The organism is Sphingomonas sp. NIC1, from assembly GCF_001638925.1.
GTDB lineage: Bacteria > Pseudomonadota > Alphaproteobacteria > Sphingomonadales > Sphingomonadaceae > Sphingomonas > Sphingomonas aquatilis.
In genome coordinates this window covers 451,342-509,012 of record NZ_CP015521.1, presented here as the reverse complement: position 1 = coordinate 509,012, position 57,671 = coordinate 451,342, and the positions used below count along the sequence as shown (strand labels likewise).

45 protein-coding genes, 2 tRNA genes and 2 rRNA genes (1 of these 49 running past the window's edge) are annotated in these 57,671 nt (G+C 67.1%); 25 read left to right on the top strand and 24 right to left on the bottom strand.

Features of this window, described 5'->3' with window-relative positions; genetic code table 11:
* From A7E77_RS02550 to A7E77_RS02540, 3 genes are all read left to right on the top strand, one after another.
* A 23S ribosomal RNA gene (locus tag A7E77_RS02550) occupies positions 1-94 on the top strand (it extends 2,703 nt beyond the left edge of the window).
* Between the two features lie 185 nt (positions 95-279).
* Positions 280-394: ribosomal RNA gene (gene rrf, locus A7E77_RS02545) — 5S ribosomal RNA — on the top strand.
* 131 nt (positions 395-525) lie between these two features.
* Positions 526-602, top strand: a tRNA-Met gene (locus A7E77_RS02540).
* A 209-nt stretch (positions 603-811) separates the two neighbouring features.
* On the opposite strand, the gene A7E77_RS02535 is transcribed toward A7E77_RS02540, so the two are convergent.
* The 5 genes from A7E77_RS02535 to A7E77_RS02515 form a co-directional block, all read right to left on the bottom strand.
* A complete protein-coding gene (locus A7E77_RS02535) occupies positions 812-1,141 on the bottom strand; it encodes a MipA/OmpV family protein (RefSeq protein ID WP_063685680.1) in 330 nt (109 codons plus the stop codon).
* Between the two features lie 566 nt (positions 1,142-1,707).
* Positions 1,708-3,135: an efflux transporter outer membrane subunit gene (locus tag A7E77_RS02530; protein WP_063685677.1), complete on the bottom strand. Its 1,428-nt coding sequence runs from the start codon at positions 3,133-3,135 to the stop codon at positions 1,708-1,710.
* Positions 3,128-6,121 (bottom strand): efflux RND transporter permease subunit, encoded by a 2,994-nt coding sequence (locus A7E77_RS02525; protein WP_264177013.1) that lies wholly within the window; start codon positions 6,119-6,121, stop codon positions 3,128-3,130. The genes A7E77_RS02530 and A7E77_RS02525 overlap by 8 nt, the downstream gene beginning before the upstream one ends.
* A gap of 51 nt (positions 6,122-6,172) precedes the next feature.
* Positions 6,173-7,243: an efflux RND transporter periplasmic adaptor subunit gene (locus A7E77_RS02520; RefSeq protein WP_226341822.1), complete on the bottom strand. Its 1,071-nt coding sequence runs from the start codon at positions 7,241-7,243 to the stop codon at positions 6,173-6,175.
* Positions 7,244-7,338: 95 nt separating this feature from the next.
* On the bottom strand, positions 7,339-8,409 hold the full coding sequence (locus A7E77_RS02515) for an AraC family transcriptional regulator (protein ID WP_063685671.1): 1,071 nt from the start codon (positions 8,407-8,409) through the stop codon (positions 7,339-7,341).
* A gap of 235 nt (positions 8,410-8,644) precedes the next feature.
* Here A7E77_RS02515 and A7E77_RS02510 point away from each other — a divergent pair, with 235 nt between their 5' ends.
* Positions 8,645-10,390 (top strand): DUF6055 domain-containing protein, encoded by a 1,746-nt coding sequence (locus tag A7E77_RS02510; protein WP_226341821.1) that lies wholly within the window; start codon positions 8,645-8,647, stop codon positions 10,388-10,390.
* Between the two features lie 18 nt (positions 10,391-10,408).
* Here A7E77_RS02510 and A7E77_RS02505 read toward each other — a convergent pair whose 3' ends face one another.
* From A7E77_RS02505 to A7E77_RS02495, 3 genes are all read right to left on the bottom strand, one after another.
* Positions 10,409-12,067 (bottom strand): peptide-N4-asparagine amidase, encoded by a 1,659-nt coding sequence (locus tag A7E77_RS02505; protein ID WP_063685669.1) that lies wholly within the window; start codon positions 12,065-12,067, stop codon positions 10,409-10,411.
* Positions 12,068-12,150: 83 nt separating this feature from the next.
* Positions 12,151-15,012, bottom strand: a complete 2,862-nt coding sequence (locus A7E77_RS02500) for a M16 family metallopeptidase (protein ID WP_063685667.1) — start codon at positions 15,010-15,012, stop codon at positions 12,151-12,153.
* Between the two features lie 204 nt (positions 15,013-15,216).
* Positions 15,217-18,390, bottom strand: coding sequence for a TonB-dependent receptor (locus A7E77_RS02495; protein ID WP_226341820.1), 3,174 nt, complete (start codon positions 18,388-18,390; stop codon positions 15,217-15,219).
* 265 nt (positions 18,391-18,655) lie between these two features.
* Here A7E77_RS02495 and A7E77_RS02490 point away from each other — a divergent pair, with 265 nt between their 5' ends.
* Together A7E77_RS02490 and A7E77_RS02485 are read left to right on the top strand one after the other, a co-directional pair.
* Positions 18,656-19,183, top strand: coding sequence for an RNA polymerase sigma factor (locus tag A7E77_RS02490; protein ID WP_226341819.1), 528 nt, complete (start codon positions 18,656-18,658; stop codon positions 19,181-19,183).
* Complete coding sequence (locus A7E77_RS02485) at positions 19,180-20,202, top strand: FecR family protein (protein WP_063685664.1); 1,023 nt, start codon at positions 19,180-19,182, stop codon at positions 20,200-20,202. The genes A7E77_RS02490 and A7E77_RS02485 overlap by 4 nt, the downstream gene beginning before the upstream one ends.
* A gap of 65 nt (positions 20,203-20,267) precedes the next feature.
* Here A7E77_RS02485 and A7E77_RS02480 read toward each other — a convergent pair whose 3' ends face one another.
* The 3 genes from A7E77_RS02480 to A7E77_RS02470 form a co-directional block, all read right to left on the bottom strand.
* Complete coding sequence (locus A7E77_RS02480) at positions 20,268-20,918, bottom strand: TetR/AcrR family transcriptional regulator (protein WP_017979435.1); 651 nt, start codon at positions 20,916-20,918, stop codon at positions 20,268-20,270.
* A gap of 111 nt (positions 20,919-21,029) precedes the next feature.
* Complete coding sequence (locus tag A7E77_RS02475; RefSeq protein WP_226341818.1) at positions 21,030-22,436, bottom strand: putative bifunctional diguanylate cyclase/phosphodiesterase; 1,407 nt, start codon at positions 22,434-22,436, stop codon at positions 21,030-21,032.
* Positions 22,437-23,198: 762 nt separating this feature from the next.
* Positions 23,199-23,939, bottom strand: a complete 741-nt coding sequence (locus A7E77_RS02470; RefSeq protein ID WP_063685662.1) for a queuosine precursor transporter — start codon at positions 23,937-23,939, stop codon at positions 23,199-23,201.
* 58 nt (positions 23,940-23,997) lie between these two features.
* Between A7E77_RS02470 and A7E77_RS02465 the strand changes: the two genes are divergently transcribed.
* From A7E77_RS02465 to A7E77_RS18180, 8 genes are all read left to right on the top strand, one after another.
* Positions 23,998-24,074 (top strand) — tRNA-Arg (locus A7E77_RS02465).
* A 149-nt stretch (positions 24,075-24,223) separates the two neighbouring features.
* Positions 24,224-26,413: a TonB-dependent receptor gene (locus A7E77_RS02460; protein WP_226341817.1), complete on the top strand. Its 2,190-nt coding sequence runs from the start codon at positions 24,224-24,226 to the stop codon at positions 26,411-26,413.
* Complete coding sequence (locus A7E77_RS02455; RefSeq protein ID WP_063685657.1) at positions 26,413-27,603, top strand: ABC transporter substrate-binding protein; 1,191 nt, start codon at positions 26,413-26,415, stop codon at positions 27,601-27,603. Before A7E77_RS02460 ends, A7E77_RS02455 begins: the two co-directional genes overlap by 1 nt.
* On the top strand, positions 27,593-28,618 hold the full coding sequence (locus A7E77_RS02450) for a FecCD family ABC transporter permease (protein WP_063685656.1): 1,026 nt from the start codon (positions 27,593-27,595) through the stop codon (positions 28,616-28,618). The genes A7E77_RS02455 and A7E77_RS02450 overlap by 11 nt, the downstream gene beginning before the upstream one ends.
* Entirely contained in the window at positions 28,618-29,385 is a 768-nt protein-coding gene (locus A7E77_RS02445) for an ABC transporter ATP-binding protein (protein ID WP_063685654.1), read from the top strand. Before A7E77_RS02450 ends, A7E77_RS02445 begins: the two co-directional genes overlap by 1 nt.
* Positions 29,382-31,364 (top strand): TonB-dependent receptor, encoded by a 1,983-nt coding sequence (locus A7E77_RS02440; RefSeq protein WP_226341816.1) that lies wholly within the window; start codon positions 29,382-29,384, stop codon positions 31,362-31,364. The genes A7E77_RS02445 and A7E77_RS02440 overlap by 4 nt, the downstream gene beginning before the upstream one ends.
* A gap of 43 nt (positions 31,365-31,407) precedes the next feature.
* Positions 31,408-31,842: a DUF6176 family protein gene (locus A7E77_RS02435; RefSeq protein ID WP_226341815.1), complete on the top strand. Its 435-nt coding sequence runs from the start codon at positions 31,408-31,410 to the stop codon at positions 31,840-31,842.
* 290 nt (positions 31,843-32,132) lie between these two features.
* Entirely contained in the window at positions 32,133-32,492 is a 360-nt protein-coding gene (locus A7E77_RS18180) for a metalloregulator ArsR/SmtB family transcription factor (RefSeq protein ID WP_318842602.1), read from the top strand.
* A 52-nt stretch (positions 32,493-32,544) separates the two neighbouring features.
* Here A7E77_RS18180 and istB read toward each other — a convergent pair whose 3' ends face one another.
* Positions 32,545-33,273, bottom strand: a complete 729-nt coding sequence (gene istB, locus A7E77_RS02430; RefSeq protein WP_062127353.1) for an IS21-like element helper ATPase IstB — start codon at positions 33,271-33,273, stop codon at positions 32,545-32,547.
* On the bottom strand, positions 33,260-34,771 hold the full coding sequence (gene istA / locus A7E77_RS02425; protein ID WP_078462179.1) for an IS21 family transposase: 1,512 nt from the start codon (positions 34,769-34,771) through the stop codon (positions 33,260-33,262). Before istA ends, istB begins: the two co-directional genes overlap by 14 nt.
* Before the next feature lie 216 nt (positions 34,772-34,987).
* On the opposite strand from istA, the gene A7E77_RS17215 reads away from it, so the two are divergent.
* Positions 34,988-35,158 carry a metallothionein gene (locus A7E77_RS17215; RefSeq protein WP_017979425.1) on the top strand — a complete coding sequence of 57 codons (171 nt, stop codon included), beginning with the start codon at positions 34,988-34,990 and terminating at the stop codon, positions 35,156-35,158.
* Positions 35,159-35,352: 194 nt separating this feature from the next.
* On the opposite strand, the gene purQ is transcribed toward A7E77_RS17215, so the two are convergent.
* The 4 genes from purQ to A7E77_RS02400 all read right to left on the bottom strand — a co-directional run bounded on the left by purQ (position 35,353) and on the right by A7E77_RS02400 (position 37,993).
* Entirely contained in the window at positions 35,353-36,021 is a 669-nt protein-coding gene (gene purQ / locus A7E77_RS02415) for a phosphoribosylformylglycinamidine synthase subunit PurQ (RefSeq protein ID WP_063685648.1), read from the bottom strand.
* 1 nt (position 36,022) lies between these two features.
* Positions 36,023-36,253 carry a phosphoribosylformylglycinamidine synthase subunit PurS gene (gene purS / locus A7E77_RS02410; protein ID WP_063685646.1) on the bottom strand — a complete coding sequence of 77 codons (231 nt, stop codon included), beginning with the start codon at positions 36,251-36,253 and terminating at the stop codon, positions 36,023-36,025.
* Positions 36,254-36,256: 3 nt separating this feature from the next.
* A complete protein-coding gene (purC, locus tag A7E77_RS02405; RefSeq protein WP_043060658.1) occupies positions 36,257-37,036 on the bottom strand; it encodes a phosphoribosylaminoimidazolesuccinocarboxamide synthase in 780 nt (259 codons plus the stop codon).
* A gap of 117 nt (positions 37,037-37,153) precedes the next feature.
* Positions 37,154-37,993, bottom strand: a complete 840-nt coding sequence (locus A7E77_RS02400; protein ID WP_151895443.1) for a hypothetical protein — start codon at positions 37,991-37,993, stop codon at positions 37,154-37,156.
* Between the two features lie 101 nt (positions 37,994-38,094).
* Between A7E77_RS02400 and A7E77_RS02395 the strand changes: the two genes are divergently transcribed.
* Both A7E77_RS02395 and A7E77_RS02390 read left to right on the top strand, forming a co-directional pair.
* Positions 38,095-38,805: a DUF2490 domain-containing protein gene (locus tag A7E77_RS02395; RefSeq protein ID WP_063685642.1), complete on the top strand. Its 711-nt coding sequence runs from the start codon at positions 38,095-38,097 to the stop codon at positions 38,803-38,805.
* Positions 38,805-40,544, top strand: a complete 1,740-nt coding sequence (locus A7E77_RS02390; protein ID WP_063685640.1) for a chloride channel protein — start codon at positions 38,805-38,807, stop codon at positions 40,542-40,544. Before A7E77_RS02395 ends, A7E77_RS02390 begins: the two co-directional genes overlap by 1 nt.
* 29 nt (positions 40,545-40,573) lie before the next feature.
* On the opposite strand, the gene kynU is transcribed toward A7E77_RS02390, so the two are convergent.
* A complete protein-coding gene (kynU, locus tag A7E77_RS02385) occupies positions 40,574-41,788 on the bottom strand; it encodes a kynureninase (protein ID WP_063685638.1) in 1,215 nt (404 codons plus the stop codon).
* On the bottom strand, positions 41,785-42,630 hold the full coding sequence (locus tag A7E77_RS02380) for an alpha/beta hydrolase (RefSeq protein WP_063685636.1): 846 nt from the start codon (positions 42,628-42,630) through the stop codon (positions 41,785-41,787). The genes kynU and A7E77_RS02380 overlap by 4 nt, the downstream gene beginning before the upstream one ends.
* A gap of 90 nt (positions 42,631-42,720) precedes the next feature.
* On the opposite strand from A7E77_RS02380, the gene parC reads away from it, so the two are divergent.
* The 3 genes from parC to A7E77_RS02365 all read left to right on the top strand — a co-directional run bounded on the left by parC (position 42,721) and on the right by A7E77_RS02365 (position 50,247).
* The gene (gene parC, locus A7E77_RS02375; protein ID WP_063685634.1) at positions 42,721-44,973 is read left to right on the top strand and encodes a DNA topoisomerase IV subunit A; all 2,253 of its coding nucleotides are present in this window, start codon (positions 42,721-42,723) and stop codon (positions 44,971-44,973) included.
* 363 nt (positions 44,974-45,336) lie between these two features.
* Positions 45,337-48,456 (top strand): TonB-dependent receptor domain-containing protein, encoded by a 3,120-nt coding sequence (locus A7E77_RS02370; RefSeq protein WP_063685632.1) that lies wholly within the window; start codon positions 45,337-45,339, stop codon positions 48,454-48,456.
* 96 nt (positions 48,457-48,552) lie between these two features.
* The gene (locus A7E77_RS02365) at positions 48,553-50,247 is read left to right on the top strand and encodes a putative bifunctional diguanylate cyclase/phosphodiesterase (RefSeq protein ID WP_017979415.1); all 1,695 of its coding nucleotides are present in this window, start codon (positions 48,553-48,555) and stop codon (positions 50,245-50,247) included.
* Here the strand turns inward: A7E77_RS02365 and A7E77_RS02360 are convergent.
* From A7E77_RS02360 to A7E77_RS02345, 4 genes are read right to left on the bottom strand one after another with little or no spacing between them, the layout of a single operon-like run.
* Complete coding sequence (locus A7E77_RS02360) at positions 50,163-51,377, bottom strand: CCA tRNA nucleotidyltransferase (RefSeq protein ID WP_063685630.1); 1,215 nt, start codon at positions 51,375-51,377, stop codon at positions 50,163-50,165. The two genes, A7E77_RS02365 and A7E77_RS02360, sit on opposite strands and share 85 nt — an antisense overlap.
* The gene (locus tag A7E77_RS02355; RefSeq protein WP_063685628.1) at positions 51,368-51,964 is read right to left on the bottom strand and encodes a CoA pyrophosphatase; all 597 of its coding nucleotides are present in this window, start codon (positions 51,962-51,964) and stop codon (positions 51,368-51,370) included. Before A7E77_RS02355 ends, A7E77_RS02360 begins: the two co-directional genes overlap by 10 nt.
* A complete protein-coding gene (locus tag A7E77_RS02350) occupies positions 51,961-52,524 on the bottom strand; it encodes a DUF1285 domain-containing protein (RefSeq protein ID WP_192930006.1) in 564 nt (187 codons plus the stop codon). The genes A7E77_RS02355 and A7E77_RS02350 overlap by 4 nt, the downstream gene beginning before the upstream one ends.
* A 40-nt stretch (positions 52,525-52,564) precedes the next feature.
* Entirely contained in the window at positions 52,565-53,089 is a 525-nt protein-coding gene (locus A7E77_RS02345) for a GNAT family N-acetyltransferase (RefSeq protein WP_063685626.1), read from the bottom strand.
* Positions 53,090-53,220: 131 nt separating this feature from the next.
* Between A7E77_RS02345 and A7E77_RS02340 the strand changes: the two genes are divergently transcribed.
* Positions 53,221-53,592, top strand: a complete 372-nt coding sequence (locus tag A7E77_RS02340) for a dihydroneopterin aldolase (RefSeq protein WP_017979410.1) — start codon at positions 53,221-53,223, stop codon at positions 53,590-53,592.
* 18 nt (positions 53,593-53,610) lie between these two features.
* Here the strand turns inward: A7E77_RS02340 and A7E77_RS02335 are convergent, their stop codons facing one another.
* Positions 53,611-54,420 carry a hypothetical protein gene (locus A7E77_RS02335; RefSeq protein WP_063685624.1) on the bottom strand — a complete coding sequence of 270 codons (810 nt, stop codon included), beginning with the start codon at positions 54,418-54,420 and terminating at the stop codon, positions 53,611-53,613.
* Between the two features lie 301 nt (positions 54,421-54,721).
* On the opposite strand from A7E77_RS02335, the gene A7E77_RS02330 reads away from it, so the two are divergent.
* The 4 genes from A7E77_RS02330 to A7E77_RS02315 all read left to right on the top strand — a co-directional run bounded on the left by A7E77_RS02330 (position 54,722) and on the right by A7E77_RS02315 (position 57,334).
* Positions 54,722-55,396 (top strand): energy transducer TonB, encoded by a 675-nt coding sequence (locus tag A7E77_RS02330; protein ID WP_017979408.1) that lies wholly within the window; start codon positions 54,722-54,724, stop codon positions 55,394-55,396.
* Between the two features lie 86 nt (positions 55,397-55,482).
* Positions 55,483-56,274 carry a MotA/TolQ/ExbB proton channel family protein gene (locus A7E77_RS02325; protein ID WP_017979407.1) on the top strand — a complete coding sequence of 264 codons (792 nt, stop codon included), beginning with the start codon at positions 55,483-55,485 and terminating at the stop codon, positions 56,272-56,274.
* A gap of 124 nt (positions 56,275-56,398) precedes the next feature.
* Positions 56,399-56,875 (top strand): ExbD/TolR family protein, encoded by a 477-nt coding sequence (locus A7E77_RS02320; protein ID WP_024310304.1) that lies wholly within the window; start codon positions 56,399-56,401, stop codon positions 56,873-56,875.
* 30 nt (positions 56,876-56,905) lie between these two features.
* Complete coding sequence (locus A7E77_RS02315; protein ID WP_024310303.1) at positions 56,906-57,334, top strand: ExbD/TolR family protein; 429 nt, start codon at positions 56,906-56,908, stop codon at positions 57,332-57,334.
* Positions 57,335-57,671: the final 337 nt, after the last annotated feature.

Genomic DNA, 57,671 nt, shown 5'->3' with positions numbered 1-57,671 from the left:
AGGACGGTCGGAGACCACGACCTTGATAGATCGGATGTGGAAGTGCGGTAACGCATGGAGCTAACCGATACTAATTGTCCTATTCGCGCTTGAGAGGACACACCATCAATGACAACCCTGGGTTGTCGACGATAGGCGTGGATGTCAGCGTCGAACGCCAGATAACGAATACGCATACAGTAACAGTGCACGCATCGATTTGAACCACAGCTCAGCCGCACGGCCAGCACGCATGAAGCGTGCCGACCGAGCGGCTCAGCTCCCGCACACGCTTCATTGCCTGGTGGCTATAGCGTCGGTGTCCCACCCGATCCCATCCCGAACTCGGCCGTGAAACCCGACTGCGCCAATGGTACTACTGCCTAAGCAGTGGAAGAGTAGGTCGTCGCCAGGCATTGAAGCCTGTGCGGGAAACAAGAACCCATTCATGATTTCGTCCCAACGGGACACGCAACCCTCGCCACAAGCGAGGGTTCTCGCGTCTCCAACGGACACTCCATCAAAGCCCACTTTGATGGTCCTTGGCGCGGGGTGGAGCAGCCCGGTAGCTCGTCAGGCTCATAACCTGAAGGTCACAGGTTCAAATCCTGTCCCCGCAACCAACCCTCACAAAAGCCCCAGACCACCCAGTCCGGGGCTTTCGTGCGTTTGGGCCCACATCCAATCCACAGCGCAACCTCACAACAGAACCGCTCCGATATGCGCCGCCCAATCCGCGGGGCGCGCCTGACTTGACAGAGGAACTGGTCACCCACTCGAGGCGCCCAAGAGCGCCACGCCGCCAAACGACGGCCACCAGCATCGCCGAACGTTACGGCCGACACCCCATCACTGGTTTAAAGCTATAGGCGAGCCCCAGCGCCCCCAGCCACTGGCCGCGAGACCCGGCCTGCGCGACGATCGGACTATCGCCGATGCTGCCGGTCATCGTCCCATACGTGCCAAGCGCGACGAGTTGGACGCCGTGCAGGAGATTGCCGCGCAGCGTCCGAACGCCGATCAGGCCTATGGTCCAGCTTTTCATCCCTCCCTTCGCATCATAGACGGGCAGTCCGCTCCGGATGCTGTCGGCGGAGGAGATGCTGTAATAGGTTCGGGCATAGCGATCTTCGGCGATGTCGGCCGATGCCGTAAAGGCCACTGCCGCATGGAGAGAGAGAGCGGCGTGAAATAGGCCACGCTGGGCTGCCAGACCCCCGCTTCATGCACGCCGGAGACGTCATGCCGATAAGACAGCGCCATGGTGAGCTTGTCATAGGAGCTAGTCGCCACTCCCGTCTTCTGAACCCCGACATAGCCGCCCATTTCAACGGCAGTCCAAGTGCTCCGAGCGCCCGTACACGAGGATCGTGAATAGCGCCCATGGCGCTGCGATTGAAATTGATCTGCGCGAATGGCCCCACCTGTACCTGCCAGACCGGCCCGGGTCGGTCGCTCAGCAGATTGAGGCTGGCCTGGTTTCCGGCGACGAGGAAGCTGTGTCCCTTGACCGATCCGATCGCGGCGGGCGCGACGACCAGGCGGTAATGGTCCGAACCCTCATGGTCGGGAACGACCGCCAACCCCGCGCCGACCGCGACGATGTCGCGATCGAGGGGGTCGGTGTCCAGACGGGACTGGGCCGTGGCCGGTGCGGGGAACAGGCAGGCGGTCAGCCATGCCGTCGCGCCAAAGACAGCAAATTTCGACACAGGAAGAACCTTTCGATCAGCCGCCGAGGGCGACGTGCAACTGGATGCGGGCGAGCGCGCCAGCGATGGTCTGGCGGAGCAGCGCCCGCTCGGCGGCGGTCTGTGCGGCTTGCGTCTCGATCAACGGCCCGGCGGCGATGTCGCCGCGCCGATATCGCGCCTCAATCGCGGCCACGGTTTGCGTTTGGGCAAGGCTGTCGATCGTCGCCAGCACCCGCCGTCGGTCGAGCGTCCGCACCATGGCCAGCGCATCGTCCACCTCGCGCCAGGCATCGCGCACCGTCTTCTGATAGGTAAGGGCGGCGCTGCGCTCTTCGGATCGACGGAGCGACAATTGGCGTTGCAGCCGCCCACCCGCAAAGATCGGGATCGACAGCACGGGGCCGACGCCGGTGGTACGCGCATCCCACCCGAAATCGGCCAGGTTCAACACGTCGATGCCGAAGAGGCCGGAGAGGTTGAGGCTGGGGTAGAAATCAGATTGTGCGGCGCCGATCGCGGCAGTTGCGGCGTGCAGCGCGGCTTCCGCGGCCAGAATGTCGGGCCGGCGTCGGACGAGATCGCTGGGGATGCCGGGCGCGGGGGCGGCGAGCACCGGCATGGCGGACCGATCGGTCGCGTCGAGCGGTGGCGTATCCGGGTTACGGCCGACCAGCACCGCCAAGGCACGGGCGGAGCGCGCGATATCGGTGTCGAGCGTTAGCAGCGCACTCTGTCTCGCCCGCCGCTCCCGATCCGCCGCGCGGACGTCGATGCCGGTGGCCAGTCCTCGCGTCTGGAGTGCCGTGGCGATGGCGAGCGTACGGTCGCCCAGCGCCTGCTCGCGAATCGCAAGCCTGCGCTCCTCCACCAACCCGCGCCATTGCCAATAGGTCTGCGCGACCGCTGCCTCGACCGACAGCCGCGCACCCCGGGTGGCGGCGTCCGCTTGCGCGGCCCCGGCGGTGGCGGCCTCGACTTCGCGCCGGTTCTTGCCCCACAGGTCGATCGCCCAGCTGGCGCTGATATCGGTCTGGTAGAGATCGAACGCATAGCCCTTGGGGATCGTAGCGTCGGCGGCATTCGGCGACTGGCCCAGCAGCAGCGCCAGGACGCTGGCCAGCCCGGCGGTGCCGATGCGGTTCCGACTATAACCGAGCTGTGCGCCCACCTGCGGCAGGCTGTCGGCATGCTTGGCGTCGCGGGCGATCCGCGCCGCGGCCAGCCGCTCCTCGGCGATGCGCAGGTCGAGATTGGCGGCGCGCGCCTGATCCTCCAGCCGGTCGAGCAGCGGGTCGCCGAAGCTGCGCCACCAGGGCGCATCGGGCTGGGCTGGTGCTGCGACGGTGCCCGGCCACCGCGCGGGGAGGTCGGCGACGGGCGGATGGAAATCCGGGCCGACCGTGCAGCCGCCCAGCAGCAGCAGCGCGACCAAGCCCGCGCCGATCGTGCGACGATCAATCATGCGCTGCCTCCTTGGCAGTATCCTGGTGCCCGAAGAGCAAGAGGTAGAAGGCGGGCAGCGCGACCAAGGTCAGGATGGTCGCGCCGATCAGTCCGCCGATCATCACGATCGCCATCGGCCCCCAGAAGATGTTGAAGCACAGGGGGATGAAGGCGAGCACGGCGGCCAGGGCGGTCAGCACCACCGGGCGGGCGCGGCCGATCGTTGCCTCGATCACCGCGGTACGCACCGTCATCCCCTCGGCCCGGTGCGTCTCCACCTGATCGACCAGGATGATGGTATTGCGCATGATCATCCCCGCCAGCGCGATCAGCCCCAGCAGCGCGACGAAGCCGAACGGCGCGCCCGTCAGCAGCAGCGCCGCCACCGCGCCGATGATCCCCAGCGGCGCGGTGGCCAGCACCAGCAGGGTTCGCGGCAGGCTCTGCAACTGGATCATCAGCAGCACGAGCATGATCCCGATCGTGACCGGAAGCAGGCGATAGATCGCGCGGTTGGCGTCGGCGGACAGTTCGCCGTCGCCACCCTCCGCGATGTCATATCCGGGCGGCAACGCAGCGCGGATGGCGGCGATGCGCGCAGCGGCGGCGTCGACGATCTCGGCGGCCTGGACGTCGCCGATCATGTCGGCCTGTACCGTGATGGTCTGCGCGGCATTGCGCGTCCAGACGATCGGCTGTTCGGTGGTCGGCGACAGTGTCGCGACCTCGCTCAGCGGCACCATGCCGTGCGCTGTCGATACGGGCATGTCGATCAGACCGCCCAGGTCGTGCCGATCCTCGGCCCGACCGCGCACCATGATGCCGATCCGCTTCGTCCCACGCAGCACCGCGCCGCCCGGCGCGCCCGACAAGGTGGCGGCAAGATCGCTCGCCACCTGCGCCCGGTCCACCCCCAGCGCCGCCGCACGCGCCGGATCGATCCGGAAGCGCGCGACCGGTGCGGCGATGCCCCAGTTGATCTGAACCGCCGTGGACGATGGGATGGCGCGCAGCACCGCCGCGATACGCTGAGCGATCGCGCGCAAGCGGGCGGGATCGGGCCCGGTCACCCGGTATTGGACCGGCGATCCCAGGCTCGGCCCCAGCGACAGGCGACGCACATGCAGGCTGGCGCCCGGAATGCCCGGCATCCGCTCCAGCTTATCGATCAGCGCATCGCGCGCCGCCAGATCGCGGGCCGCCAGCATCACCGTCGCATTCGCCGGATTGGGCAAGGCCGGACCATAGGGAAGGTAGAAGCGTGGCGCCCCGCGACCGACGAAGCTGTCCATGCTGCGGAGGCGCGGGTCGCCGTGCAGCAGATGTTCCAGCCGCCGCGTCGCCGCTGCGGTCGCCTCGATCGAGCTGCCCGGCCGCATCGCGAGGTCGACCATCACCTCGGGCCGGTCGGAATAGGGAAAGAATTGCTGCCGCACGCGTGTCGCGCCGAGCAGGCCGACCGCCAGCAGCGCGATCGTGATGCCGGCGACCAGCCAACACCGGTTCAGCGCCCACTCGATCGCGGCGCGCAGTCGCCGGTAGAGTCCGGACGGCCCGGCGGCATCGCCATGCCCCCGCGCCATGTCCGGCAACAGCTTGACGCCCAGGAACGGGGTGAAGACCACGGCGACGATCCAGCTGACCAGCAGCGCCGATCCCGTCACCCAAAAGATGCCGCCCGCATATTCACTGGTCGTCGACTGAGCGAGACCGACCGGCAGGAACCCGACGACGGTGATCAGCGTGCCGGTCAGCATCGGAAAGGCGGTGTGCGTCCAGGCATAGGATGCGGCCTCATGCCGATCGACGCCCTGCTCCATCTGGACCACCATCGCTTCGACGCTGATGATCGCATCGTCGACCAGGAGGCCGAGCGAGAGGATCAGCGCGCCGAGCGAAATCCGCTCCAGCCCGATCCCCGCCACCCCCATGTACAAAGCGACGATCGCCAGCGTCAGCGGCACCGATAGCGCCACGACGATCCCCGTCCGCAAGCCGAGCGTGACGAAGGCGACGACCAGCACGACGGTCAACGCGCAGAAGAATTTGATGAGGAAGGTGTTCACCGCCTCTCGGATATTGGCGCTCTGGTCCTCGACCTGCGTCAGCCGCGCACCGGCGGGCAGCGTGCGCCGAAGCTGCTCGGCCGCCGAGCGGATCGCCTTGCCGAAGCCAAGTCCGTCCGCGCTCGGCCGCATCGACACGGCCAGGATGACCGCCGACCGGCCGTCATGGCGCACCACCGCCTCGGGCGGATCGGCAAAGCCCCGCGCGACCGTCGCCATATCACCCAAACGCATCGCGCCGGACGGCGTCGGGATCGACGCGCTTTCCAGATCGCGAACATCGTCCACCTCGCCGTCCAGCCGGACGGGCGTCTGCATCGCGGCCTGTACGCCGCCCGCCGGAGCAATCGTCTGACGCTGCGCCAGTGCCTGGGCAAGGCGACCGGGCGACAGGCCCATGCCGGCCAGCCGCCGCGGATCGACATCGACGAACAGGCGCTGCGGCAGTTCGCCAATGATCTCGGCCTTGCCCGCTCCGGGTACGCGCAGCATCGTCTCGCGCGCCTGCTCCGCCAGCCGGACCAGCCGGGCATTGTCCGCGCCGGTCAGGGCAAAGACGTACCCATAGACGTCGGCATTGTCCTCACTCGCCGCCAGCAACGCGCCGGCCGGCAACACAGGCTCGATGTCCTTCAGCTTGCGCCGGACCTGTTGCCAGACATCCTTGATCTGTCCCGGAGGGGCTGCATCCTTCAGCTCGACGGTGATGACGCAGGCGCCTTCGAGGCAATAGGTCTGGAGATAGTCGAGATAGTCGATTCCGCGCAGCGTGCGCTCGACCGGATCGGCGACCTGCGCCTGCATCTGCGCCGGGCTCGCGCCGTCCCAGCGGGCGGACACGATCATTTCCTTCAGCGTGAAGCCGGGATCTTCGTTGCGCCCCAGCGCCAGGAACTGCGCCGCGCCCGCGACGAAGAGCAGCGCGATCAGGAAACCCACTAGGGCGGGGTGTCGGATCGCCCAGCGGGAGAGGTTGAGCCGGTCCATGGCTTAGTGGAACCCCGGCTCGATACCGGCATCGACCACGCTCTGTCCGTCGACCAGCGTGTCGGCGGCGGTCGCGACGATCGACTGGCCATCGCGCAGACCCGTGATCAGCGCATCGCGCCCCAGCCATGCCGCGATCCGCACCGGCTGACGCCGGATGTGGCTGTCGGGCTGCAGCGTCCAGACATAGGGGCGCCTGTCCGCATCGCCGATGGCGGACAGGGGGACGCGGACCTGCTGGACCGGCGTGGGGGTGCGCAGGGTAAGCGTAACGATGCTGTTGTAGGGCGGCGGCGATCCCGTGCCGCTCAGGACGAAGCGGGCATCGCGCAGATGCGATGTCGGATCGCCCTCCGGCGCGAGGCGGCGCAGCCGGGCGGTGAACGTACCCGCACGGCCCGGCATGCCGACATCCGCCATCATCCCGGACGTCAGGCGCAGATCGGCCGGTGCGTGGATCTCCACCTCGGGCGCGCCGCTGGCGAGTTTCAGCACCGCGCTGCCCTCCTCGACGACGCTGCCCGGTTCGGTAAGCCGCGCGGTGACGACCCCGGCCTGCGGCGCGACCAGCACCGCGTCCGATAGCATGTCGCGGCTCCGCCGAACGACCGCCGCGGCAGCGGCGACCTTAGCGGCCGCCGCGCGGGCGGCCAGAGCCCGCTGGCGGACCTCCGCGCTCGACAAGGCGCCAATGCCGTCCAGCCCGCGCGACCGGTCGGCTGCATCCTGCGCTGTCCGCGCATCGGCGGTGGCGGCGGCGAGCTCGGCCTCGGCCTGCGCCGCTCCGGCGTCGGCGTCGGCCTTGCCCAGGCGTCCCAGCACCTGACCGGCGCGCACCGTATCGCCGACCTGAACGGTGAGCGTCAGCACCCTTCCGGGCCGTTTGAACGCGAGCATCGTCTCGCGATAGGGGCGCACGACGCCGCTGAACTGGCGCAGCGCGCCGCCTGCGGCATGGACGGGTACGACATCGACGATCGCCGTATTGCGATCGGGCTGCTGCGACGGTGGCGACGCACAGGCGGACAGGGGTAACAGAAGCGCGACGAAGTGACGGTGGCGAGCAAACGGCATGACGGCCCCCAGACAGCGGAACGGGCGCGCCATGCCGGGTGCGACGCGCCGCGCCTCCCGGATTTCCGATTTCGACCGATCGATTTCGAAAACGATCAGTCCGACAGGGGCGGAGTCTCCAGATGCCGGCGACGGTAGGCGCTGGGCGTCTCGCCGAGCCGCGCCTTGAAGCTGCGGTTGAAGACCGCCAGGCTGCCAAAGCCCGCATCCATCGCAATGGTCAGGATCGGGACGTCCGCCTGTTCGGGATCGGCCAGCGCGGCGCAGACCTCGGCCACGCGCAATCCGTTCAGATAGTCGCTGATGTTGCGATGCCCGAAACGGCCATTCACCAATCGGCGGACGCGATATTCGGGCACGTCGAGCCGCGCGGCGATCGCACCGATGGTCAGCTCGGGCTCGCGGTACAGGCGGTCCTGCATCATCGCCCTATCGAGCGCACGGGCGAGCGGCTCGTCCTGCTCCTGCGGCGGGGACGGATCGGCGGCGATCACCAGGGGCAGCGTGCTGTCGGGCGCGGCGGATGCGAACATGTCCCGATGCCGCAGGCCGAACAGCAGCAGCGCGAGACCGAACGTCCCCGTCACCATGCCGATCGCGCTCGCGATACCGGCCATGGCAAAGCGGCCGAAGGCCCGACCGACGATCTCCGCACCGATCGTCCAGAGCACGACGATCGTGACGATGACGACGAACGCCACGCGCGCGCGGCGCCGCGCCTCCACCAGATCGGTCGCGCGGTTCTGCCAGGCATGGCGCAGCGCATCGACGGTAAGCGCGATGCCCGCGACGTACAGAACCCCATCGAGCAGATGGAGCGGTGCATGCGTTCCGCGCTCGCCGCCGATCACGGCCGCGCTGACGCCGAGATACCCCAGCGCCAAGCCCATTTCGGCAACGCCCGGGCGGAAATCGTCCTCGAACCACGAACGGGCAAACAGCCAGAACAGCGGCAAACTCGCCGATCCGGCGAGTTGCAGAAGTGTGGCGAGCGACGGCCTATGCTGGACGAACGGCAAAGCGGCCGCTTCCGTCAGCAAGGCGGCGCATGCCAGGGCCGCGCCGTAGCGGCCGGCGCGGGTCGGCGCTTCGCTGAGGAACAGCGCGACCGCCAAAGCGAGCAACGTGGCGATGCCGCCGTGCAGCCAGGCTTCGATGCTCAGCACGCGGGTCTTTCTGTGGTGGCACCGATCGCGCGCGACGGCACGCTGTCGGTCGAGTGAAAGGTGGGGGGCGTATTCCGCGCCGACCTATTGCGGCGATCCCGGCTTGCCAAGCGGCGAGGGGCGGTTTCATCGAGATGCATGGTGCCGTGCGATCTTGTGGCGGCGTTACGGCTTTTCGGTCGTGCCTTGTCGTATTGCAGGACGAGGGATTGCGCGGGGTGGGGGAGTGATGCGCATGGCGCGGGGCGTGCGATGGGTGGCGCTGGTGTCGATGGTGGTCGGCACGGCGTCGGTGTACGCCGGGCCCGCCTTCGCTGCGGCGTCGTCCGGGTGTCGGAGCCACACGACGCTGGCGCCATGGGGGCGTTATCCGGTGCGACGCTGGACGCCAATCCGGCTTGTCCGCCAGCCCGCGACCATCGACGATGACGGCAGTAAACGCGAGGGGCTGGCGATCGGTGCGCCGTTCCGCGCGCGCATGGTGCAGGCCTATGGCGTCGACGACGGCGAGGCGCGCCGGATCGTGGAGATGGTGACCGCGGAGGGCTGCTATCGCGCGTTCCGGGCGGATTCGTTCGTGGCTGCCGACCAGGCCATCATCGCTGCCGAAGTCGCGCGGCATCCCTCCACCCCCGATCCCAACCGCTATGCGACCGTTCTGGAACCCGGGCAGGTGGAGCCAGGCGACATTGAGGCGGGCAGGATCGCCAAGTACGAGACCCAGCATTTCGTCTTCTGGTACGGCACGAACACCAAGGGCGACAGCTATGCCTATGCACGCAACACCGGGCAGGACTGGCGCACCGTCCTGACCCGCGCGGGGGCGTGGGCGGAGCAGGTGTGGCATCTGAGCCGCGATCTGACGGGCGCACCGATGCCCTATGCCGACCGTCCGGCCGGCGAGCGCCGACGCATCGCGGTCTACATCTCCGGCACCGGCCGCCCCCATGTCGCGGACGGCGACCTGATGTCGGGCACGCCAGTCGCCTCGCCCGCCATCTGGATCGCCGCGAGCATGCTCAATTACGGGTCCAAGACGTTCGCGCATGAATTCGGCCATGTCATGCAATTCTACTCGGGCGGCCTGCGTGACAGTCCGAGCGCCGGGGCGATCTGGGAAGCGGGCGGCAACTGGCTCGGAAACCTGCTCGTGCCGGGTTCGGCGACATGGATCGGGAGTTACGGCAACCGTCAGTATGTCGGGCCTTTGTGGCCCGATGCGCGCTACGGTGCGTTTCCGTTTCTCAACATGCTGTTCGAAGATCCGCGCACGCGACCGCTCGTCTGGGCGGGTTGGACCCACAATGCGCGGACCGCCTCTGGGGCGTCTACCGAGGATTTCGTGCCGACCATCCTGCGGCTCGGCACGGCATCGGGCGCCTATCCGAAGGGCTTTCGCTCCTTCGCCGACGACATGGGATGGTATGGCGCGCGGCTCGTCACGCTCGATTTCATGAACCAGCGCGCGCTGCTCGACGCCGTTGCGCAGTCGCGGTTCGTCTTCGGCGGGAGCCGCTTTGCCGCGCTGGTTCCGGGCGATCGGCCGGGCCGGTTCGTGCCGCAGTCCGACCAGGTGCTGCACCAGTTCGGCACGGACCTCATTCCGCTGACCCCGACCGGCCATCGCGATACCGTGTCCGTACGCCTGACGGGCGCCACGACCGCCAAGGACGCGGCATGGCGTTTCGCGCTGGTGGCGGTGCGGGGCGAGGCGGATGCATCCTATTCCCGCCTGGGCGCGGTGGAGGGGACCGGTAGCGCCACCGTCTCGTATCGTATCCCCAAGGATGCCCGCCTGTATCTGGCGGTGACGGCGACGCCGGGCGTGTATGAATCGCTTGGCTGGCAGAAGCCCGGATCGACGGAGGGCGCGCGCTTTCCCTATGCCGTCGACATCAGTGGCGCGACGCCGCGGCTGAAGGGCGAGGTCGATTGCCGGATGCCGCAAATGACGCTGAAGGGGCCGCCGCCCGCCTGCTGACGCGGGGCTCTGCGCCGCCTATCGGGCAGGGGGCGTCGTGGTGCCGGACGTGTACACGACGGTGTCGTCGGTCACCACGGCCGTTCTGTCGTAGCGACGTCCGCCCACATCCGTGTCGTGTGCGGTCACGGTCACCCGGTTCGGCGTGGGCTGCGGCGGCGCGAACAGCGAGAAGCTGGGGGCGAAGGTCGTCAGCGTCTGTTCCGTGCGGCCGTTGTCGGGGCCATCGCCGCTGATCGTGCGCTCGCTGGCCTGCGCGATCTGCGTGCCGTTTTTCACCCCATAGAGCGGCGGCTGGACGCCGATGTCGATGGCCAGTGTGTCGCGTTCGGCGATGCGGCGCCGCGATGGCGTTGCGCCGCGCGTCGTGACGGTCATCGTCTGGCGTGCAACATAGCGCTTGCTCGACACGCCGGTGTCGCGGGTGTTGGTCAGCCGCTGGTCGAGGTCATAGGCGACGCGGGTGACCACGCGACCGTGAGGGGTGTCGACATAGCCCTCGACACGGTCGGCGCGCGTGGCGATCGTCTGCACCGTGCCGATCGCGCCCGGCCCTTGTGGCGCGCGAAGCTGTCGCGTGACGATGCGCGCGGGGGCGAGCGTGTTGGCGGTCAGCGCCCCGGTCACCACCGGACGGGTGGGATCGACCGTCCCGATCAGCGTGCCCGACACGCGGAAGAACGTGCCGGCGGTCGGCATGGCAAGCGCGATCACATGCGGCTGGCCGTCGTTGAGCAGCGCGGCGAAGGGCGTGAGGTCGACCCGGGCGGGCGGCAGGTTCAGCGCGCGCAGGGCGGGCACGCGTCGCCACAGGCCGGGATTGATGCCGCCGGTGAAGATGTCGGGCTGGACCGAGCGGACGCCCGCCAGCCGTCCGTCGATCCGTACCTCCACCTCGCGATACGGTGCGTCGCAGGGCGGCGGCCCGAAGATGTTGCGCTGGGCGAGATTGCCGGGCGCGCAATCGTACCAGAATTCCTCGCGCTCCTGCCCGATGGCGAACAGGTCGATGGCGAGGCTCGTCAGGTTGCGCGGGAAACGGATCGTGCGTGACACCATCGGCTTTTGCGGGTCGAGCCGCGACAGTCCCGTTGTCACCGGCAGGACTAGGCCGTCCGGCCGGGGCGCTTCCCCGGCGTAGAAGACCAGACGGGCGCCCCAATGGACATGCGCATCATGGTCCTTGTCGAGATAGTTGACCAAGGTCGCCCGGCCGTCGGTCGGCGTGCGGAGGAGCGCGGCATAATCGGTCACGTCGCGGGCGACGTGCCAATGCGGGGCATAGGTCTCACCAGGCTCCATCGTCGTGCCGAGGAAGAGGGTGGCACCGCCCAGCGTCAGGTCGGCGGAGCGGTCGAACTGCGTACCCGTGGAGACGTCGAAGTCCGCCTCCAGCACCACCTTGCGCCACGGGCCGGGACAGTCGGCGGGCGGGCGGTAGGCCAGTGGCAAGGGTTCGTCGCCCTGAAACTCGTGCCGGTCGAACAGGGTGACGGTGCAGGATGGGCCGCTGGGGCGGGGCAGCGGCGGGCTCAGGTCGACGACGGCGTTGCCGATCGGCCGTAGCGCGGTCTGGCCAGCGGCGGGTGCGCCGATGCTGGCCGATAGCCCGGCGGCGAACAGTGCCCGCCCCATGATGCCGCAAAGGCGAAACCGCGGCATATGATCGATGTCCATGGCCCGTCCCATGTCAAAAGAGGAGCGCGTCCGCGCCGATGGCCGCCCGGGGCGAGGCAGGATCGGCCTCGCCCCGGTGCGCCTCAATGCTTGGCCAACACCTCAGCCGGGGTCACCACCTCGACCGGCAGGCCCAGTCCTTCCAGCTGCGGGCGGATCGTCTTGGCATCGCCCACGACGGTCCAGACCCATTTGGCAGGCTGCAGATACTGTCGCATCGCGGCATTGGCGTCCCGCAGCGCCACCGCGCGAATGCGCGCGTCGAAGGTGCTGAAGAAGTCGTCCGGCCAGCCGTTGCGCTGGAGCATGGCGGCGGCGGCCATCACCTGCCCGCCAAAGCGGAACGAGGCGACGTTCTTGCGCAGCGTGTTGGCGACGGCCTCGTCGAACTCCTCCTGCGTGATCGGCCGGTCGGTGACGATCGCGTTCAGCTCCTTCTGCACTTCCTTGATCGCAGGGCCGACCTTGTCCGGCTGCAACTGCACCTCGACCTGATAGCTCGACCCCAGGTCGTTGACGTCGAAATTGCCCGACGCGCCGTAGGTCCAGTGCTTGTCCTCGCGCAGGTTCATGTTGATGCGCGAGGTGAACTCGCCGCCCAGCGCGATGTTGGCGAGACGCGGTGCGACGCCCTCATAGCTGCGCGGCATGTCGACCAGTTGCCCGCCCCCCAGGAACGCCTGGACCTGGCCGGGCATGTCGACCAGCACGATCTTGGGCGGTCCGGTGACGAGCGCCGGACGCGGATCGAGCGCGACCGGGGCGGGGCCGCGCCCTTGCACGCTCCAATGGCCCAGCGTCGCATTCAGCTTCGGCAGGAGCGTGGCGAGCGGCTCGTTCGAGACGATGACCAGCTTGGCCTCTTCGGGGCGAATCCAGCGACGGAAGGCCGCCTCCAGATCGGGGCGGGTGATGGCGTCGACCTCGGCCACGCTGGGCACCTGCGATGCCTTGGCGAGCAGCGTCCCGGGCGCGAGCGCTTGCGTGAAGGCCGTGCCCAACAAAGTGCCGGGGCTGGTCGGCGCGGCCGTGACGCGCGACAATTCCTGCCGCCGATATTCCTCCAGCCGATCCTGCGGAAAGTCGGGACGGGTCAGCATCAGCATCATCGTGTCGAGCGTCGTGTCCAGGCTGGCGCTGGGCGCCGCGAACGAGACGCCGGAATCGGTGTTCTGCGCGCTGCCGTAGATCGCCGCGCCGGTCCGTTCGCGCAGCTGCTTGAACCAATGGTCGTCATGGCCACCCGCACCTTCGTCCAGCATCTGGAACATCGCGCGGATCGTGCCGGGCTTGCCGGCGGGATCGTCGACGCTGCCCACGTCGAACGTCAGTTCGGCGGTGGTGAAGGGGACGGCGTCGTGCTGGACGTAGAGGACGGGAATGCCGTTCGCCAATTTGGCGTGCTGCACCGGCGGGAAGCGGGCGGCCTGGGGCTCGCCGACGCCGGGGATGGGGCCGCGCGTGCCGCTTTGCGGGGCGACGACGGCGGTCTTGGGCGCGTCGGGCACCTCGGCCCCTGCGACGCTTTCGTCGCCCGCCGCGGTCATGCGCGGTCCCGGGACGATCATGCCGCGATAGCCCGGACGGCCCAGCCACTTGCGCGCATCGGCCATGACCTTTGCTGGGGTCAGGGCCAGATACGCCATCAGGTCGTCCTTATATTTGGCGGGCGAGCCGAGCACCGAATTGGCCTGCATAAACAGGCCGCCCCGCGCCTCGATCGTCTCATTGTTGCGGACCGCCGGGATGATCCGCGTTGCCTTGTAGCGCTCCAGCGCATCGGCGGACGGCGTGCTGTGCAGGAAGGCGGCGATCGCGTCGTCCAGCGCCTTTGCCGCGACGTTCGGATCGACACCCTTCCGGACCGAGCCGTAAATGGTGAATTCGCCGACGCCGCGATATGTCGTGTTGTCCGCGCTGAGATTGTTGAACAGCTTGTCCTGACGCACCAGCTTGTCGAACAGCGGCGCGCCGTCGATGCCGGTCATCAGGCCCGATACCGCGTCGAGCGAAAAGTTCGCCGGGTCGCGCCCGCCGGGCACGGGCCAGGTCCGGGCGATCTGTGCCGTCGAGACGGGGCCGGTGAACGATTGGTTGATCGGCGCGGTCAGGACCGGCGGCTCGGCGGCGGGCGCGGTGATCGCGCGCCCGCGCGGGATGTCGCCGAAATAGCGCATCGCCTTTTCCTTGGCGGTCGCGAGATCGATGTCGCCCGCCAGCAGGAGCGTGGCGTTGTTCGGACCGTAATAATCCTTGAACCACTGATGCACGTCGGCGAGCGACGCCGCATTCAGATCCTTCATCGATCCGATGACGCTGTGACCATAGGGGTGCGAGGCGGGATAGATCGCGCTGCGGCGGCTATAGCCCAGGATGCTGGCGGGATTGTTGTCGTTGTTGCGCTTTTCGTTCTGGACGACGCCGCGCTGCTCGTCGAGCACGCCCTGGGTGATCGCACCGAGCAGATGCCCCATCCGGTCGCTTTCCACGAACAGCACGCGGTCCAGGCTGCCGGTCGGCACCGCTTCGTGATAGTTGGTGAAATCATAGCCGGTGCTACCGTTGACGCCGATCGACCCGGCGTCGCGCAGATATTTGAAATAGTCGCCCGGCGCATTCTCGCTGCCGTTGAACATCAGATGCTCGAACAGATGGGCAAAGCCGCTGCGCCCCGCAGGCTCGAAGGTGGAGCCGACGGCATAATTGATGCTGGTATAGACGATCGGCACGCTGTGATCGATGAGGACGATGACCGTCAGGCCGTTGGGCAGCGTGAACGTCTGATAGGGAATGGTGAAATCGCGGACCAGCTTGACGAGTTCCGCCGGGGCGGTGTCCGGGCGGGATGCCGTGGTCGCTGCGGCGTTCGCGGGGCGTCCGGCCAAGGCCGGGACGGGGGGCAGGATCAGTGCCGTACCGGCCATCAACATCGTACGCAGGCTCATCGACTTATCCTTGATCGGTTGGGGAGGCGCTGGTCGAGCGACGGTTCGGCACCGTGACAGGGGTGCGGAACCGTCGCGGGACAGGACAATCGGGGGTGGGAAAACCGTAATGGCGAGGACCGTGTTTGGGGCGGCGTCCGGCCGCGCTGCGCCTGTCGACGATCCGCCGCACCCCGTCGTTTCGACGGGATGCGGCGGCCGGGGTCAGAACGACTTGCTGACCCCCAGATAGAAGTTGCGCAGCCGCGGATCGCCGTACGGGCTGTAATAGAGCGGCGCCTGCGTCACATCGAGCGGCGGCATCTTGTTGAAGATGTTGTTGATGCCGAAACGCACCGTCATCTTCTGCGGCAGGCGGTAGCTGATGTTCATATCATGATACATCTGGCTGGCGACCTTTGCCGATCCCTGCGCGGCCACGACGCTGCGATCCAGCGTCAGGTAATAGCCGCTGAGATAACGCGTCTGCCAGCCGAGGCTGAGCCGGTCCTTCGTCCATTGCAGCGACCCGCTGCCCCGGAAGCGCAGGGACCCGGATGCACTGGTGCCGGCCGCGAAACCGGCCGTGACGACGCCTGCGTAATTTTGTGCGGGCGTGTCGGCGAACGGCTGGATCACCAACTGGTCGACATAGGTCGCACGACCGATGGCCGACAGCTGACCGCCGAACAGGTTCGTGTCGTAGTTGAGCGTGAAGTCATAGGCCGAGGTGACCAGCGACGTCAGGTTGATCAGCGATATGTCCAGCGCGGTGATCGGCCCGACGGCAAAGCCCCCCGATGCCGGGCCGCGCGTGACGCGGTCGGGGTTGGATGTGATGAACTGGTTGAACTGCGACTGCACGGCACCGAAAAGCAGTAGCAGCGGATCGAAATACATGTCCCGCTTGTGGATGCGCGTCCAGTCGACCGAGAATCGCAGGCCGTCGATGAAATGCGGCTTCAGGATCAGGCCGGCCGTCCACGTCTTGGACGATTCCGGCCGGACGGCCGGATTGCCGCCCGAGAAGCCCGAGATGACGCCAAGGCCGAACATCTGGGTGCCGATCAACTCGTTGCCACGCTGCGGATCGCGCATCTGAAGGGTGATCTGCGGGCGGGGGACCTTGACCAACTGGCTGAGCTGTGGCGGCAGATAGCCGGTCGTGTACGAGCCGCGCAGCGTGACGCCATCGATCGGCGACCAGAGCAGGCTGATGCTGGGATCGGTATGCGCATTGGTGGTTGTCGACCGCTCGATGACGGTTCCTGCCGGCGGGCAGTTGTCGAAATAATTATATTGTTTCGCCTCGAACGGCGCCGTGCAGGATACCGGGTCCGACGTATCGGTGCCGTCGCCGCTATAGGATTCATGCCGCGCCGACAGGCGCAATTCCAGCAATCGAATCAGCGGCAATTGATGCTTGTCGCCCAGGATCGGGAACACGACTTCGCCATAGACCGACTTGGTCGTCTGGTGCGCAGTAGGCGTGAAGGTGGTGACCGCGCCATCATCGGTCAGCAGCGTGAGAAGGCGCGAATACAGCCTCTGGGTGTTGATCTCGGCGTTGACGGTCAATTGCGGCTTGCCGCCCGGCAGCGAGAACGGCAACGGCCCGGCGAGGCGTAGCGAGGGCGCGACGTTGCTCGATTTGCCGTCCTGCTGGCGCTGATAATAAGGCGTCTTGTCGTAGGTGAAGGGGAGCGGATAGGTCGAGGTATCGACCAGCGCGTTCAGAACCCCGGACTGGAGATCGCCGGAAGCGAAGGCGCTGATCGCCGGCGGGCTGTTCGCGACCGAATAATTGGACTGGGAATAGGCGACTTCGGCGACCGCCTGCCAGTCTGCCGGCAGCCGGATGATAGCACCGCCCAGCGTACGCAGCGTCGACGACACCTGCTTGATCCGGGCATCATAGGCGGGATTGGCCGGGAACGCGATCGCGAGATCCTGCGTGAACGGGTTGCTGGGGGCCGACGCGAACAGGAAGACCGAGTTGAGCGTGTTGGAGAAGGTGTTGACCGCCGAGGAATGCGACATGCCGATTTCGGCATAGGCGGTCAGCCAGCTGTTGAACGTGCGCCGCACCGCGACCGAACCGCTGTACTGATTCATCGGATAGAGTAGCGGCGCGCGGGCGCCGGTGCCGGCGGCGGTATTCGGCTGGTCGAGGTTGAAGGTGCCGAGCGACGAGAGCAGCGGAGCAAGGCCCGCCTTCGCGATCCCCGCATAGCCCTTGGGAATGGTCCCCAGGCCGCTCGACAGCGTCTGGCCGCCATATTGGGGCTTCAGCTGGAGCGGCGAGCCGTCCTGCGTCTTGAAGTTGACCAGCGAGCCCTGCGGCGGATTGGTGAAGCCACCATAGAAAGAGCCGGGGTCGTTGGCGAGGATGTCGTCCAGCCCACGGCGGCGCAGATTGTCGCGGTCGCCGTAGCGCAGCGCCAGCTGCTTGGTCCAATTGCCGGTAAAGGTCAGACGCGTGCGTCCTCCCTCCAGCGGCAGGCCGCCGGTGAGATCGATCAAGCCGCGACCCTGTTTGAAATCGCTGGTGTTGTCGTAGTTCGCCGACAGTTCGGCGCCCTTGAAGTCGCGGCGCAGCACGATGTTGATGACGCCGCCCGATGCGCCGCTGCCGTAGATGCCGGAGGCCGACGAGGCGAGAACCTCGATCCGCTCCACCGCAGCGATCGGGATGCCGGTGATCGACGGCTGGGTGATGTCGCCATTGCCCAGGTTGATGCCGGGCTGACGCCGACCGTCGACCAGGATCAGCGTGTCGCGCAGGCCTATGCCGCGCAGGTTGATCGCGCTGACGCCGATCGGGCGGCGGGGATCGGCTGCGGCGTTGCCGCCGATCGCCTGATCGCCGACGGTGGGCGAGGTGTTGACGTTCAGCTGGTTGCGCAGGAACGTTTCGAGGTTGGGCGCGCCGCTGCGCTCGATCTCCTTGCGGCCGAGCACGATGAACGGCTGGCTGTCGTCCTGCGTGCGTTCGATGCCGGTGTTGAGCGACCAATTGACCTTGCCGTTGACGAGGATGTCAGGCGTGGCGCTGGTGTCGACCTCGTCGCCGGCCAAAGGGCGGAGGGCGACCGCACCATCCTCCGTCGTGACGATCTTCAGACCGGTGTCGATCAGCAGGCCCTGCAACGCCAGCAACGGGGCATAATCGCCCTGGATGCCATTGGTCCGCTTGCGGCCGACATCGTCCATCCGATACACGATTTGGAGTTTGGTCACCTTGCTCCAGGCTTGCAGCGCCGCCGCCAGGCTCCCGGCTGGAATATCGAACCGCTGGGCGGCTCGTACGCCCTGCGTGGTCTGCGCCGCGACATGGCCTGGCACAAAGGCCGTCAGCATGCTCGCCCCCAAGGCGATCGCCACACCCCGTCTTTTCATCTGATGCCCCCTTGTTGCGGTCGCTCCCATCACGCCGCTCGGCAAGATTGTCATTCGACGGCAACGAACCCGTAACATCGGATTTCAAAAAAGTTTGCGATCGTGGAACTTTTCGCCAAAAGCAGTCGAAGCGGGGCTCGTCGCGTTTTTCCGTTAGGGTTTTGACGCGGCCGATTGTCATGACGGCCGAACCCCTTTGACGAAGGAGTGTCTCGGGCGGGCGATGGTAGACGACAGGCAGTTGGAGCGGTGGTTTTGCGAGGAGGTGCTTCCACTGGAAGCGTCGCTGACCCGCTATCTGCGTCGTAACTGGCGGACGGCCGAGCAGATCATGGATATCCGGCAGGACATATACGAGGCGGCGCTGACGGGCGGGCGGCAGGAATTGCCGACGAATACCCCAGGCTATGTCTTCACGATCGCGCGCAATATCCTGGTCAACCGGGCGAAGCGCGAACGGATCGTGCAGTTCGAACATTATGCCGACATGGAAAGCGTCGACCAGGGCGTGGATATGTCCGCAACCGACCGCCATCTGGATGCGCGCGACGCGCTGCGCCGGGCGCAGGAGGGGATCGAGCGGCTGCCTCCGCGCTGCCGCGAGGTCGTGCGCCTGCGCAAGATCGAAGGCTTGTCGACCCGCGAGGCGGCGGCGCGCATGGGTGTCGGCATCGATACGATCGAACGCCAGCTGGTACTCGGTATCCGCGCGATGGCCGATGCGATGCTGGGCGGCGCGGGCAAAATCCGTCGCGGCGGCGCGGCCGGCACCGGCAAGGCGCGCCGCCAATGAACCGCGCGACGATGATCGAAGAAACCGCCGCGCGCTGGATCGTCCGCCAGGAAAGCGGGGAATGGTCCGCCGAGGACGACGCCGCGCTGACCGCGTGGCTGGACGAGCAGATGGCGCACAAGGCCGCGTTCTGGCGTTTGCGCCACGGCTGGGCGGCGGCGGATCGCGTCGGCGCGCTTGGGTTCCAGAGCGCCGCCCCGCGATCGCGCGCGCGGCGCGGCTGGCAGGCGGTGCTGCGTGCCCGCCCTCGCGCGATCGGGGCGATCGCCGCCGCGCTCGCGGTGACGGTGGGGATCGGCACCACGGTGCTGCGATCACCGACGGGTTTTGGCCTGGGGCATGGTGCGCAGGACACGGCGTCGCCATCGCAGTCCGGGCCGGTGCGGGTGCAGACGCCGGTCGGCGTTCGCCATGCGATTGCGCTGCGCGATGGCAGCCGGGTGGAACTGAACACCGCGACCGTCGTGCGCACCGCGGCCGCCGATCAGGGGCGCGAGGTCTGGCTGGATAAGGGCGAGGCCTATTTCGATATCGTCCACCGCCCCGACGATCCCTTCGTCGTGCATGCGGGGCCGCGCACGGTGACCGTCCTGGGCACGCGCTTCACGGTTCGTCGCGATGGGGACAAGGTGACGGTGGCGGTGCTGTCGGGCCGGGTGCGGATCGAGGATGCGACCGCCGGTGCGGGCACGCGCTCCGCCGTGATCGGACAGGGCGACATCGCCTATGCCCGATCGCACGGCACGCTGGTGGCGCTGGCGGCACCGGCGCGGGTCGAAGCGATGACCGGATGGCGCGATGGCCTGCTGGTGTTCGACAATCAGCGGCTGGGGGACGCGGTGGCGGACTTCAACCGCTATACCAACCGCCCGATCCGCATTGCCGATCCGTCCACCGCCGACATCCGGATCGGCGGGACGTTCCAGATCGACAACAGTGCGGGGTTCCTTGACCTCCTCCACTCCGCGTACGGGCTGAAGGTGCGATCCGACGCGAACGGTATCCTCGTCGAGCCGTGACCGGCGCGCGCGGGGCGGGGGCCTGATGCCAGAGCTGGCGGTCGGCAGCGACCGACCCATGCTCGCTAAAACGTCGCCATCGCCCCTTGTACCATCGGCCGGACGGTCAGGTCCACGAACCGGTCGATATCCTCGCTGCGGCTGAGGTCGATGTCGAACTGGCCGGCGCCGATCGTTCGCGCCAGGCCGATGCACAAAGCGAAACAGCTATAGGCGAGCGGACAGTTGCGATGCGCGGCGGCGGTGTCGCTGAGGTCGAACCCGCCCTCGCCATAGATCAGTTCGGCCATGCCGACGAACGCGCGCAGCGAGGCGGCGCGAAACCCCGGATGGATCGTGCCCCGATCGGTGCGCCCGAACATGACCCGGACCAGCTCGGGCTGGGCGACGCCGAACCGGACGTAGATCTGGGCGTGGCTGATCAGCCGATCGACCTTCGTATCCTTGGTCGCGGCGGCGGCCTGCAATGTGACCTCCAGCCGGTCGAACGCCTCGCGTGCGATGTCGAGCACGAGGAAGTCGATGCTGGGATAATGGTTGTAGAAATTGCCGGGCGTTACGCCGAGTTCGCGCGACAGGCGGCGCACCGTGACATGTTCCAGCGTTTCGGTAGCGAGGATATGTTCGGCGACCTTGCGCAGATCCTCGACGACGTTGCCCCGATGATAATTGGCGCGCGGCGCTGCCGGTTCGGGTGCGTTCTTCGAAGCCGCCATGCTGCCGGCTCTAGCCGTGGTGCGATACGCTGACAACCGACGTCGCCGGGCCCAGCGCTCGGGCAACCATGGCACCGGTCGCGCTCCCCCGACGAGCGAGGGATCGTGCCGTCACATCCGGTTGGTCCGCAACGAAGCCTGTTGGGTGAGATCGGGATCGGCGGTCGGATGGCCGAGCAGATAGCCCTGTACCTTGTCGACGCCCAGCACGCGCAGGATATCCAGCTGTGCCTGCGTCTCCACTTGTTCCACCACGATCGGCGTGCCGACCGCACGACACAGCTCGACGACGCCGATCAGCAACTGACCGGCGAGCGGACATTCGGCGATCGACTGAACGAGGCCGCCGTCGATCTTGATCAGGTCGAACCGGATGTGTTTGAGGTATCCGATCGAGGCAAAGCCGGCGCCGAAGTCGTCCAGCGCCACGCGGACGCCGAGCGCCTGCAATTCGGCGATGGTCCGTCGCGCCATCTCCAGGTCCCGCAGCAGCGCGGTTTCGGTGATTTCGACGATCAGGCGATCGAGCGGGAAGCCGTGGCGTTCGCAGGCGGCGGCGACCATGGCGCACAGATGCGGCCCGACCTCGCCCGCGGTGACGTTGAACGACAGCGCGAGGTGCGACGGCCATTGCGTCGCCTTGACGAGCGCGCGGGCGAAGAGATGGTCGGTGAAATGCGTCGCGACGCGTGCCCGGTCCGCGACCGCGAACAGCTCGTCCGGCGGCACGTTGCCCAGGTGCGGGTGCTGCCAGCGCATCAGCGCCTCGTACGCGACGACCTCGCCGCTGCCGGTGCGGACGATGGGCTGGAAATGCACGTCGAGCTGCGCGAGCGCGGCCGGATCCTGATAGGCGGTTTCGATGATGCGGCGCCGATCGCTTTGCTGCTGCAAACCGTCGTGGAAGGCATAGGGCTGCGCCTGCTTCAGCGCCTTGCTCTCGTACAGCGCCAGATCGGCGCGATGCATCAGGTCGATCGGATCGCCGGGCCAGACATCGCCCGTCGACAGGCCTATCGATCCGCGCGGCTGGATCACGTCGTCGCCGATCGTGATCGTCCGGTCGAAGATTGCCGCAATGCGCTGCGCGGCCTCTGCAACCTCGGCCGCGTCGGCGGTGGGCAGCAGCACGGCGAACTCGTCACCGCCCAGCCGCGCGCACAGCGCCTGGGGCGGCACATGCTGCGCCAGTCGATCCGACACGCGGCGCAGCAGGACGTCGCCGACGCCATGGCCCAGTCGGTCGTTGACCGCCTTGAACCCGTCGAGGTCCATCAGCACGACGGTGGTGTCCAGCCGTTCGCCGGCCGGCCGCTGTGCTTCGTCCAGCCGGGCGAGGAAGGCGCGGCGGTTGGCGAGGCCGGTCAGCTGGTCGTTGAAGGCGAGGTGGGCAACCTCGCGCTCGCGCTCGATCGTCGTCGCATGCGCCTGCACGATGTCGTGGAATTGCTGGTGCTGGCGCTGCATCCAGGCGAACAGCAGCACGGCGATGACCGACAGGTTCGCCGCCGCCGCCATCAGCGCCGACTTTGCCCGTCGCGATCATCGCGATCACCATCGGGACCGTTCCCGACCAGATCACGGCATAAGCGGCGCGGGGCAGCGAGACCATGCAGACCGCGCAGGCGATCGTCGACAGCGCCGCGAAGAACGGGATGAAGGCGGCGACGTCCGCGCTGCGGGTATAGAGCACCCAGGCGCTCCACGCGGACAGGCTCAGGCCGAACAGCAAAGAGGTGCGGACCGTCGAGGCGAACATCCGCCGTGCCGCCGCCGCACCGGCATAATGGACCCGCCGCCACTTGAGGATGCGGACCACGCTGGAGCATGCGAGGACGCACGAGGGCAGATAGGTGACGGGCGCCGCGCGCGCGGATGAGGTGATGAACGTCAGGAAAGTGACGTTGATCAGCAGGATCAGGTGCAGGCTCGGCACCTGATGACGCAGCGCCCGGAATTGTGCCGCGGCGAGCATTTCGTCCAGTTCGCTATCGGCGGGATCAGGCGCGTGCGACGTCGGCACGGTGCCGCGCCGTCGGACGCCTTTCAGGGACGCCACGACTCGCGACAATCGCCCTCGCAGGACCCACGTCACGGGCGATGCGGGGGGTGAGGGCAGGGGCACGATTGTAGCCATAACCGACTGATTAGCGGCTAAAAGTGAATCCCTTCCTTCGGTGTGCGGGCGCACGATATTATTTGTTCAAGCGGGGGCTGCGGCGACCGTTGCCGTGTCGAGGGGGGGGATGAGCCATCAGCCCTGCGAGGTGCGGCGGTCGATCAGACCCGCGCGCGGAATGGCGTGAAGTCCGTACCCCGGTCGAACACGTCGACGCCCTCGGCCCGTTTCAGCGCGCCCACGACCACATAGGTCAGCGGCGTCAGCACGACCTCCCATGCCACCTTCAGCGCCCATTGGGTGAACAGTACGGTGACGACCAGCTGGGGTGTGAAGCCTTCCGCGCCCAAGAAGGCGACGGGATAGAAGATCAGGCTGTCCACGCCTTCGCCCAGGATGGTCGAGCCGATCGTGCGGGTCCACAGATGCTTGCCGCCGGTCCACACCTTCATGCGTGCCATGACATAGCTGTTGACGAACTCGCCCGCCCAGAAGGCGAGAACGCTCGCCAGCACGATCCGCGGCACCTGGCCGAAAATGACCGCATAGGCCGCCTGATTGCCCCAGGACGGCGCCGGGGGCAGGGCGACGACCACCCAGCTCATGAACGCCATGAACACGACCGCCGCGGTGCCCGCCCAGATCACGCGGCGCGCGCGGGCATAGCCATAGACTTCGGTCAGCACGTCGCCGATCACGTAGCTGACCGGAAAGAACAGGATGCCGGCGCCGAACGGCCATGGCCCGATGCCGGGCAGCGTCACCTGCGCGACCTTGCCCGCGCCGATGACGTTCGACAGCAGCAGGATCGCGACGAACGCCGCCATCACGAAATCATAATAGCGAAACGCCTGCCCCGGCAGCGCGCTCGCATCGACCGCCCGTTCGTGCCCCGTATCCATGGCGGCGCACTCTATGGCTTTTCCCGGCCCACGCAACGCGCTACCGGGGCTGCCTTGCGCGCCCGTAGTTCAACTGGATAGAGCACGAGCCTTCTAAGCTTGGAGTTGCAGGTTCGAATCCTGCCGGGCGCGCCATTTCCGTACAGAATTGCGAACCGGCAAGGCCGGTTTTCCGCCCGCAGTGGCGTCGGCCAATCCAACCCAAAATACTTGCGCGATGATATTACATATCATAGCGTGTTTCGATCTGGGGGGAAGGCGCGTTGACGAGACGAACTGTTGCGGTGGGGATTGGTATTGCCCTGTCGATGCTGCCGGGCAGCGCACTGGCGCAAATGGCGGACGATCAGAAGACCAATGCGGACGACATCGTCGTGACGGCGACGCGGACCGAAAAATCGCTTCTCGACGTGCCTGCGGCGATCACCGTGATCGACAATGATGACCTGCGCCGCCGCGGCCTGACGATCGGAAGCGATGAGTTTCGCGGCATTCCCGGCATCTTCTTTCGCCGGACCGACGGGGATGCCGAGGATACGTTGCAATTCTCGTTCCGCGGGGTGACCGGCAGCGCCGGCGGGGATACCTTCCTGGCGCTGATCGATGGCATACCGTTCGTCGGTCCCGACGAGCAGGTGCTGCTCGACCAGCTGCCCTATGGGGCGATCAGCCGTACCGAGGTCGTACGCGGACCGGTATCCGCGCTGTACGGGCGCGGGGCGACCGCCGGCGCGGTCAATTACATCACGCGCAGCCCGGGTTTCGACGGCACGACCGCGTCGCTGACAGCGGGCACGTACGACTATGTTCGCGGCGAAGCGACCCTCGAGCGGACGATGTTCGGCGATGGGGGGGGAATGCTCCTCTCCGGCTTCTACGAGGACGACGGCGGCTGGCGGGCACACTCCCATCGCAAGGTGCTGAACCTGTTCGGCAAGGTCGTCGTGCCGATCGGCGCGGACACCACGCTGACCGCCTATGGCAATTATTTCGATCGACAGGTCGAGGTGCCGAGCAACATTCCCCTGCTGAGCGACGGGAGCCGTGCCAGCGTTGCAGGCGGTCGTCGCAGTTACATCGGTTACCTGCCCAACGACCTGGATTCCAAGGGCGGGATCGGCGCTGTGAAGCTGAGGCATAGCTTCGGAAGCAATGTCGAGCTGGTGCTGACCGGGCAGCATCGTCGGTTCGACCGGTCCAACAGCTTCAATTTTTACCTCAGTGGCAGCGTCGATCCGCAGGCCAAGACCTACGCGGTCAACGGCTTTGCGCGGCAGGACGAGAGCAGCGTCTGGATCGGCGATGCGCAGCTGACGGCGCGCCTGGGCGCCCACACGATCGTGGCCGGTGGCAATGTCGAGCGTGCCCGGATGGACGAACGCGACTTCTGGTCCGGCGAATATGGCTTCACGCCGCAGTGCGGGTTCCGCTTCTTCCAGATCGACATCAATTACGCGACCGGCGCCGTGCTGAACGCCGATGCACCGTGTTTCCAGCGCCATTTCCTGCTTACCGACGGAACGGTGCGAAACCGGTTCTGGGGGGCCTATCTTCAGGACGAATGGGCCGCGACCGACCGGCTGACCGTGACCCTCGGCCTGCGCTACGACGACTTCCGGCGGCGCGCGGTCTTCCGTCCCATCGAAGCAGCCTTCAATCCGGGAGGGCGCCTGTCTGCGTCGGAGAACGCCTTTTCGCCCAAGGCGAGCGTCGCCTATCGACTGGGCGAGCGCGATGCCGGAACACGCGGCATGGTCTATGCCTCCTATGGGCGGGGCTTCAACTCCAACTTCGGGCCGCTCTTCTACTTCGATCCGGCGTTATATCAGCTCGATCTCAAGCCGATGACGATCGACAGCTACGAGGTCGGCTACAAGGGCAGGACGGGCTCCGGCATCCTGGCTTGGGAGGCGGCGCTGTTCCGCTATGACCAGCGCAACCGGCTCGTCACAACCACGAACCCCGACGCCAATGGTCCATCGACCCTCCTGACGACCGGGCAGCGCTATCGTAGTCAGGGACTAGAGCTGTCCGCCGTCGTGCGGCCGGATCGCGGCACCAGCATTTCCGCCAATTATTCGTATGTGGATGCGGTCTGGCGGGAATATCGGGTGCCCGGTGCGACCAGCGAGGTCGACCTGACGGGGAAGCGTCCGGCGGGCGTTCCGGCCCACATCGTCAACATCAGCGCACAGCGGCGTTTCGCGTCGTGGCTGAATGGTCGCGCTGACCTTTACGTTTATGGCGATTACCCGATCACCGGAGACAATCGCGTCGCGAATGGCGGCTACGCACTGCTCAATCTCAGCGCGACGATCGCCTTGCCGACGCGGCTGCCGCTGGAACTGGACCTGGCGGTGACGAACGTCCTGGATCGCGAGATCTACTCCTATTTCGGGACGGATACGCAGCCGACCTTTGCGACCCCATCCACCCCGCGGCAGGTCCGGGCAACCGTAAGGGCGAGCTTCTGATGCGTTGGTTGTTTACGTTGCTGATCGCTTTGCTTGCCGGGTGCGGCAAGCAAGCGACCGAGACACCCGCCGTCGGTCGTCCGATCCCGATCCCCCACACGGGCACGTTCAGCGTGGTCGAGCGGGATGGGTATCGGATCGTCGATCTGCATGCCAATATCGTCACCTGGGGCGGCGCCGCAAATGGCCCGGAGCAGCGGGTGCGCGTCGTGCTGGTGCCGCGAAGCATCAAGGCGCCCGCGCTGACCGGCGATCTTGCCGGTGCGGTCATGGTGCGCACGCCGGTGAAGCGTATCGCCGTCAATTACGGGGGCAGCGAGGCGCTGCTGACGGCGATCGGCGCGGCGGATCGACTGGTCGCGGTGGGCGGCACGAAGTCGTACGACGATACCATCCGCGAGCGGGTGAAGAAGGGGGAAATCGGCCAGATCGGCTACGGGTGGCACTCGCCTCCCAATCTCGACGTGCTGCTCGCGGCCAAACCCGATGTCTTCCTCATGACGATCGGCGATCCGGCCCATGCGGACGCCATGCGCCGCGCGATCGCGATGGGCATACCGATCATGCCGGTCTTCATGGCGAACGAGTCGGACTATCTGGGTCCCGTGCAATATGCGCGACTGTTCGGCATGCTGACCGGCCGCGAGCGGCAGGGCGAGCGGCTCGTCGCCATGGTCGAGAGTGGCGTCGATCAGGTCAAGCGCGCCGTCGCCGCCTTGCCCCGGCGCAGTGTGCTGTCCGCCTGGTGGATGAACGGCGACACATGGATGGTGACCGTTCGCGGTGCCGCCAATCGCCTGTTGGAAGATGCCGGTGGCATTAACGTCATGCGCCGCCCCGACGACCCGCGCCTGGACGATACGATGCAAATGCCATCCGAAACGGTACTGACGGACGGTGGCAAGGCGGACTGCTGGCTGTGGCGCGATCCGATTTCGAAGCGGTTCGGGGACCAACGGTTCCTCGCGCATATGCGTGCCTGGCGTGACGGATGCGTGTTCGCCGCGGATGGCGGGGAAAAGCCGGGGGTGGATGCGTTCGACCTGTTCGAGCGGGGCGGGATTCGACCTGACCTGCTGCTCCGGGATTACGCGCGGATGCTGCACCCCGAACTGCGCGGTTGGCCCGCGACGTGGGTGCGCCAGGATCAGCGGGCAGGGGGCAGCGCGGGGGTCGGTCATGGATCGTAGCCTGACGGGCGCGAGTGCGCTGTTCGTCGCTATCCTCGTCCTTGCCGCCGCGTCGCTCTGCTATGGCCAGGTCATCCTCTCGCCGCTGGACGTCGTTGGCGCGATGACGGGATCGGGGGATCCCACCCTGTCCGAGATCGTCTGGGCGATCCGCCTGCCCCGCGTCCTCACCGCGGTCGTCGCGGGCGGCGCGCTGGGGGTCGCGGGTACGTTGATGCAGGCGCTGTTCCGCAATCCGATGGCGGACGCCTGGTCGCTGGGGCTGGTTGCGGGCGGACAGCTGGGCGTCGGCCTTGCCGTCGCGGGCGCGGCGTTCGCCGGTCCGGTCGTCCTCCTCTTCCTGACGTCCTTTGCCGGATTGAGCCTCACGCTCGGCGCCGTGATCGGCGTCGCGGCCACCGCCGCCGCGATGGCCGCGCTGGCGCGCCGGGTCGGCAACATCACGCTCCTCGTCGTCGGTCTGATGCTCGGCTTCACCGCACAGGGACTGGTGAGCGTCATCCTGCACTTCGCGAGCCGCGTCGGGGGGCGCGTGTTCTCGGGTTGGGACGACGGCACCTTCTCGGCGGCGACCACCGCCGACCTGCCGTGGCTGGTGCTGCCGGTCATGTGCGGACTGGCGTTGGCGGTCGTGAACGCGAAGGGACTGACGGCATTGCTGCTCGGCGAAACCTATGCCGCGAGCCTCGGCACGAACGTGCCGCGCCTGCGCCGATCGATCCTGGCCGCGACGGTCCTGCTCGCAGCGCCGGTGACAGCCCTGTGCGGCCCGGTCACCTTCGTGGGGCTCATCGTCCCGCACCTCGCCCGCCGGCTGGCGCGTACCGCGCGCATCTTGCCGCTGATCCCCCTGGCGGGACTCGCCGGCGCGCTGCTGGCGCTCGGTGCCGATTTTATCGTGCATCTGCCGTGGGAGCAGCATTTCCTGCACCTCAATGCGGTGCTGGCGCTGGTGGGCGCGCCGGTGGTGATCGCGCTTCTCGTGTTCGCCCCGGCCATGCGGAGCAGCGACTGATGCTGTATCTGGATAAGCTGAGCGTCGGGTACGTCGGCCCGCGCGGCACCGTGCTTGCCGATCTGACGTTGGAGGCGCCGGCCGGCAGCTTCGTCTGCGTGCTCGGCCGCAACGGTGCCGGCAAGTCGACGCTGATGCGGACGATCGCCGGTCTGCAGGCTGCGCGGGGCGGTCGCGCCCTCCTCGGAGACGACGATATCGCCGCGATGCGCCCGCAGGCCCGCGCGCGGGCGATCGCGGTGGTCCTGACCGAGCGCGTGTCGAGCCCGGGGCTGACCGTTGCCGACGTCGTATCGATGGGACGCCAGCCGTTTACCGGCTGGCAGGGGCGGCTATCGGCAGAGGACGATGCGCGGGTGGTCGAGGCGATTGCCCAGGCGGGTGCCACGTCCTTCGCCGCTCGGCCGTTCGACGGCCTGTCCGATGGCGAGCGACAGCGGGTGATGATCGCCCGCGCCATCGCGCAGGCGCCACGGCTGATGGTGCTCGATGAGATCACCGCCTTTCTCGACCTGCCCGGGCGGGTCGAGGCGATGGCGCTGCTGCGCGCGCATGCACGCGCCACCGGCACGACGGTGTTGTTGTCCAGTCACGATCTCGATCTGTCGTTGCAGCTCGCCGACGCCGTATGGCTGCTCGACGGCACGGGAGGATTGGTCGTCGGACCGGCCGCCGATCTGATCGCCGCGGGCCATGTCGGCCGTGCGTTCGACACGGACGCCGTTCGCTTTTCGCCCGAGCGCGGACGGTTCGAGCTGATCGGATGACCGCACTTTCCGTCGGTTGGTGGTTGCTTGCCCAAGCCACGGCGCCGCAAGTATCCGCCCCGCCGCCTGCCGCCCCACAGCCCTCCGCCCAGGTCACGCCGTCAGCCCCGACGGTGCCGCAGGGCCGCGCGGACGAGAACGCCGTACGACAGGCGCAGGATGCGTTTGGGACCACCATCGGTCGCGAGACGATCGGCATCTACAACAGCGGCAGTGTGCGCGGCTTCTCGCCCATCGCCGCCGGCAATGCCCGGATCGACGGACTCTACTTCGATGCGACCGCTGCGCCCAACGAGCGCATCCGCCGGTCCACCAGCATCAAGGTGGGATTGTCCGCCCAGGGATACCTCTTTCCCGCGCCGACCGGCGTCGTGGACTACGCCTTGCGCCGCCCGGGCAACGAGGCGCTGCTGTCGACCACCGTCGGTCTCAATACCCTGGGCGACAAGAGCCTGGAGTTCGATGCCGAGCTGCCGCTTGCCGGCGATACCTTGTCGCTCGGCGCCGGGCTTGGCCTGTACGACCACGTCTTCAACAACGGGGCCACCAGCCGGCAGCATGTCGAAGGCCTGACCCTGCGGTGGCGACCGCGCCCGGGTATCGAACTGCTTCCCTTCTGGGGGCGGTCCGACATCGACGATAGTAAGATCGGTCCGCTTCTGACGACGGCAGGACCTTATCTGCCGCCACCGATCCGGCGTGGCGTGTTCTACGGCCCCGCCTGGGCGGTATATTCCGGCCCGTCAGAGACGGCGGGGCTCACCGGCAGCGCGGCGTTCGCGGGCGGGTGGAAGATCGAGGCGGGCGTATTTCGAGCGTTGTCCGCAAGCCGGGCGGACATCTTCACCTTTCTCGACCAGATTACGCCCGACGGCCGCGCCCGCTATATCGCCTTTTCGGACCCGCCCTATCGGAGGGTTTCGGTGTCGGGCGAAGTGCGGGTGACGCGCATGATCGCCGATGGCCCCCGTGTTCACAATATCAGCGTGTCGGCCCGCGGTCGCGCTCGCGACGAGCGCGTCGGCGGTTCCGCCTTCCTCGATTTCGGCGACGTGCGGCTGGGCGATCCGCTGGATTTCGCCAAGCCATCGATCGCTTATGGCGCGTACAGCCGGGATCGGGTGCGGCAGTGGTTCGGCGGCATCGCTTATACCGGGCGGTGGCGCGGCGTCGGCGAATTGAGCGCCGGCCTGTCGAGGACAGACTATGGCAAGCGTTTCCAACGCCCCAACCAGCCCGCGCTCCAGACGCGGGACCGTCCCTGGCTCTTCAACGTGGCCGGCGCGATCTACGCCGGTGAACGCGTCGCTTTCTACGCCGGTTATACGAGGGGGCTGGAAGAGGCCGGCCTGCCACCGCAGAACGCCACCAACCGCAACCAGCCGCTGCCCGCCATCCTGACCAGCCAGCGCGATGCCGGTGTGCGCTGGACCATCGCCGGCGATGTGAAGCTGGTGGCCGGCGTGTTCGACGTGCGCAAACCCTATCTCAGCCTCGATCCGACGGGGTTGTTCACGCGGCTCGGCGACATCCGCAATCGAGGGATCGAGGCATCGCTGTCCGGCACGCCCGTTCACGGGCTCAGCGTGGCGCTGGGCGGCGTGTTCCTCGATCCGCAGGTGACTGGCGAAGCGAGACGATCGGGGCAGACCGGCAAGCGCCCGGTCGGCGTGCCCCTGCGCTCCGTCGATCTCAATCTCGACTGGCGCCTGCCCGGCTTCGAGGCGCTGTCCCTCGATGGTGCCGTCACGCATCAGGGACGTGTCGCCTCCACGGTGAACAATGACCTGTTCATTCCTGCGCGCACGCTGGTGGACATCGGCAGCCGCTATCGCTTCACGATCGGCAAGAACCGCGCGACGTTGCGGGTGTCCGTCAGCAATGTCTTCAACGTCTACGCGTGGGATTATTATGGCCCATCGACCTTCGACTATGTCCCGCAGAGGACGGCTACCGCCTATCTCGCCGTCGATTTCTGAGGTGAGGGGCATCACGACACGCTATCGTTCCTTTGCACTCGGCATGGTCGCGGGCATCGGCGTTACCTTCTGCCTCGGCGCGACAGTGTCGCAGTCGCCGCCGGAACCGTTGCGCCCGGTTGAGGTGACGCTGCACCGTTTCGACCGCAAGCCGGGAAGCGAAGCCACCTTCCGAGAGTGGATCGACTATCTGCGCAGTCATCACCGCGAGGCGGTGGCGACACTGGGGCGCGAGCGGACCTATTTCGAGGCGATGTTCACCGCGCCGGACGAGCCGCGCCGTCTATATTGGCTGGAGGTGAAAGGGGCCGGTGGCAAGCCGGTCGAGAGTTCCGATCATGAGCTCGATCGCCGTCACATTGCCTACATGGACGCCGTGCTCATCAAGGGGTCGCATGCGCGGTTGCAGACCGAGAACGTGCTGGTGCCTGACTTCATCGTCCGCGCGGTCGCGGCCGAGCAGCGCGAAGAGCGGTGATGCGGAGTGTTGCCGGCGGAGTTGATAGAGGCGGGCGCCGATCCCGTTCGCTCTCGATCCCTGATTAACGAGGCGCACGCGGGCAGGCGTCCGCCGATGTCGTCCATCGTCGCCCACCGTCACGATCCCCCGGATGTTGCGCCGTTTGTGCCCGATTGCGTGTTGCACCGAACCGTCGGCATGCTGCTCGATGCGGCCTTAGCTGCGGCTGGCCCAGCCAAAATTCCCGCCAGACGTTGCGACCATCCCCCTTTGAGGCTTGACATAGATCAACACATGAACATATTAGGATGTGTTCATGTGTTGAAGGATGTATGACAGCGGACGAGAGCACACAGCTAGCCGAATTGTTCCGACTGTTGGGCGAACCGAACCGGCTGCGGCTGGTCGCGGCTTGCCTCGACGGGCCGCGTACGGTCGGCGATCTGACGGCAGAGGTCGGCATCAGTCAAAGCCTGGTGTCGCAGCATCTTCGGCTGCTGCGCGCAGGGCGCTTGCTGAAGCAGGAGCGTAGCGGGCGAAACGTCTTTGTCAATCGGCGTCCAAAAAGGACCCCCTATCGGCGTGCAAAAGGGACCCCCTTCGTCGAGCAGCGTAACGGGTATGACGGGCGCACTGTTCGTGCTGGTTGCGGCGTAGGGCGGGCGTAGCCCGACCGGAGGCGCAACCAGCACGAAGCGTTCTCTGCCGGTGCCCCAGGCTTCAGCTTCGATGTTTGAAGCGCCAGCTGTCGTTGCCGGTTTCGACGATGTCGCAATGGTGGGTAATGCGGTCGAGCAGCGCGGTGGTCATCTTGGGGTCGCCAAAGACGGTCGGCCACTCACCAAAGGCCAGGTTGGTGGTGACGATGACCGAGGTCTTCTCGTAGAGCTTGCTGACGAGGTGGAAGAGCAGTTGACCGCCCGAGCGTGCAAACGGCAGGTAGCCAAGCTCGTCGAGCACCACGAGATCGAGGCGCGAAAGCTGGGCCGCCAGCGTGCCGGCCTTGCCGAGGCGCGTTTCCTCCTCGAGCCGGTTCACCAGGTCCACTGTGTTGAAGTAGCGTCCGCGGGCGCCGGCTCGTACCACATTGGCAGTGATGGCGGTGGCGAGATGCGTCTTGCCGGTACCCGTTCCACCGACCAGCACGACGTTGCGTTGGCCCGGAAGAAACGAGCCGCTGTACAGCGAGCGCACCAGTCCCTCGTTGATGGGAGTGTCGCCGAAGACGAAGGCGTCGAGGTCCTTCACCGCGGGTAACCTGGCGGCCGACATCCGGTAACGGACCGAGGCTGCATGGCGGTGCGTCGCCTCGGCACGCAGCAGGTCGGTCAGGACCTCCATGGTCGTGCGCTTGCGCTGGAGACCGGTAGTGACCGCCTCGTCGAAGGCGCCAGCCATGCCCTTCAGCCCCAACTCGGCCATGGCCGTCATCATCTCATGCCGCTGCATGGAGACCTCGCAGGCTGTCATAGCGGTTGCAGTCGGCACGGGGCGGATGGCGCAGCGCCAGATCTTCTGGCGTGACAATAGTCAGCGGTCGCGGCGGTTCGCGCCGGCGGGCCAGGATGTTGACGATGACGTCGTCGCTGGCGACGCCGGCCAGCAATGCTTCGCGCACGGCCACTTCTACCGCCTCCAGCCCGTCGTCGAGCACCGCTGCCAGCACCCGCACGAACCGCCGGTCGGCATCGTCGCCGGTGCCAAGCTTGCGCCGCAGTCGTGCCAGCGCAGGCGGCAACTCCCAGCCCTGGAACGGTGCGCCGTTGCGCAGGGCACCCGGCTTGGTCACCAGCACCGGCAGATAGTGCCACGGGTCGTAGATGGTCCGGTCGCGGCCGAAGAACCGGGGATGGTCGGCGACGACTTCACCGTCGCAGCGCACGACGATGCGGTCGGCATAGGCGCGGACCTGGACGGCACGTCGCACCACCCTGGCAGAAACGGAATAGCGGTTGCGGTCGAAGCTGATGAGGCATGTGCCGCTTACCGCATGCTCGCTCTCGTGGAAGCCGTCGAAGGGTGCGACAACAGGCTGGAGCACCGCCCGTTCTGCTGCCCATGCCTGGGCGACTGTCAGCTCCTTCTGCTCGGGATGCTGGTGCAACTCTGCCCAGCGCCGACACTCCGCCTCCAGCCAGCCGTTCAACTCCTCGAGGCCGGTAAATCGCAGGCGCGGCTGGAAGAAGCGACCGCGTGCGGTCTGCACCTGGTTCTCGACCTGACCTTTCTCCCAGCCCGACGCCGGCGAGCAGGCGGTCGGCTCGACCATGTAATGGTTGGCCATGACCAGGAAGCGACGGTTGAAGACCCGCTCCTTGCCGGTGAACACGCTCGTCACCGCCGTCTTCATGTTGTCGTAGATGCCGCGCGTCGGCACGCCTCCGAAGAAAGCAAACGCCCGTGCATGCGCGTCGAACAGCATCTCCTGTGTCTCGCGGGGATAGGCCCGCACATACATTGCCCGCGACGCGCACAGCCGGACATGCGCGACCTTCACGCGCATCGGCTTGCCCGAGATCTCGACGTCCTCGTGGCTCCAGTCGAACTGGTAAGCCTCGCCCGGCCGGAACAGCAGCGGGATGAACGCCGGCGCATTCATCACGTCGCGACGCTGCGCCTGCCGCCAGCGCGCCGCATAACGGCGAACCGCGTCGTACGAGCCATCGAACCCCTCGCGTAGCAGCAGGTCGTGGATGCGCGTGAGGCGCAGCTTCTCGCGCCGCGGCCGTGCCTCATCTTCCTCCAGCAACGCATCCAGTCGCGCCTGAAACGGCCCCAGCTTCGGCAGCGGCTGCACCTCTCGCCGATAACCCATGTCCGCTTCCGGCGCCCGGATCGCCTTGCGCACCACCTTGCGCGACAGGTGCAGGTCCCGCGCTATCGCCTTGATGGCCTTGCCCGACGCGTGCTCGCGCCGGATCCTCAACACCGTCTCCAATACCAGCATCCCGATCTCGCCGCCTGACACACCGCCAAGCGAACAGCCTAGAACACCAGGATGAGGGGTCCCTTTTCGACGCCGATCACCCCGCTAACGGGGTCCCTTTTCCACGCCGATCCACAGTCTTCTACGATCTGCCCGACTGCCACGTGCGCACCATGCTCACCAACATGATGGACCACGTATTGGAACCCGAAGACCACATCCACGAGGAATAGGATCATGAGCGTCAACGTCGACATGGTGAAGTGCGCCTGCACGGACTGCGTTTGCATCGTCAGCCCGGAAGGCGCCGTGCAGGCCGAAGGCCGCGCCTATTGCAGCGACAATTGCGCCAACCACCACGCGCAGTCGGCCGGCTGCGACCACGCCGGTTGCCCCTGCCACGGCTGATTGGGGAGAGGGGGCGGGTGGCCGCCCCCTTGACCTCTTACTGCGTTGATAGGCGCAGGCTTGGGACCAGCGTTAGAGTCCCAAAAATTCGATCATTCAAGGAAACAGTCTGCAATCCGGACGGCTTACGAGCGTAGCGCTCTCCCGACCACGCTGCTCGTGCGCATTTGGGCGGTGGTGAGTGCGTACCGTGATTACGCGCCGATCGTTTCCAGCACGCCTTCGAACAGGCGGCGGCCGTCGGTGCCGCCGTGCGCCGATTCGATCTTGCGTTCGGGGTGGGGCATCATGCCGAGCACGTTACCGGCGGCGTTGAGGATGCCGGCGATGTTGCGCGCGGAGCCGTTGACGGACTCGCCATAGCGGAAGGCGACGCGGCCTTCGCCCTCGAGGCGGTCGAGCGTGTCGGCGTCGGCGAAGTAATTACCATCGTGGTGCGCGACGGGGACGCGGATCGTCTCGCCCGCGTCGTAGCGACTGGTAAAGGCGGATTGCGCATTCTCAACGGTCAATGCGACATCGCGACAGACGAAGTTGAGGCCGGCGTTGCGCATCAGGGCGCCGGGCAGCAGGCCGGCTTCGGTCAGCACCTGAAAGCCGTTGCACACGCCGAGCACGGGCAGGCCTTTGCCTGCCTCTTCGACCACCGCCTGCATGATCGGCGAGCGTGCCGCGATCGCGCCGGAGCGCAGGTAATCGCCGTAGGAGAAACCACCCGGCACGGCGACCAGGCCGACGCCGTCGGGCAGTGCCGTGTCGGCGTGCCAGACCATCGCGGGCTTGGTGCCGGTCACCGCCTCCAGCGCGACGGCGAGGTCGCGGTCGCAGTTCGATCCCGGAAAGACGATGACGGCGGTCTTCATCTTAAACGCGCTCCACCCGGAAGTTCTCGATGACGGTGTTGGCGAGCAGCTGGCGGCACATGCCGTCGATCGCTTCGTCGGTCGTCGCATCGGCGACTTCGAGTTCGAACATCTTGCCGGCGCGCACGTCCTCGACGCCAGCGAAGCCGAGCGACCCGAGGGCATGATGGATGGCGCGGCCCTGCGGATCGAGAACGCCGGGCTTGAGGGTCACGAAAATGCGGAGTTTCATTGGTTACTTGCCCCGGCGCTTGCGGTGGGAATCGAGGTCGAGCACGGCGCTGTCTTCGCCTTCGGGCATCAGGCCCAGACGGCGCGCGACCTCCTGATAGGCCTCTGCCTCGCCGCCCAGGTCGCGGCGGAAGCGATCCTTGTCGAGCTTCTCGTTCGATTCCATGTCCCACAGGCGGCAACCATCGGGGCTGATCTCGTCCGCCAGGATGATGCGGCCGTAGTCATTGTCCCAGATGCGGCCGAATTCGAGCTTGAAGTCGACCAGACGGATGCCGATCCCGGCGAACAGGCCGGTCAGGAAGTCGTTCACCCGGATCGCGAGATCGGCGATGTCGTGCATCTCGTCCTGGCTGGCCCAGCCGAACGCGGCGATATGTTCGTCGGAGATCATCGGATCGCCGAGCGCATCGTCCTTGTAATAATATTCGATGATCGTGCGGGGCAGCTTGGTGCCCTCTTCGATCCCGAGGCGCTTCGACAGCGAGCCCGCCGCGACGTTGCGCACGACGACCTCGATCGGGACGATCTCGACCTGACGGATCAACTGCTCGCGCATGTTGAGGCGGCGGATGAAGTGCGTCGGCACGCCGATCGCGTCGAGCAGCGTGAAGACATGCTCGGAAATGCGGTTGTTGAGCACGCCCTTGCCGCTGATCGTGCCCTTTTTCTGGGCGTTGAACGCGGTCGCATCGTCCTTGAAATACTGGATCAGCGTGCCGGGCTCGGGGCCCTCGTACAGGATCTTGGCCTTGCCCTCGTAGATCTGGCGGCGGCGAGCCATGCGCGACTTCCCCTGAAAGTAGGCAGCCCCGGCGGCGCGGGTGAGCCGCGCGCCGGGGCCGGAATGGGCGGGCCTATAGGGGAAGGGGGCGGGAGGTGCAATCGCGCAAGGGACGCCTCAGTCGTCCGCCTGCCGCCGCCAGCGCGCGACGGGCCTGCGCATCCGCCGCCACAGCAGCAGGCCGATGACGAAGACGATCGCCGGTGGGCCGAAGATCGCGACGATCCCGAGCAGTACGGCGAGTGTGACCTGACCCGACGCGACCATGGTGTCGAGGGCACTGGTAAGCGGCGCGCTGGTGTCGAATCCGCGGACGGCATCACCCGATTCATAGTCGAAGGTCATGGGCGTGCGCGCGAGGCTGGCGCGATTGTCCGCAGCGGTCGCGGCGGCATCGCGTGCCGCGGTCGCCGCGGCGGCGCGCTGGCGTTGCAGCTCGGCGCGTTCTTCCGCGCTGGCGTCGGTGCGGGCCAGTGCCGCGTCGGCGCGGGCGACCGCCGCGGCGGCTTCGGCCTGGGTGCCGCCGGCACGTTCGATCGCTTCGGCGGCGTCGGTGCCGGTAATCTCGGCGCTGACGAGCGTGCCCTTCGCGTCCTGTACGATGTCGATGCCACGTTTGCCGAAGGCACGGGCGATCGCGGGGTCGAGCTTGAAGTGCAGGCTGCCGCGAATGTCGTTCTCGCCGACGACGCGATAGTCCATGCCGGTGATGCGGCAGCGTGCGATCCCCAGCTTCTCGCAGGTGCTGGCATGCGCTTCCTGCACGGCGGCAATGGCGCGGGGCGGTAGGCGGAAGCCGTACCGATAATTGAATGCGACACCCGGCGCTGCGGTGACGGCGATGCCGGGGGCACCCGCGGTGTCGGACGCGGCGGGAGCGTCGTTATTGTCCGGGGCCTTGCTGCACCCCGCGAGCATGGCGATGGCGATACACACGGCTGTACCAGATGCGCGCATAGCGGCGATCCTCCCCCTCTGATGCGATACACCATCTGCCTGGTAGGATTTGCCGTCAAGATGGTCATGACATCGGCCCCATCATCGCCTAAGCGCTGCCGATGTTGCCGCAGCGCGTCCGCTTCCGATCATTGTATGTCGTGACGGCCTGTGCGTGCCTGGCCGCCGCCAGCACCGCGCCCGCGCAGCAGCAGGACGCGCAGCTGTGGACGCAGGTGAACACCAACGTGCCGCTGACCGACGAGCTGCGTGGGACGCTGGAGCAGATCGCGCGGTTCAGCGATCGTCAGGATGGATTGTATCAGACCGAATTCGGGGCGCTGCTGGGGCTGAAGGTCACGAAGCAGCTCGAACTCGGCTTCGGCTACCGCAAGGTCGGTGCGCATAACGGCAACACCGGCGCGAACGAGGATCGCATCCGCCAGCAGGTGGTGGGCACGTTCGGACCGGTCGTGACGCGGTTCCGGATCGACGAACGCTTCAACCCGCGCGGGCCCGGCGTCGGCATCCGCATCCGGCCACTGGTGCGCTACAATCACAAGCTGCGCCCCAAGGGCTGGGCGCTGTTCGTCAGCCACGAAAGCTTCTACCTGCCCAATTCCACCGGCTGGGGACAGCGCAGCGGGTACGAACGCATGCGCAATATCGCCGGCGTCGTGGTGCCGATCGGCAAGCGGATGAGTATGGACCTCGGCTACCTCAACCAATTTCGCCCCGGACGCACCAACGCGCGAGCGCAGATGGACCATGCGCTGACCATGCAGCTGACGATCAATCTGCGCGGCTTCGCCTTTCCGAACGTCAACGACTGATGACGCTGTTGCGCAGCGTGTCGTCCTGGGTGCGGCGGCGGGCGCGCGCGAGCGAGGCGGTGCTGATCGGGCTGGCGGTCGTGGTCGGCGGCGTCGCCGGGCTGCTCAGCGTCGTGCAGGGCGCGATCGCGCGGACGTTGCAGCATTGGCTGTTCGCGCTGCCGAACGGCGGGCGGCTGAGCGCGGCGGAGCATCTGGCGCCGCTCGCGCTGTTGGCACTGCCGCTGGGCGGCCTGGCGCTCGTCGGCTTTTCCTGGATGACGCGCGCGCGCACCCGGCGGATGATCGACGCCGTGGAGGCGAATGCGCTGCATGGCGGGCGGATGTCGTTGACCGATAGCCTCGTCATCTCGGGGCAGACGATCCTGTCCAACGGCTTCGGCGCCTCGGTGGGACTGGAGGCGGCCTATGCACAGCTGGGCGCGGTGATGGCCTCGATCGCCGGCATGCGGCTGCGGTTGCGGCGCGGCGACCTGCGCGTGCTGGTGGGTGCGGGGACGGGCGCCGCGATCGCCGGCGCGTTCGGGGCCCCGCTGGCAGGCGCCTTCTATGCGTTCGAGATCGTGATCGGGGCCTATACGCCCGCCGCCATCGCGCCGGTCGCGGCGGCATCGCTGTCGGGCGTCCTCGTGGCGCAGGCGTTCGGCGCGCAACCCTATCTGGTCAGCGCCAGCGCAGGCGAGGCGGTGGCGACGCATCATTACCTGATCTACGCCGGGCTGGGCGCGATCGCCGCGCTGGTCGGCGTCGCGCTGATGCGCAGCGTCGCCGAAATGGAGGCGCTGACCCGGCGGCTGCCGATCCCGTCGGCGTGGCGGCCGGTGCTGGGCGGCGTGCTGCTGATCCCGCTCGCGCTGCTGACGCCGCAGGTGCTGTCGGCGGGGCATGGCGCGCTGCACCTCGACCTGGAATATGGTTTGCCGCTGACCTTCATCGCGGCGGTGTTCGTGATGAAATGCGCAGGCTCGATCGTGTCGCTGGGCTTCGGCTTTCGCGGCGGCTTGTTCTTCGCCTCGCTGTTCCTCGGCAGTCTGCTGGGGCATCTGTTTGCCGGGCTGCTGGCGCTCGCGGCGGGGCAGGCGGTGGTCGATCCGCAGAATGCCGCGCTCGTCGGCATGGCAGCGCTCGCCGTCGCCGTGGTGGGCGGGCCGATGACGATGGCGATGCTGGTGCTGGAGGCGACGCATGACGTGCCGCTCGCCGCGGCGAGCCTGGCCGCGGTGCTCGTCGCCTCGACGATCGTGCGCGAAACGTTCGGCTATTCCTTCTCGACCTGGCGGCTCCATCTGCGTGGCGAGACGATCAAGAGCGCGCGCGATGTCGGCTGGATGCGAACGTTGACCGCGGGACGGATGATGCGGCGCGTCGAGCGGGCGACGCCGGCGGAGATCAGCGTTGCCGAGTTCCGGCGGACGTTTCCGCTCGGGTCGACCAGTCGCGTCGTGTTGGCCGATTCCGACGATCGCTACGCCGGGATCGTGCAGACCGCGCGCGCCTATGGCGAGGAGGCAGCGGTCGACGCGCCCGTCGGGAGTCTCGCGATCCATCGCGACCTCGCCTTGCCGCCCGATGCGGATATCAAGGCGGTGATGGCGGCGTTCGACGCGGCAGGCGCGGACGAGCTGGCGGTGGTGGGCGAGGAGGCGCAGGTGCTCGGCATCCTCTCCGAACCGTATGTGCGCCGCCGCTACGCCGAGGAGCTCGACAAGGCGCAACGCGACCTGTTCGGCGAGGACTGAGCGGGCTGAATGACGGCTCTGGGGGGGCGTCAGGTCACGGCGTTACGGACGGCATAGGCGGGATCGCGCCAGCTTTCGTCGGCGATGACCTGTCGGATCGCCTCGCCCGCTTGCCACACGTCCTCATGGCTGAGGTAGAGCGGCGTCAGGCCTAGCCGCAGCACGTCGGGTGCGCGGAAGTCGCCGATGACGCCGCGGGCGATCAGCGCCTGCGTCAGTTCGTAGGCGTGGGGCGCGCGAAAGCTGATGTGGCTGCCGCGTTTCGCCGGGTCGGTAAGGCTGACGCATTCCAGGCCTGCGGCGGTGCCGGCGGCGTGGAGGATGTCGAACAGCGCGGCGCTCTTCGCTGCGACCGCCTGCTGGTCGATGTCGGCCCATAGGCCGAGCGCGACCTCCAGGCTGGCCATGGCGAGGATCGAGGGCGTGCCGACCAGCCAGCGGCGCATCCCCTCGGCCGGGCGGTAGGCGTCCTGGAAGGCGAAGGGCTCGGCATGGCCCATCCAGCCGCTGACCGGGTTGGCGAGCGCGGCCTGAAGGCGTTCGGCGACGTAGAGGAAGGCCGGGGCGCCCGGACCGCCGTTCAGATATTTGTAGGTGCAGCCGACCGCGAGGTCGACATGCGCGGCGGTGACGTCGAGCGGGACGGCGCCGACACTGTGGCTGAAGTCCCAGAGCATCAGCGCGCCGGCGGCATGGGCGCGCGCGGTCCAGTCTTCGAGGTCGAAGCGATCGGCGGTCTTGTAGTGGACGTGGGTGAGGAGGAGCAGCGCGGTATCGTCGTTGAGCGCGTCGGCAAGCTGGTCGCGCGCCACCACCTTGAGCTGCGCGCCGGGGACGCAGCCGGCCGCACCTTCGGCGATATGGAGGTCGGTAGGGAAGTTACCGGCTTCGCTCACCACGGTGCGGCGCTTGGGATCGTGGCGCAGCGCGGCGACGATCGCCTTGAACAGGTGGGTCGAGGTGGTGTCGCCGACGATTACCTCGTGCGGCTGCGCACCGATCAGCGGGGCGATCAAACCGCCAAGGCGCTGCGGCGCGTCGATCCAGCCTTCGTTCCAGCTGCGGATCAGCCGTTCGCCCCATTGCCGCTGTACCGTGTCGGCGAGCGCGGGGGTGACGGCGCGAGGCAGAACGCCAAGCGAATTGCCATCGAGGTAGATCACGCCCTCCGGCAGCGCGAAGGCGTCGCGGTAGCTTGCGAGCGGATCGGCGGCGTCGAGGGCGCGGGCCTGGTCGCGGGTCATGCGGGTTCCTTTGCGAGGGCGGCGAGGATGAGCGCGCGGGTGGCGGCCCAGGCGGCGGTGCCGGGGGCGATGAGCGCGACATGGCCGGTGTCGGGAATGGTGTGGAGGTCGACGGGGTCGCCGGCAGCTTGCGCCTGCGCGACATAGTCGGTGGCGAGGCGATAGGGGACGATCACGTCCTCGCGCCCGTTGACGAGGATCTGCCGCACGCCGATCGGCAGCAGCGGGGGGATCGACGTATCGGCGAACGGGTGCGGGCGGTTGCCGACCAGTTGCGCGATCACCTCGGTGCCGCAGCCGTTGTCGGGGCTGGCGGCGACGGCGGCGAGGTCGGGCAGGCCGCCAAGGCTGATGACCTGTGCGATGGGCAGCGGATCGGTGCTGGCGAGCGGGCTGTCCGCGGGCAGGCGGTGCCGCGCGGCGAGCCAGAGCGCGAGGTGTCCGCCCGCCGAATGGCCGACCGCGATCATGCGGGTGAGGTCGAGCGCATGGGCCTGCGCCTCCTCGCGCAGCCGGTCGGCGGCGGCGGCGACATCGCGGAACGTGCCGGGATAGCCGCCGCCCTCGCGATCGACGCCGCGATAATCGATGTTCCACACCGCGACGCCCGCCTCGCGCAGGTCGGCGGCGACCCAGTCCATCAGGCGGCGGTCGGCGATCTCCGTCTGCCAGCAGCCGCCATGAACCATCAGCACGACCGGGTGGGGACCATCGCCGGCGGGGCACCACAGGTCGATCACCTGCAGCGAGTCCGCGCCGTAAGGGATTGTCGCATCAGGCGTCTGGCGCGGGCGGCTGGTCAGGTCGGGCCAGGTGAGGGCGGCATCGTATGGAGCTGGCATCGACCGGGCGCTACCGCATCACTTGCCTCCGCGCCACCCGCCCTGCCGATCCGGTTGGATCGTGGGCCGTCCCCTGCTATCGTTCCCGATATGGCCACCGATTTCCAGGACCCTCCGGTGGGCGTGCTCGACGCGCCCTTCGATACCGCGCTGTCGGACCGCTACCTCGTCTATGCGCTGTCGACGATCACCGCGCGCTCGCTGCCCGACGTGCGCGACGGCCTAAAGCCGGTGCATCGGCGGTTACTGTGGGCGATGCGGCTGCTGAAGCTCGATCCCGCGCAAGGCTACAAGAAATGCGCGCGCGTCGTCGGTGACGTGATCGGTAAGTATCACCCGCATGGCGACCAGTCGGTCTATGACGCGATGGTCCGCCTCGCCCAGGATTTCGCGCTGCGGTATCCGTTGGTCGACGGGCAGGGCAATTTCGGCAACATCGACGGCGATAACGCCGCCGCGTACCGCTACACCGAGGCGCGGCTGACGCAGGTTGCGATCGACCTGATGGACGGGCTGGACGAAGACGCCGTCGCCTATCGCCCGACCTATAATGGCGAGGAGCAGGAGCCCGAGCTGTTCCCGGGCCTGTTCCCCAATCTGCTCGCCAATGGCGCCGCCGGCATCGCGGTCGGCATGGCGACGAGCATTCCGCCGCACAATGCTGCCGAATTGCTCGACGCAGCGATGATGCTGGTCGACAAGCCCGATTGCCCGGACGCCGCGGTGCTCGACTATGTGAAGGGGCCGGACTTTCCGACCGGCGGCATCGTCGTCGATCCGGCGGCGGTGATCGCGGAAAGCTATGCGACCGGGCGCGGCAGTTTCCGTGTCCGCGCGCGCTGGGACATCGAGCGCGAGAAGGGCGGCGGCTGGCAGATCGTCGTCAGCCAGATCCCTTATGGCGTGCAGAAGGGCAAGCTGATCGAACAGATCGCGGGTCTGATCAACGACAAGAAATTTCCTATCCTGGCCGACGTGCGCGACGAATCGGATGCCGAGATTCGCGTCGTGCTCGAGCCGCGTAGCCGCACCGTCGACCCGCAGGTGCTGATGGACGGGCTGTTCCGCTTTTCGGACCTCGAAACGCGGATCAGCCTCAACCTCAACGTGCTCGACAAGGAGCGGACGCCGCGCGTCATGTCGCTGGGCGGGGCGCTGAAGGCGTGGGTGGAGCATCAGTTTGTCGTGCTCGACCGGCGCACGCGGCATCGCCTCGGCAAGATCGCCGACCGGATCGAACTGCTCGATGGCTATCTGATCGCCTATCTCAATCTCGACCGGGTGATCGAGATCATCCGCACCGAGGACGAGCCGAAGCAGGTGATGATCGCGGAATTCAGCCTGACCGATCGGCAGGCCGAAGCGATCCTCAACATGCGGCTGCGGTCCTTGCGGCGGCTGGAGGAGTTCGAAATCCGCGGCGAGCGCGACAAGCTCGACAAGGAGCGGGCCGAGCTGGAAGGGCTGCTCGCCGATCCCGCCAAGCAGAAGCGGCGGATGAAGCGCGACCTGAAGAAGATCCGCGATCGCTACGGCCCGGATACGGCGCTGGGCGCGCGGCGGACGGGGATCGAGGAAGCGGCGCCGACACGCGATATCCCGCTGGAAGCGATGATCGAGCGCGAGCCGATCACCGTGATCCTGTCGCAGCGCGGCTGGATCCGCGCGATGAAGGGGCATGTCGACCTTGCCGCGTCGGATACGCTGAAGTTCAAGGAAGGCGACGGCCCCGCCTTCGCCTTCCACGCGCAGACGACGGACAAATTGCTGCTCGCCGCCGAGAATGGGCGGTTCTACACGCTGGCAGCCGACAAATTGCCGGGCGGTCGCGGCTTCGGCGAGCCGGTACGCGCGATGATCGACCTCGACGGGTCCGTCGGCGTGGCGGCGTTCCTCAATGCGCGCGCGCAGGAACAGTTGCTGATCGCGGCGACCGACGGGCGCGGCTTCCGCGTGCCGGTGGCGGACGTGATCGCCGAGACGCGCAAAGGCAAGACGGTGATGACGCCGCGCGTCGGGCAGAAACTGCTTGTCGTGCGGCCTGTGGTGCCCAACGCGGATTACATCGCGGCGATCGGCGACAACCGGAAGTTCCTGGTCTTCCCGATCGCCGAGCTGCCGGTGATGACGCGCGGGCAGGGGGTGCAGATCCAGCGCTTCCGCGAAGGCAGTTTGTCCGACGCGACGACCTTCGTCTTCGCCGAGGGCATGAGCTGGCCGATGGGCGGCGACACGGGTCGCACCCGGACGGAGAGCGACCTGTCGCTGTGGCGCACCGCGCGCGGTGCCGCGGGGCGGACACCGCCGACCGGCTTCCCCCGCGACAATCGCTTTGGGGGGTGACGGGGGCGTTCCCTAGTATCGTCATTGCGAGCAGCGCGACGTCCTCTTGGGCGTCCCGGTCCGGCTCTGATGGCTTCGCAGTGCCCGCAATGACGGAGGTGATGGTCGAACCCTCTCATCCCGCTGAATGATCGATGAACAGCGGAAGCGCTGCTGTCCTTGCCGGCAAATAAAAGGACTGTGCTAAAAATAGCACTTCCATTCGAGCAAGGTAAGACATTGAAAGTATGTGGGTTTTTCAGGTGCAATAATGGACTGCAACACTGACGTAATCTGCTCGTCATCTAGTGAAAAATTTGTAATTTGAGTGATGTTACAGCGCTGTGACAGCGCTCGCGTCAGGAAAACAAAAGGGATCCTGTCGTGTTCACCAAAACCCTGCTCTCCACCACGAGCCTGTCGGCGTGCCTGATCTCTGCTGCGATGATCGCCACGCCGGCCCTGGCTCAGACCACCGATGCCACCGCCTCCACGCCTGCGCAGGCGGCGCCGACGCCGACGTCCTCGAGCGCGAAAAGCGACGACATCGTCGTCACCGGATCGCGCATTCGGCGCCCCTCGATCGACAATGCCCAGCCGACCAACGTCATCGATTCGAAGCTGCTCGACGATCGCGGCTATGCCAATGTCGCCGATGCGATCAATCAGCTGCCGGGTTTTGCGGTGCCGGACAGCTCGTCGCTGGGCAACCAAGGCAACGGGTTCGGCGTCGGTCAGAGCTTCGTCAACCTGTACGGCCTGGGCTCGCAGCGCACGCTGACGCTGGTCAACGGCCGGCGCTTCGTCGGTGCCAATGCCTCGACCGTCTTCTCGTCGGCGGGCGGCGGCGGGCAGGTCGACCTGAATACAATCCCGACCAAACTGATCGAGCGCGTCGATACCGTGTCGATCGGCGGCGCCCCCATCTACGGCTCGGACGCGATCGCCGGCACGGTCAACATCATCCTGAAGCACGATTACGAGGGCATCGACCTCGACGGGCAGGCCGGGATCAGCCAGCGCGGTGACCTCGGCAACCAGCGCGTCCGTGCGCTGGTCGGCAAGAACTTCGCGGGTGGTCGCGGCAACATCACCGTCGATGCGGAATACAATCACGACGACGGCCTGCTCGGCAGCCAGCGCAGCGTGATCGCCCAGCAGTCGGGCTTCATTACGCCGTTCGATCCGAGCAATCCGACACAGCCGCTGGCGAATGCGCAGTATCAGAAGGTGCTCGTGCAGAATGTGCGCACCTTCCTGGGTGAGCCAGGCGGCAATCCCTATTTCCTCGATCGCGGTACGCTGGGGAAGACGCGCAGCATCACAGACGCCAACGGCAACCTGCTGCGCTTCGCGCCCGACGGCACGCTGGTGCCATTCAACACCGGGCAGGTGACGACCGATCCGACGACGTTCCTGGGTGGCGATGCGCTCGACATGGCGAACATCACCAACCTGCGCGTCAACGACAATCGTTTCAACGCGACGGCGCTGCTCAACTACCAGCTGACCGACTCCGTGAAGGCCTATGGTGAGGCATGGTATTCACGCAGCAACGCGACCAACCTCGCCGGTCAGCCGGTCTATAACACCGCCTTCTTCCGCCAGGCGGCACCGGGCGCGTTCGACATCAATGGCAACTACATCTTGAATGTGGGCAACCCCTTCCTGAACCCGCAGGCCAAGGCGATCATCGTCCAGAACCTGCTGGCGAACGGCCTGCCTGCGAGCGACAACGACGTCTTCTATCTGGGCCGGGCGAATACGGACCTCGTCACCGGCGTGTCGCGGCTGGAGCAGGACATGTACCGCTTCGTCGGCGGCTTCACCGGCGACTTCCAGGCGCTGGGCCACAAATGGACCTGGGATGCCTCGGCCAATTACGGGCGGACGAGCGGCACGTCGCTGATCCCCAGTCTGGTCGAGCCGAACCTGCGCCGCGCGCTGAACGTGGGCACCGATGCCAATGGCAATATCGTCTGCGCGGCGTTCAATCCCGATCCCAACGATCCCACGGCGCCGCCCAACACGCCGCAATATAACGGCACGATCTCGCAGACCTGCGCACCGCTCAATCTGTTCGGTAACGGAGCGCCGACGCAGGCCGCCCGCGATTACGTGACGACGATGGCACGGACGCAATCGATCACCAGCCAGCGCGACTTCCTGGCGACGCTGACGGGGGCGCTGGCGACGCTGCCCGGGGGCGATCTGGGCGTGTCGGTAGGCTATGAAAACCGGCGCGAATATTCGCGCTTCTCGCCTGACGCCTATTACACGCAGGCGCTGGGTCGTTCGATCCCGATCCTGGGTGTCGAAGGCAGTTACGTCACCAACGAGGTGTTCGGGGAAATGCGCGCGCCGCTGATCGGGCCGAACCAGCATATCCCGCTGGTCCATGAGTTGGAAGTGAATGCGGCGGGCCGCTACGTCCACAATTCGGCCAATGGTGGTGCCTTCACCTGGACGGCGGGCGGACGCTGGGCGCCGGTGGCAGGCTTCGCGATCCGCGGCAATTACACCCGTGCGATCCGGGCGCCGTCGATCACCGAGCTGTTCGCGGCGAACCAGCCTGCCTATGACGGCGGCTACGATCCGTGCGATCAGAGCAACGTAAGCGCCGGACCCAATCCGGCGGTGCGGGCGAAGAATTGCGCGGCGGCGGGCGTTCCGGCGAACTTTAGCTCGCTGATCAATTCGGCGACCGTGCCGGTCACGATTATCGGCAACCGCAACCTGCAGAACGAAAAGTCGTCGTCCTGGACCGTCGGCGGCGTCTTCGATCCCGCTTTCCTGCACGGGCTGACGCTGTCGGCGGATTATATCAGCATCGATCTGCGCAACGTCATCACCGCCTCCTCGGCGACATCGGTACTGAAGGGGTGCTACGATTCGACCAACTATCCGAACAACTTCTACTGTGGGCTGATCACCCGCGGCACTGGTCCGGATAATCTGGGGCAGGTGACGGCGCTGCAGGAGCCGTACGTCAACCAGGGCGCGCTGGTGTTCCGGGCGATCGAGGCGACCCTGGCCTATCCGATGACGCTGCCGGGTTCGATCGGTCGGCTGACGGTGCAGGCAAGCTATCAGCACGTCATCAAGCAATATGCCGTCATCAGCGCCGACAGCGGTATCCAGAACGAACGCGGGCAGCTGGGCCTCGGCAATTTCGTCGACCGGGCCAACCTGAACGCGACGCTCGACAGCGGCAACGTGTCTTGGTTCAACCAGATCCTGTACACCGGACCGGCGGTGTTCGATCCGACCGAGCAGCCGGGAACGCGCGACGTGATGGGGGTGGGCAGTTATGTGATGTGGAACACGGGCGTCGTGATCCACGCCACGCCGCGCTTCGATTTCCGCATCAACGTCAACAACGTCACCGATCGCAATATTCCCTATGCGGCGGCGGCAACGACGGGCGGGTCTTCGGCGGCCAACGTCTATTATGACGCGCTGGCGGGACGCTCGTTCCTGTTCGGCGCGGCGATCCACCTGTAAACGGCTTGCGCGGCCCTCGCCTGATCGGGCGGGGGCCGCGTAAACGTCTGGCCGACTTTCAGATCGCTTTAACGAACGCCGGTTATGGACGGGACTATGGCTACCGCCTCGTCCGATCTGGTGCCCCCGTTTTCCGCCGCGCAGGAGATGCTCGAGCGGGATCTCGAGCTGATTCCGATCCCCGCGGTGCAGGTGGCGCGCGAGGGCGATGCCTTTGGCTTCCTCTCGATGAACCGAGCCTACCGACTCGCGGGACTGGGCGTGGTGGCGGACCGGTCGCCGATGCTCGCGCTGCTGGCGAGCCGGATCGACGCCTTCCTTCGGTCGACCGAGATGCGCACCGATTTCGACTGGTCGATCGGCCAGGTGATCGATTCGCGCTATTATCGCGTGACCTTCGCGCGGCCGACGCCGGCGCTGCGCGATCGATGCCAGATTTCCTTCATCGACCTGACGGCGCAGGTCCACACCGAACGCTCGCTACGCCGCGAGATGACCACGGACAGCCTGACCGGCCTGCCCAATCGCGAAGGCTTCGGCGATGCGATCGAGACGGCGCAGAAGGATCAGGGGCGGTGCGCGGTGCTGGTCATCGACCTGGACCGATTCGGGCGGCTGAATGCGTGCCTTGGCGGCCTTGCCGGTGATGAGCTGCTCATTACCGTTGCGCGCCGGATCAAGGGGGCGCTGCGCGCACGCGATGTGCTGGCGCGAATCGGTGGCGACGAATTCGGGATCCTGATGGGGATCGACGACGATCAGGCGGAGGCGACCTGGCTCGCCGAGCGCATCCAGCGCGTGCTGACGGCGCCGTTCCGCCTGAGCGATTACGAGATCGGCATCGAATGTTCGGTCGGCATCGCGCATGCCGACGAGAGCGTCGAGGATGCCGAGGAGCTGATCCGCAACGCGCAATTCGCCGCGAAGCGCGCCAAGTCGGGGTTGCAGGTCGAAAGCTATCAGACCCAGGCCTTTACGCTGGCGCGCGAGCAGTTTGCGATGGAGACCGCGCTGCGTCGCGCGATCGAGGAGCGCCAGCTGCGCCTCGCCTTCCAGCCGATCTGTGACCTGTCGAGCGGTGCGATCGTCTCGTTCGAGGCGCTGGCGCGCTGGCGAGACCCGCACGGTGTCGAGCATGATCCGGGTGCCTTCATCCCGGTCGCCGAGGAATCGGGGCTGATCGTGCCGCTGGGGCGCTGGGCGATCGAGGAAGCGGCGCGGACGCTGCGCTGGTGGGACGAGGAATGCGGCGGATCGTGCGGCATGCGCCTCGCCGTCAACCTGTCGGCGATCCAGATGCAGCGCGACGATATCGCGCCTGTCGTCGAAGCGGCCCTGATCCGCCACGATCTGACGGGCGACCGCCTCGTCCTGGAACTGACCGAGAGCGCGATCGTCAGCGATCCCGATCGTATTGCGGGGATTATGCACGCGCTGAAATCGCTCGGGTGTACGCTGGCGATGGACGATTTCGGCACCGGCTATTCGAATCTCGCCTACCTCCAGAAGCTGCCGATCGACATTTTGAAGATTGACCGCAGCTTCGTGACGGGCATGCTGACCGACCGCGACAAGATCGCGATCGTGCGCGCGGTGCTCAGCCTGGCGCAGGCACTCGGCATGCGCACGACCGCGGAGGGCATTGAGAGCAACGATCTGGCGCAGACGCTCGCGGCGCTGGGTTGCACCTTTGGTCAGGGTTATCTTTACGCGCGCCCGCTCGAAGCCGTCGATGCGCTGTCGACGATCCGGGCGGCGAGGGCGTCCTCGACCGCTGCATCGGCGATCTGATCGACACGATCCGCGGGGGGAAAGCCCTCGGCGATCCAGCGCGTTTCGATGGCGCGCAAGACTGCGGCGACCTGCGGCCCTTTCGATAGCCCCCGCGCCACCAGCGCGCCCCCACCGATCGGCAAAGCGGGCGGCGTCCACTCGTGCAACGCCGACACGTCCTCGCCGGAGAGCAGCAGGCGGTCGATCGCGCTCGCCATGCCGACGCGATAGGCGAGCGCACGCGGCCCCTCGTCGCCCGGACCCTGGGGCGCAGCGCAGAGGCGCTTGCGGTCGGCGTTCGACAGCTTGAGGCGCGCGCCGACGCTTTCCGCCGCGGCGGGCGGGATCAGCGTCGCCAGTCGGCGGATCGCATCCGGAGCGATGCCAGCCGCCGCCTCGCGCTCCGCCAGTTCGGCAAGCGGCGTGGCATCGACGATTTCGGGCAGGACGGCGCGAAAGATGCCGTGGTCGATCATGAGCGTGACGACGCGCACCGCCTCCGCCGCGACGAGCAGCTTCAGCAGTTCGGACGCGATCCGTTCGCGCGACAGCGCCATCAGGTCGTTGGCGCGGGCGCTGCAGGCCGCAAGGCCCTCCGCGTCGATCGTGTCGCCGAAGCGGGCGTGGAAGCGAAAGAAGCGCAGGATGCGCAGATGATCCTCGGCGATCCGGCGATAGGGATCGCCGATGAAGCGCACGACGCGAGCCTCCAGATCGGCGAGGCCGCCGACCGAGTCGTACACCGCGCCCGTGACGGGATCGGCGTAGAGCGCGTTCATCGTGAAGTCACGGCGTGCGGCATCCTCATCCCACGCGTCCGTGAACGCGACGACCGCGTGGCGCCCGTCGGTGCTGACGTCATGACGCAGCGTCGTCACCTCGATCGGGCCGGACGGGAGGACGGCGGTGACGGTGCCATGGGCGATGCCGGTGGGGACGGCGCGGATGCCGGCGGCTTTCAGGCGGGCGAGCACATCGTCGGGCAACAGGCGCGTCGCGAGATCGACATCGGCGGGGTCGAGCCCCAGCAACGTATCGCGCACCACGCCGCCGACGAGCCGGGTCTGGTCCGGACCGCCAAGCGCCTCGATCAGCGCCGCAAAGCCTTCGCGCGCCGTCAGGCGGTCGAGGTTCAGGGTCACGCCCATGCGAGTTGCCGTGACAGATTGACCAGCATCGCTGCGGTCGCGCCCCAGATCCGGCGATCCTGCCAGCGGATTTCGTAGAAATGCCGCTTCTGCCCGCGCCATTCAGCGCTCGCCTCCACCTGCTGCGCCGGGTCGAGCAGATGATCGAGCGGGACTTCGAAGACGCTGGCGACCTCCGCCTCGCTCGGCACCAGCGGTACGTCGGCGGGGACGACGCCAAGCACCGGCGTGACGGCAAAGCCGGTGACGGTGCGATAGGGCGCGATGCTGCCGATCACGTTGACGAGGGCGCGGGGCAGCGCGACCTCTTCTTCCGCTTCGCGCAGCGCGGCGGTCACCGGGTCTTCGCCCGGATCGAGGCGGCCGCCGGGGAAGGCGACCTGGCCTGCGTGATTGCGGAGCGTGTCGGTGCGCTGGGTGAGGATCACGCCGGGGCGGGGGCGGTCGGTTACCGCGATCAGGACCGCGGCGGGCGTCAGATCGGCGTCGCTGCGCGTTTCGAGATCGCGATGATCGCCCGTCAGCAGTGCGGGTTGCGCGGCCCGTCCCGTATCGAGGGCGGCAGCCAGCCGCGCGGCAAGGCTCACGCGGTCATGTCCAGCGGGAAGAAGGCGCCATCGCTCCAGATGCCAGGGCGTTCGGGATCGGCAAGCGCGCGCTCGGCGAGGTCGTAATAGACTGGCCGCGCGACCAAGGCCTCCAGCCCGCCGCGGACGTGGAGATAGGGGCGCGGGCCGTCCTCACTCGTGGCGAAGCGCAGCGGATGGTCCGGGCCGGCCTTCACCAGATCGCCGGTGTTGAGTCGGAAGGCGAGGCGACTGTCCGCCCCTTCGCCCTCGGCCTTCATCTCGACCGCGACGAAGGGGGCGTCTTCGACCGCGATGTCGAGCTTTTCGACCGGCGTGACGAGCACGTAGCGGCCATCCTCTTCGCGGCGCAGGATGGTGGAAAACAGGCGCACCATGGTCTGGCGGCCGATCGGCGACCCCTGATGGAACCAGGTGCCATCGCGCGCGATGCGCATCTCGCTGTCGCCGCAATGCGCGGGGTTCCACTGTTCGACCGGCGGCAGGCGCCGTTGTTCGACCAGGGTAGCGATCTCGGCTAGGCTGAGACCGGCGAGATCGGGAAGCTCCTCCATCGGCATGGGGGCGAGGTAGGGGCTGGCACGCGCGACGTAAAGCGGGTCAGGCGTTTGCGTGCCCCGCTGGCGAGGTGATCGGGCCCAGCATGCCATCGATGGCAGGCACATCGGCACCGCGCGCGAGCAGGCGGTGGCGTTCGACCGGGCCGGGCAGGCGCCAGCCGGCGGTGCGCGATGCGTCGAAGCCAAAGAAGCGCGCGTAATATTCCGGGTCGCCGATCAGCATCAGCGCGCGATCGAGGCCCTGCTCTGCCGCCGCGTCGAGCGCCTGCGTCATGAGGCGGCGGCCGATGCCATCGCGCTGCCGCCCCGGCTCGACCGCGACCGGACCGATCATGGTTAGGCGATGACCGACGCCGTCGTCGCCGGTCAGCAGGACGGGCCAGCATTGGATCGATCCGATCAACGTGCCGTCTTCCATCGCAGCAACGCTGAGCGCGGGCACCGCGGCGGCGGCGCCACGCACCTTATAGGCGGTACGCCCGTGACGGTCCGTGCCGAACGCACGGTCGAGCAGCGCCTCGACGGCGGCGCCATCGATATCAGCCAGCGGCACGAAAGCGATCACGGGCAGGGGTCCTTCACGCCCGACAGCGGGCGGCGGCGCGCATGACGCGCGCGGGGGCGGATGGCAAGCGGAATGCGCAAGGATCGCACGCCACTCGCGTCCGGCAAGCAGGCTTGCTAGAGGCGCCGCCCATGCAAGACCGTCTTCAGCTGCAGGTCCATGACCTCGAAGTCCAGGTGCTCACCGGCATCTATTCGGAAGAAACGCACCTGCCGCAGCCGCTGCGCATCGACCTGACCGTCGACCTGCGCTGCCCGGATCATTTCGCGCCCGATACGCCGCTGTCGGCGTCGAAAAACTATCTCGATCTGAAACATGCGGCGACCACCGCATTGCCCGAGGGGCTGCACTTCACGCTGATCGAGGCGGTCGCGGACCATATCTGCGAGACGCTGTTCCTCGCCGACGAGCGCGTGCTGCGCGTCGAGGTGAAGATCGTGAAGCTCGCCATCGCCGAGGCGGGCGAATCGATCGGGGTCACGCTGGTCCGTCACCGTCGGTAAACGGCGGCGCGGGCCGGATCAGCGCAGCGTGCGCGTCCGGCCGCAGGGACCGAGCTGTTCCAAGACGAAACGATAATCCTGCCGCGCGAGCTCCGCATTCGCCGGATCGAGCGAGGCAGTGCTGCGATCGGGTAGCGCGGCGGGCAGGGCGCAGGCGAGGCGATACCAGAGCAACGTATCGCGTGCTGGCGGTGCCGCGGCCTCGTCGACGATCTCCGACAGCGCGACCGCCCAGCGCGGCTGCTCACCGGGCCGGCGGAGCACCGTCAGCGAGACGGGCGCACCGTTCGCGGTGGTCAGAAACACCTGCGTCTCGCCTTCGCCGGGCAGCGCGCCGGGTACGTGGAAGGCATTGCCGATGCCGGTGACGACGGGCGGCGCATCGGCGGCGACGAGGCTCTGCGCGATCGCGCGGACACGCTGGTCTTCGGTCGGAGACCAGGGAATCTGCGCATCGGGCGCGACGAGCTGGATCTGATTCGGGGTGCCCGGGACGCTCCGCCCGAACAGCAGGACGCGCAGTTTCTTGAGCTTTGGCTGGCGGCCTGCCGAATCGGACGCCACATCAAGCAGATAGCCGATTCGCGGTGGCAATCCGCCCGCACCGCGCACCAGCGCGACCAGATCGGCCTCGACATAATAGCGTGTCATGCCCGGCGCGACGCCAGCCGAATCGGCGCCTTTCAGCTTCAGGGCGGAGCGGATCGTGGCGTCCGCGATGATCGGCGACGCGATCACCAGATCGGCGATGTCGGCATAGGGCGGCGCGGCTTGCGCGCTGATGCCCGACGAGTCACTTGTGGCCGAAACCGCGGAATTCTGCGGCATTTGTGCGGCAATAAGGGGGCTGGATACGGTCGAGGCGAGGCAGGCGAGCAGGGCGGTCGGCCGACGGTGAAAGGCGCTGATCATGGCGGTAGCGCTAGCCCAGCGCGCCTGAACGATACAGAAATAATTCTGTCGCGAAGCGATTGTACGTTTGTTGCGTCCGACAAAGCGTTTGCGCGGCGGGGAACGGGGCGATAGGACTGACGGCACTGCCATATCCGGCGCAGCCGGGGCAGTGGCCTACGCGTGTCCTTCCCCCAGGCGCCGCGAGGACCACGAGATTAGGGAGTGTCGTTGCTGAATGGCCTATGCTGACCAGAAGATGTCCGGTGGCAAGATGGTCGCGATTTTCATCGTCGTGCTCATCCATGCGGCGCTGGGCTATGCCTTCGTCACCGGGCTCGCGTACCAATACGTGAAGAAGGCCCAAGAAAAGCTTAATACGTTCGACGTCGAGGAGCCGCCGCCCCCGCCGCCGGACGAACCGCCGCCCCCTCCGCCCGATACGCCGATGACGCCGCCGCCCGTGGTGTCGCCGCCGCCGATCGTGCAGAATCCGAATCCGCCGCCCGTGGTGATCCAGACGGTCACGACGCCGCCGCCGGCCGTCAACCTGACGCCGATCGCAGCGCCGCCGGCCCCGCCTGCTCCCCCTGCGCCGCCGGCTCCGCCGGTCGTCAGCAAGGCTGCGGGTGCGAAGGGTGACCCGTCGGCGTGGATCACGAACGACGACTATCCGCCCAGCTCGCTTCGCAACAACGAAGAGGGCACCAGTGTGATCGCCTGGACGATCAGCACCGCTGGCCGGGTGGAGAATTGCCGGACGACCTCGTCCAGCGGCTCGTCGGCTCTCGATCGTGCAGCCTGTGCAGCGATCACGCGGCGGGGACGCTATACCCCGGCGCAGGACGCCAGCGGTAACCCGATCGCCACGACGCAGACCCGGCGCGTGGTCTGGAAGATCCCGAAGGAATGATGCGGCCCGCCCGTTATCCGGAATAGGCCGGACGACGGGCGGATCCTCCCCGAACTTCTACACCGTTTGACAAGGATTTAACCCAAATGCTCACCACCATTCTCGCGGCCGGCGGCACCGCGGCAGCCGAAAACCAGTTCGGCCTGCAGGCCGCTCTGAAGGAAGGCGGCCTCATCTCGCAGTCGGTCTTCACGATCCTCGTGCTGATGTCGATCGTCTCCTTCTACATCCTGTTCTCGAAGCTGTTCGAGCAGCAGAAGATCATGAACCAGGCGAAGCGCGTCCGTCAGGGCTTCTGGCAGTCGAGCAACCTGCGTGAAGGCGCGGCCAAGCTCGAGAAGAACTCGGCCTACAAGCAGCTCGTCGATGACGGTCTGCAGGCGCAGGACCAGCACGCCAAGCTGACCGATCCGGTCGAAGCGCACGACTGGCTGCACGGTTCGCTCGCCCGCTCGGAAGCGGCGATCAACTCGAAGCTGGGTGGCGGTCTCGCCTTCCTCGCGACCGTCGGCGCGACCGCACCGTTCATCGGTCTGTTCGGCACCGTGGTCGGCATCTACCGCGCGCTGATCAAGATCGGCGCGTCGGGCGATCCCTCGATCGACAAGGTCGCAGGCCCCGTCGGTGAGGCGCTCATCATGACCGCGCTCGGCCTCGTCGTCGCGGTTCCGGCCGTGCTCGCCTACAACTGGCTGCAGCGCCGCAACAAGTCGATCGCGGAAGACCTGTCGGCCTTCTCGAACGACGTGCTGGGCTTCCTCGCTTCGAACGGCGCCGTGAAGCCGACGATCGCGGGTGCCGCTTCGAAGGCACCGGTGAAGCCGGTTGCCGCGACCACGACCGCCGGCCAGGCCGGTGGCGTGCAGACGCGCCCGTAAGCGACGAGGCTGCGGGATGTGCCGGCATCGACCCATCCCGCAACCCGCCGGCGCCGGTGCCCGTGGCTTCGACCACTGCGGCAGACGGCGTCCGGCCATAAGGAATGGATAGGATAGCTCGCACATGGCGATGAGCACTGGAGGAGGAGGCTCCTCCGAGAAACCGATGTCGGACATCAACACCACGCCACTCGTGGACGTGATGCTGGTGCTCCTCATCATCTTCCTGATCGCCGTTCCGGTGGCGATCCAGACGGTCAAGGGCATCGTTCTGCCCAAGGTCCGTTTCGATCCGACGACGACGAAGCCCGAAAACGTGCTGCTGTCGGTGACGAGCGGCCCGGACGGCAACTGCCTCGTCTATTGGGGCACGTCGCCGATCACCAGCAAGGACCTGCTGACCCGCGCGGTCGACAAGCTGAAGCTGGAGATCGAACGCCAGGGCGGCGCGGGCAACCCGAACCTCGAACTGCCCGAAGTCCATATCCGCGGCGACGTCAACACGCCCTACAAGTGCATCGGCGGCACCATCTACACGATGCAGCAGGCAGGCTTCGCCAAGGTCGGCTTCATCTCGCAGCCGCCACCCGCGGGTGGCTGATCTGCCCCGCCCGACCCAGGAGTATTTGACATGGCAATGAGTGGTGGCTCGGACGACGGCGAGCCGATGATGGACATGAACACGACGCCGTTGATCGACGTCATGCTCGTGCTCCTCATCATGTTCATCATTACCCTTCCGATCCCGACGCACGCGGTGAAGGTCGACCTTCCGGTCAACGATCCGCGTAACCAGAAGCCGCCGGTCGATCCGCAGAAGAACAAGATCATCATCGACGCGGCCGGCACGGTCTCGTGGAATGGTCAGCCGGTCGACGAGGTGACGCTGCGTCAGTATCTGGACACCGCTGCGGCGATCAATCCGGAGCCGGAACTGCACTTCCAGCCGGATCCGCAGGCGAAGTACGACAAGGTCGACCAGACGCTGGCGGTGATCAAGCGCTCGGCGGTCACCAAGCTCGGCTTCATCGGCAACGAACAGTATCGCAACGATTTCTGATCGACGCCGAACGGTACGATGACAGGGCGGTCCCATCCGGGGCCGCCTTTTTTTTATGTGATGGTGGCGGGGGTTGCGTTTGCCGGGTCTTGTGGGACCGCTGAGCCGCTGAGCCGCTGAGCCGCTGAGCCGCTGAGCCGCTGAGCCGCTGAGCCGCTGAGCCGCTGAGCCGCTGAGCCGCTGAGCCGCTGAGCCGCTGAGCCGCTGAGCCGCTGAGCCGGACGGCTGGATATGCTGAACGGGTGCTCCGGCCGATCACACGTAGCTGGGCACTGTTCCAGCTTTCACGAAGACCTGTGCCAAGGACCGCTCCGTCACGCCGGACCCGTTCCGGCGG

Excerpts from the sequence above, each read along its gene's own strand:
- A7E77_RS02530 (WP_063685677.1), bottom strand. The coding sequence starts at position 3,135 with ATGATTGATCGTCGCACGATCGGCGCGGGCTTGGTCGCGCTGCTGCTG.
- A7E77_RS02520 (WP_226341822.1), bottom strand. The coding sequence starts at position 7,243 with ATGCCGTTTGCTCGCCACCGTCACTTCGTCGCGCTTCTGTTACCCCTG.
- A7E77_RS02510 (WP_226341821.1), top strand. The coding sequence starts at position 8,645 with ATGGCGCGGGGCGTGCGATGGGTGGCGCTGGTGTCGATGGTGGTCGGC.
- A7E77_RS02505 (WP_063685669.1), bottom strand. The coding sequence starts at position 12,067 with ATGGACATCGATCATATGCCGCGGTTTCGCCTTTGCGGCATCATGGGG.
- A7E77_RS02500 (WP_063685667.1), bottom strand. The coding sequence starts at position 15,012 with ATGAGCCTGCGTACGATGTTGATGGCCGGTACGGCACTGATCCTGCCC.
- A7E77_RS02495 (WP_226341820.1), bottom strand. The coding sequence starts at position 18,390 with ATGAAAAGACGGGGTGTGGCGATCGCCTTGGGGGCGAGCATGCTGACG.
- A7E77_RS02485 (WP_063685664.1), top strand. The coding sequence starts at position 19,180 with ATGAACCGCGCGACGATGATCGAAGAAACCGCCGCGCGCTGGATCGTC.
- A7E77_RS02480 (WP_017979435.1), bottom strand. The coding sequence starts at position 20,918 with ATGGCGGCTTCGAAGAACGCACCCGAACCGGCAGCGCCGCGCGCCAAT.
- A7E77_RS02475 (WP_226341818.1), bottom strand. The coding sequence starts at position 22,436 with ATGGCGGCGGCGGCGAACCTGTCGGTCATCGCCGTGCTGCTGTTCGCC.
- A7E77_RS02470 (WP_063685662.1), bottom strand. The coding sequence starts at position 23,939 with ATGGATACGGGGCACGAACGGGCGGTCGATGCGAGCGCGCTGCCGGGG.
- A7E77_RS02455 (WP_063685657.1), top strand. The coding sequence starts at position 26,413 with ATGCGTTGGTTGTTTACGTTGCTGATCGCTTTGCTTGCCGGGTGCGGC.
- A7E77_RS02450 (WP_063685656.1), top strand. The coding sequence starts at position 27,593 with ATGGATCGTAGCCTGACGGGCGCGAGTGCGCTGTTCGTCGCTATCCTC.
- A7E77_RS02445 (WP_063685654.1), top strand. The coding sequence starts at position 28,618 with ATGCTGTATCTGGATAAGCTGAGCGTCGGGTACGTCGGCCCGCGCGGC.
- A7E77_RS02440 (WP_226341816.1), top strand. The coding sequence starts at position 29,382 with ATGACCGCACTTTCCGTCGGTTGGTGGTTGCTTGCCCAAGCCACGGCG.
- A7E77_RS02435 (WP_226341815.1), top strand. The coding sequence starts at position 31,408 with ATGGTCGCGGGCATCGGCGTTACCTTCTGCCTCGGCGCGACAGTGTCG.
- A7E77_RS18180 (WP_318842602.1), top strand. The coding sequence starts at position 32,133 with ATGTGTTCATGTGTTGAAGGATGTATGACAGCGGACGAGAGCACACAG.
- istB (WP_062127353.1), bottom strand. The coding sequence starts at position 33,273 with ATGCAGCGGCATGAGATGATGACGGCCATGGCCGAGTTGGGGCTGAAG.
- istA (WP_078462179.1), bottom strand. The coding sequence starts at position 34,771 with ATGCTGGTATTGGAGACGGTGTTGAGGATCCGGCGCGAGCACGCGTCG.
- A7E77_RS17215 (WP_017979425.1), top strand. The coding sequence starts at position 34,988 with ATGAGCGTCAACGTCGACATGGTGAAGTGCGCCTGCACGGACTGCGTT.
- purQ (WP_063685648.1), bottom strand. The coding sequence starts at position 36,021 with ATGAAGACCGCCGTCATCGTCTTTCCGGGATCGAACTGCGACCGCGAC.
- purS (WP_063685646.1), bottom strand. The coding sequence starts at position 36,253 with ATGAAACTCCGCATTTTCGTGACCCTCAAGCCCGGCGTTCTCGATCCG.
- purC (WP_043060658.1), bottom strand. The coding sequence starts at position 37,036 with ATGGCTCGCCGCCGCCAGATCTACGAGGGCAAGGCCAAGATCCTGTAC.
- A7E77_RS02400 (WP_151895443.1), bottom strand. The coding sequence starts at position 37,993 with ATGCGCGCATCTGGTACAGCCGTGTGTATCGCCATCGCCATGCTCGCG.
- A7E77_RS02395 (WP_063685642.1), top strand. The coding sequence starts at position 38,095 with ATGTTGCCGCAGCGCGTCCGCTTCCGATCATTGTATGTCGTGACGGCC.
- A7E77_RS02390 (WP_063685640.1), top strand. The coding sequence starts at position 38,805 with ATGACGCTGTTGCGCAGCGTGTCGTCCTGGGTGCGGCGGCGGGCGCGC.
- kynU (WP_063685638.1), bottom strand. The coding sequence starts at position 41,788 with ATGACCCGCGACCAGGCCCGCGCCCTCGACGCCGCCGATCCGCTCGCA.
- A7E77_RS02380 (WP_063685636.1), bottom strand. The coding sequence starts at position 42,630 with ATGCCAGCTCCATACGATGCCGCCCTCACCTGGCCCGACCTGACCAGC.
- parC (WP_063685634.1), top strand. The coding sequence starts at position 42,721 with ATGGCCACCGATTTCCAGGACCCTCCGGTGGGCGTGCTCGACGCGCCC.
- A7E77_RS02365 (WP_017979415.1), top strand. The coding sequence starts at position 48,553 with ATGGCTACCGCCTCGTCCGATCTGGTGCCCCCGTTTTCCGCCGCGCAG.
- A7E77_RS02360 (WP_063685630.1), bottom strand. The coding sequence starts at position 51,377 with ATGGGCGTGACCCTGAACCTCGACCGCCTGACGGCGCGCGAAGGCTTT.
- A7E77_RS02350 (WP_192930006.1), bottom strand. The coding sequence starts at position 52,524 with ATGCCGATGGAGGAGCTTCCCGATCTCGCCGGTCTCAGCCTAGCCGAG.
- A7E77_RS02340 (WP_017979410.1), top strand. The coding sequence starts at position 53,221 with ATGCAAGACCGTCTTCAGCTGCAGGTCCATGACCTCGAAGTCCAGGTG.
- A7E77_RS02335 (WP_063685624.1), bottom strand. The coding sequence starts at position 54,420 with ATGCCGCAGAATTCCGCGGTTTCGGCCACAAGTGACTCGTCGGGCATC.
- A7E77_RS02330 (WP_017979408.1), top strand. The coding sequence starts at position 54,722 with ATGGCCTATGCTGACCAGAAGATGTCCGGTGGCAAGATGGTCGCGATT.
- A7E77_RS02325 (WP_017979407.1), top strand. The coding sequence starts at position 55,483 with ATGCTCACCACCATTCTCGCGGCCGGCGGCACCGCGGCAGCCGAAAAC.
- A7E77_RS02320 (WP_024310304.1), top strand. The coding sequence starts at position 56,399 with ATGGCGATGAGCACTGGAGGAGGAGGCTCCTCCGAGAAACCGATGTCG.
- A7E77_RS02315 (WP_024310303.1), top strand. The coding sequence starts at position 56,906 with ATGGCAATGAGTGGTGGCTCGGACGACGGCGAGCCGATGATGGACATG.